Genomic DNA, 56,641 nt, shown 5'->3' on the forward strand with positions numbered 1-56,641 from the left:
CTGCGCGGCGAGCGCCTGGCGGCGACGGCCGCCCGGCTGCCGCGCCCGGCGACGCTGGCCGGGCTCGCCCGGCAACGGCTGGACGAAGCGGGCGAACGGCTGCCCCGGGCGCTGGCCGGCCGCGCCCGCCTGTTGCGAACCCGGTTGCAAGCGATGGCGGAGCGGCTGACCCCAAGGCTTCTGCAGCAGCGCGTCACCCGCGAGCGGGCGAGGCTGGACGCGCCGCGCGTCACCCCCAATCCGGCGCTGATCCGCGCCCGCATCGCCCACGCCCGCGCCGCGCTGGAATCCGGTTTCCGGCTGGCCGAGGGGCTTTCCCCGCAAGCCGTGCTGGCGCGGGGCTTCGCGCTGGTCCGCCGGCCGGACGGGGAGTTCGCCCGAAGGCTGGACCAGGCGGCGCCCGAACCCCATCTTACCCTTGTCTTCGCGGACGGAGAGCTGGGCGTCACCCCGGCCGACCGGCCGCCGCCCATTGCACCTGCCCCGCGCCGGCCCGGCCCTTCAGGCGGATCGCCCCCGGCCGGGCAGGGGCAGCTGTTCTGAAGGAGCCATCATGCTGAACTTCGCCGCCGGTCGTCAGGCCAAGCTCCGCTACCTTTCCGGCAGCTTCAAGCGCGTGTCGGACGGCGACCATGTGCTTTGCGCCGTGACCGGCCGCAATATCCCGCTCGACCAGCTCCGCTACTGGAGCCACGAGCTGCAGGAAGCCTATGCCTCGGCCGAAGTCGCCGGCGCCCGCTATGCGGAGGCACGCAAGGAGGGATTGATCTGACTGAAAGCTAACAGAAGGCTCGCCGCTGTTTGTGGTGCGCGTTGCAACCGGCAGCCATGGGAACCTGATATCGGTGTTTTGCAAAGGACACTGATGTGGCGGTTTGGCCTGCCGTGGCAGAATCTCTGGGAGGTCTGACATGAAATAAAGTGCTGTTGTTCCTGGCCGGGGCAGGCACTGGCCAGCCTGCCGGGCAAAATAGAGAAACGGACAAGTACACTACATGGAGCCGCCGAAAGACAGAAAATTTATTCTAATAGGTTGACATCAGTGCATTTTTTTAATCAGATAGCACTACACATAAAATGGCTGGCCGGTGGAGTGTTCAATCGCTAACATAATGAGTGACAGTTTTTTACAGCCAGATCAGTGTTGCAGAATGGCGACACTCTTTACGATCCTGTGGCAAGGGCGGCCATCTCCTCTTGCGGTTCGATGAGCATCAGGTTCATTCTATCAGTATCTTGGTAGAGATGAATAAAATTCATCCGTAAGAAGGACTGGTAATGACCTCTAATACCTCGGATGCCTTTCTGGCGCGCTTGCTTGGTGCGACAATCCTGGCAACGATTGCTACCTCGCCCGTTTTCGCCCAGACTGCCACGGAGACGGCCGTTGAAGGCGACTACGAAACTATCGTGATCACCGGTTCGCGTCTTGCACGCCCAGAGCTTGAGTCTTCCGCGCCGATCGCGGTGCTCGGCGCGGATGTGCTTGAGCGAGATGCTGCCGTCAACATTCAGGATACGCTGCAGGAAATGCCGCAAGTCGGTATTGGCACTAGCCGTACTAACTCCAACTTCCTGACGGGCTCCAACGGCGTGGCTACCGTCAACCTGCGTAACCTCGGCTCCAACCGCACACTCGTCCTTGTCAACGGTCGCCGCTTCATTTCCGGCATCGCGGGATCTTCCGCAGTCGATCTCAATAACATCCCGACCGACTTCGTCGAGCGGGTCGAAGTCGTCACGGGTGGCGCCTCGGCCATTTATGGTTCGGAAGCCATCGCAGGCGTGGTGAATTTCGTCCTTAAGGAAAAGTTCGAGGGGTTCTCCGTTCGTGCGCAGACCAACCTCACCCAGAAGGGTGACAACCCGCGGCACTTCGTGAGCCTGACCGGCGGTACCAGTTTCGGCGCCGACCAGCGCGGTTCGGTCATCTTCAACTTCTCCTACGATAAGGATGAGGGATTGCTTTCGCGGGATCGTTCGATCTCGGCGGAAGACTGCTATTTCGACATCTGCGGCCCCGACGCCTACAGTAGCTACGCGGCGCAGGGTAATTTCGGCCTGATCAACTCCAACGGCGCTTTCGTCAACGCCTTCAATGGTCAGCCCCGTTTCTCGTTCGACGAGGACAATAATCTGCTCACCGGTTATGGTGCAGGTTTCAACCGCAACGCGGTGCGCCGCATCTCGGTGCCTGTCGAACGCTATCTCGTCAGTTCGATCCTCAACTATGACCTGACGGATAATATCCAGGCTTTCGCGGAAATCACCTATTCGCGCGTTCGCTCCGGCTCGCAGATTGAGGCGCTCGCCCTGTCGACGCCCGACATTTATGCGACCGGCGGCATACCGATCACCAACGCTTATATCCCGCAAGCGGTACTGGATCAGGTCAACGCGTGGAACTTGGCCAATCCAGAAAATCAGGTCACGGCGATCGACTTCCGCCGTCGCCAGAATGAAGTGTTCGATCGTTCCAACCACAACAAGCGTGACACTTGGCGCGTCGCGACGGGTCTGACGGGCGACATCACCGACCGTTGGCGGTTTGAGACGAGCTTCGTTTATGGTCACTTCAAGGACTTCACCTCCAGCGAGGATATCGACAACAACCGCTACCGCAACGCCTTGGATAGCATTGTGGAAAACGGCCAGATCGTCTGTCGCAGCGAAGCGGCCCGCGCCGAAGGCTGTGTTCCTATCAACCTCTTCGGCTATGGCACCGCCAGCCCAGAGGCTTCCGCCTATGTGCAGGCCGTCGTGCCCAAGTCGCAGATGATTACCCAGGAACAATATGTTTTCTCTGGTGCCGTCACCGGCTCGCTGATCACCCTGCCCGCAGGCGATGTCAATGTAGCGATCGGTGCTGAATATCGCTCGGAAAAGAGCATCGACGACCTCGATATCCTGACCAACACCGGCGGCAACTCGGGCAACGAGATTCCCGACACCATCGGTGATTTCGATGTCTGGGAAGTCTTCGGGGAAGTGGACGTTCCGCTTCTCCGGGAAAAGCCCTTCTTCCATTATCTGGGCGTCGGTGCCGCACTGCGCTATTCCGAATACAGCCAGGGCACGGTCGGCGGAGTGGTGAGCTGGAACGTGAATGGCAACTGGTCGCCGGTTCGTGGCCTCAGCCTGCGCGGGACATATGCCGTCGCCAACCGGGCGCCGAACATTTCGGAATTCGCCTCCGCGCCATCCGAGACGTTCGCTGCCGTTACGGACCCCTGCAACGGCGTGACCGCCACCCGCAACAATGCCGTGGACAGCGCCTGCCGCGCCATCCCGGCGATCGCGGCGGCCATCGCCAGCAACGGTACTTTCCAATATACGCTGGCTGACCTGCAGGGCATCAACGGCTTCATCGGCGGCAATCCCGATCTCGCTGAGGAAACTGCAAAAACCCTGACTCTTGGTGCGGTATTCCAGCCTGCTCGAGTGCCGGGCCTTAGCCTTACGGTCGATTATTTCGATATCCGGGTCGAGGATGCGATCTCGACTGTCGGTCGGAACTTGTCGATCGAACAGTGCCTTCTGACAGGCCTTGAAGAATTCTGTCAGAATGTGACCCGGAGTGGAAACACAGGCTTCGTTACGCAGGTGGATGACCAGCTCATCAACGTTTCCGACATCAGCACCCGAGGCATTGATCTTGGCTTCCGCTTCACTTCCGGTATTGGTCTGCTTCAAGGTGATCGTCTGGACATCTCGGGCAACTACACTCACCTGATCCATTTCAGGACGCAAGCCAATGCGGTCGCACCCGTGGAAGATCTGGCGGGAGAAGTTGGTTACTCGCAGGATAAATTCACGATCCGTACCAACTATTCGACTGGACCCGTTTCCTTCAATTGGCAGGTCACGTATCTCAGCAAGGCTGTTGGTGATGTTGACTACATCGGCGATGAAACAGTCTATGGAGATAAGCTGACCCTTGATGAAATGAACCGTATCAAGGCGCGCTTCTATCATGATATCCAGCTTCGCTTCGATGTGGGTCAAGAAAAGAAGTTCGGCCTTTACTTTGGTGTCGATAATCTGTTCAATACTAAGCCGCCGTTCTTGCCTGGAACGCCGTTCGGTGCCTCGCCGACTGGTACGGAAACAGCTGCAGACGTTTACGACCCCTTCGGTCGCCGTTTCTATGCTGGAGTTAACATGAAGTTCTAAGCAAATCGCTTGAACCGATATTGGGAAGGGGCGGTGCCGAAAGGCGCCGCCCCTTCTTGTTTTCGACCGTCTGAAGGCGCTTCCAATGTATTAGTGCGAGGAAGTTTACGCGATTCAATAACCAAGCCAAACTCAGCATGAGAGTGACCGGATGGTTACTTCATGGAAGCCGCTAAATGTTGCAGGTAGATTTCCTGGCTTTGGATATGCCGGCTATGATATTCTATAATGCCGCATTGCGTTGTACAATCCGTTAGATTGTCCGAAACCAGCCGGTGATCGAAAAGCGTCCAAATGGCGCGAAAGGCGGTACATAGCCGACATTATGTAGTTGCGGCACCGCGAAGAGGTTCAGACTGTTGAATCTCGGCTTGAACCCTTGGACAATATCTCCATCCTCGTCGAAGAAATTCAGATATCCTCCCCAATCCGGCTTCCATTCGTCAGGGCCCAGACTGAGAACATAAGCGACCTTCCAGCCTTCCATCACATGGCTGTCGCTGTGCAGCCCAAGGAAATGTGTGGGTGCGAATACAGTTGCCTGCGCATCTGCTTTTACCAGATCATGGAAGCCCGTGACAGATCGCACGAGGTCAAGAAATGGCTCGTCGTTGATGTGCTCCAGCAGGATATCATGCGCTGAATCGGGGCTCCAGCGGCCGAGATAGGCATCCAGGATAGGATAACGTGCAAAAGTGAAAGCATATCCGCCATTGGCGGCTTCGGTGGAAACCGCCCGGCCCATATGTTGGCGCTCGGCAATTGGAAGTTGCGCAACCTCTTCCGCGCGCAACGCTTTCGGACCGTCCTCTCCTGCTTGCCACGCCAACCCCCAAGGTGTTGCTGATGCCAGTATCGATCGCAGTTCGATCGCCGAATCCCGCTGCAGGACATTGCGAACCTGCACGCGTCCGCTCCGTGCGAATGCTGCGGCAAGTTGTGCCCGATCAAGCTCGCCGTTAAGCGCAAGAAGATGAAGTGGTGACTTGGGAACCGGAGACGGGGCCAAAAAGGAATCTTTCTTCGGATGCGTGCGGGAAGGGCAGAATGGAAACTCTGAAGCTCAAGATCAACCCGGCGCTGAATTTGTGCGCTTTGAGAGAGACATTCCAGAATCGGGGAAGGGTACGAGTCACAGATTTTCTAGATGGCGATGCTCCAGCGCTACTCTACCGCCATCTCCGGCAGAGACAGGATTGGGTGCATGTCGTGAACAGCGGGTCCAAATTGTTCGAACTGGATCGCGCCACCCTCCAGTCCATGAGTGCGCAGCAACGGGAGGCACTCGACCAAGCAGTCTACCGCGGAGCGCGTGCAGGCTTTCAGTACCGATATGAGACGATTCGCGTCCCGGATGACCCCAAGGTGCGCGAACAAAGCGTCGATCCGCTGGCCAGGTTCGCCGAATGGATGTCTTTTGGAGAGGGGCGCGAGTTCGCCTGTGAAATTCTCGGCAATGAGTCTGTTCACTTCGCCGATGCCCAGGCGACTGCCTACGCGCCTGGCGATTTCCTGACTGCGCACGACGATGGTGTGGCAGGCAAGAACCGACTGGCCGCTTATGTGCTGGGACTCACGCCAGGGTGGCGGGTGGAATGGGGCGGGCTTCTGTTGTTCCACCATGGTTCCGGGCAGATCGAAGGGGTCGCGCCCGAACTGAACACGATAAATCTGTTTGCTGTGCCGCAACAACATAGTGTGTCGGAAGTGACGCGCGCGGCCGCATATCGGCGCTATTCGATCACTGGTTGGCTGCGTACATCCGGCTGAAGGCAGAATGGTGTCGCGCGTGTGACGGAATTGTCACATGCTGGGTCTAATTTACATCCACGCTCTGGAGGGTGAGGGTTTGCCGTTGCGGCGTGCATGCTGCCTCTGCACAATATCCACAGTCAGCTTGGATGGACTGAACAGACCCTGAATGGGGCTGAGCCAGGCGGCTCTGTCACGCGGGCTGGCGCCTGTGTGGCGGCCGATTACCGCTAAACAAGCACGAATGTGTTGAAAGGGGTTTGAACAATGATGAAGAGAAAAGCGCGCCTTCTGGCGTCTACGCTCATTGTGGGCGTGGGTGTTGGTGCGATGCCTGCTTTGGCGCAGACGACGGCCGAGGCCGATGCACCCCAAGAAATCATAGTCACCGGTTCGCGCATCCAGCGTACCGACTTGGCGTCCGTCAGCCCTGTGACGGTTGTCGGTCAAGAAGAATTCCAAATGTCAGGCGCCGTCAACGTCGAGCAGGTGTTGAACACTCTGCCGCAAGTGTTGCCTGGGTTTACAGGCAACTCCAACAACCCCGGCAACGGTGCGGTGACTGTAAACCTGCGTAACCTTGGCACCACGCGCACACTGGTGCTGGTGAATGGCCGCCGCTGGATGTTCTACAACACCAGCCAGATCGTCGACCTCAACACCATTCCGCAGTTCATGCTGGAAGGCGTGGACGTCGTGACCGGCGGTGCATCAGCCGTTTATGGTTCGGACGCCGTGGCGGGCGTGGTGAACTTCCGTCTTCGCAAGGATCTGGAAGGCGTGATCGCCGGGGCGACCTATTCGATCACTGGGGAAGGCGATGGCCCGCGTCTGTCGGTCGACCTCGGTTTCGGCACCAAGTTCGCCGATGGCAATGGCCATATCGCGCTTTATGCCAACTACACGAAGCGGGAACCGATCTTCCAAGGCGCGCGCAACTTCTCGCGCACGGCGGCAGGTGATGGCTGCATCATAGCGGGTAGCACCAACCCCTCTACGGGCCTTGGCATCAACCTTGGCGGCTCGACCGGAACTTGCGTTTCGCGCGGCGGCGAGATCGGCCTGAGTCCTCAGGGATCCGGCTCTACCCCGATCGCAACGCTTCCGTCTGTGGGCGGCGGCAACGGCCTGATCTTCAATCCGAGCGGCGGCGGCACTCGCCCTTTCCTCAACCCGGAAGATCTCTACAATTATGCTCCGGATAACTATCTTCAACTGCCGCAGGAACGTTACCTGATTGGCGGATATGCCAGCTATGAGTTCTCGCCTGGGCATGAGCTGTTCACAGAGTTGAGCTTCGTCAATAACCATGTGAACCAGGAATTGGCGCCCACGCCGGCCGGTGTGAACGCGGCCCTCCAAGTGAACAGCCCGTTTTTCGATGCAGGCACCCAAGCGGCGCTTGCGGCTCTGGATACCGATGGCGACGGGTATGTGACGACGACGGTGGGGTATCGCTTCAACCAGTCCGGCGCGCGCAATGCGTTGCAGAACCGCAATGCCTTCCGCGTTCTCGGGGGCGTGCGCGGCAACATCACGTCAAATCTTCAGTATGAAGCTTTCTACTCCTACGCCCGGACGCAAAATACCCAGTATCAAAAGGGCAACGTCTCTGTCAGCCGCTATCTTGCCGCGCTGAGTTCGGAATTCGGGCCGGACGGGCAACTGCGCTGTCGTGACGCTGCCGCTCGTTCTGCCGGCTGCGTTCCGATCAACGTGTTCGGCCTTGGCCTCGCTGATCCCGCTGCGATCAAATATGTTACGATCAACTCTACCAATCTTGAGGAGTCCAGCCTCAAGAATGCTGTCGGGGTAATCAGCGGGACATTCGGGAACCTTGGGCTGGGCGCTGACGATCTCGGCTTCGCTATCGGTGCGGAATATCGTGAAATGGGCGCGAGCTATTCGCCTGACACCTATCTCGCTTCGGGTGATGTGGTTGGCTTCAATGCCGGTCAGCCGACATCGGGTAGTTACAACGCTACGGAAATCTTCGGAGAACTTCGCATTCCAATTATTTCCGAAGGCATTGTCCATCGCCTCGAACTGAATGGTGCTGCTCGTTACTCCGACTACTCGCTCGAAAGTGTGGGTGGTGTCTGGACTTATGCGGCCGGTGTCGAATTCGCACCGATCCGCGATATTGGATTCCGTGGTCAATATCAGCGCGCAGTGCGGGCCCCGAACGTCGAAGATCTGTTCGGCGGCCAGTCCGTCGGCTTCCCAGCTGCGACCGATCCCTGTTCGGACCGTGGCACACCAGCGTCCAGGACAGACACACTGCGTCAGCTTTGCCTCGATTCCGGCGTGCCGGCTGCCAATGTCTTCACCCGGGCCGTGCAGCCGAATGCGCAGATCCAAGGCGTTTTCGGCGGCAACCCGGACCTGAAGGAGGAAACCTCCGACACCTGGACAGTGGGCGCTGTCATCCAGCCGCGCTTCGCTCCCGGCCTGAACATCACGGTGGATTATTTCAACATTACCGTGAAGGATACCATCTCTCAGTTCGGTGGCGGGCTGAACAGTGCCCTCAGCCTGTGCTACACGGTGGTAGAGGATCTCAGCCATCCGGTTTGCGCTCCGTTTGTCGGCAAGCGCAACGCGACGACCGGCGCGCTGGGTGCGACTTCGGGCGGCGGAAATCCGCTCATTCTATCGGCGAACATCGGCAAACTCACGACGAGCGGTATCGACACTCAAGTCGATTACACGCTCCCGCTGGGCTTTTCGCTGTTCGGCAAGGAAGAGTCTCGTCTGAACTTCTTCTTCCTTGGTACCTATCTTGACAAGTTCCGCAGCATACCTGTGGCATCCATCCCGGAACGGGAGACGATCGCTGAGGGTTCCGTCTCGACAAACCCGCTTCCGCGCTGGCGGCACACCGCGCGTCTGGCGCTGGCGGACTCCTTCGGGACGCTCTCTGTGCGGTGGCGCTACTTCGGTCCGATCGAGGATTCGCGTATCAAGAACACCTTCAGTGGTCTTGATCGTGTCGGTGCCGACCCTGCCTTGCTGCCGAACGCGCGTGTCGGTGCAGTCAACTATTTCGACTTCACCTTCTCGGCTGATGTCGACCAGTATTTGACGCTGACTGCAGGTGTGAATAATCTCTTCAACAAGATGCCGGAAGTTTTGGGTGCGATGCAGGAACAGGCAAACACCTATCCGAGCACTTACGACGTGCTCGGACGAGACTTCTTCATTTCGGCTCGCCTGAGGTTCTAATTTTCCAATGTCGAGGAATGGGCAGAGAGCTACTCGCTCTCTGCCCATTTTTTTTATCTACTATAGCGCCAGGGCATCTGGATTTATCCTAGATGGTCAATGGCGCAGCCCGAATCCAGCGCGTAGCAACCCATTTCTCCCCATTTTCAGGCGGAAGCCCGGCGTGCCGCATCATGCTGTCGGCTTTTCCCTTCCCATCGATATTGCGGAATAACAGGGCGTCTCCGCGTTTTCCCTTCAGTTTCAGGTTCAGAGCCGGAAAAGCGGTTTCGCCTGCTTCATAGTCGTCATTCAGATAAACAATAACCGTCCAGATTCGCTGATTGCTTGCTTGAGGCAAAACATCCGAATGCAGGCGATACTCTTGAGATCCCTGATAACGCAGGATGTGAAGCGGTTCCCCCTGGTCGCGGGATGTACCTGAAGCAGCGGCGATCCTGTCGTTCAGCAAGCTGACCAGCAGATCTTCGGTGTCGGGGCCCAGACTCGCACTATTGGATGTTCGGATGCTGTCGGGGCGCCGCTGGCCGCTTTTTGGGTCGATAACGAATGATGGCCGCAGCCGTGGTTTCGCCAATTGCTGGAGATACCGACATCCCTGCTCGGTCAACATATTCGCAAGCAGAAACAGTTGTTGGCCTTCAGCCAGGCATTGCGCTGGTTCAGGCGCCTTCCAGTCTCGAAGTTCTTCCCATGCGGAGAGTTGTGCCATCGCCAACTCGTCACCGGACAAATGCAGCCTCAGTAACTCGGCCGCGCCCTTCTCATCACGGACGCAACCTCGGCCGCTGGACAGCAGCGCTACCTTCAATCGGGCGGCATCCTCGGCCCCTCGCTCCAAAGCACGATCGAGATAGATATGCGCCGCCGCCTCATCGCGACTGCCATACAAGCCGAACAGCCGCCAATGTGCGAGCGCGCACAAGGCGTTCACATCGCCCGCATCTGCGCATTTCTCCACCCAGCGAATGGCGTCTTGCGTTCGCCCAGAGGCAAACAGGTGGCGCGCCGTTTCCAATGCATCCGTGCCCATGGCTTTCAGGCTTTAGCGCAAGCTATGTCGAAAGCCACGGTCAACCGTTCGCCTTCGCGGAAGGGTCGCGTTCCATGGAAGAGATAAGAAGGGAACAACGCAAGGCGGCCCACACTCGGCTCGATCGTCGCCAGCGGCTGGAGATCGAGGCCCAATTCGGACGGAGGGCGCCCCAGTTCAAGCCAGCCCTCCTTGTCGGCGGTCGAGCCGAAGCCCGGAGGGAGCGCAACATAGCAGGCGGAACTCAATATACCTTCCGGATGTATATGACTTACATGAAAGCCTGACCCGGACAGCCTGACGGACCATGCGCCGCCAATGGACAAGCCGGCATTGCGATAGCGGAGCAATGGATGGGTTTGGTCTTCGGGCGGAAGGGCTGCGCGATGCCGTTCGACCGCAGCCGTCAACGCCTCGAAAAGCCGGTTGAGAATTGGCTCGTCCCGATCGAACAGGCGGCCTCGGGTCTGGGTGCCTCCGCGAAGGGATTGCCCGATCGGATGGGAGCGGCTGCGATGCAAGCCTCTCAAGCGTTCGGCCAGGGCGACCAGTTCGTCCGCGCCCAGATCTATGTCGGTCGTGCCGTAAAGATGTGGCCTTCCACTCAGCCATTGATGGCGCGGATCGTCCAGGATCCGCCATGCCAAATCCAGCAGCGCCCAGGCCCCGATATTCTCAGGCTGGCTGGTGACAATTGCCTCCAGGGCCGAGGCGGCGAATTCCGGCTCCATTGCCGCAAGGGCAGCCCGACCAAGAGCAAGCCTCGCCTGCGGGCTTTCAGGGGATGGGCCCAACAGATGGAGCGCCTGCTCCGGTGTGCGCGTGTCCACCATCGACAGGGCGAGGGGAACATTGGCCTCATCTTTGTCGCCGAAGCGATCGAGCATCCGCTGGGCCACTTCGCGTGCCTCCTCATGCCGATTGCCGCGATAGAGTGTCAGCCACCATGCCTGAAAAAGCGCCATATCATCCGGTCGCTTCGCAATGGAGTGGGCAAAATGGGCTGCGAAATTGTCCTGATGACCGGCTTCGAAGCGCATCAGGGCCAATTCTCTATGCCCCTCGATCCAATCCGGTCGTGCAGCGACGGCATGCTCCAGTGCGTCGAGCGCATGGGGGTCACCTGCCTGCGCCCTGGCCTGTGCATCCCCCAGGATGATGTCCGGATCATTCGGCAGGAAAGCGCGGACGCGGGCATAATGGGCAACCGCTTCCTCTTCACACAGCAGAAGGGCCGCGCGGGCTCGCCCATGCAGCGCGGCCGGACGGTCCGGGGCCAGCGCCAGCGCGCGGTCAAATGCGAGCGCGGCTTCTGCGGGGCGGCCGAGATCCAGCAGCGTCGCGCCATGCGTGATATGAAGGGCGGGGCTCTCCGGCTGCGCCGACAGCATCTCGCCAAGCTCGGTGAGGGCGTCTTCCCAGCGACCCGTCTCGCGCAGAAGGCTGACATAGGCGGTCTGGGCAGGGGAAAAATCCGGTTTCAACGCAAGGGCGCGCTTGTAACCGGCCAGCGCGGCCTCCTTCTCTCCATTCGCATGGAGCAGGTTGGCATGATTTGTCAGAAGCTGTGGATCAGTTGGTGACAGGAGAAGTGCGCGCTCGAAATAGAGACGCGCCTGTTGGAAATTGCCACAGGCTTTCTCGACCAGTGCCGCCAGTTGCAGCAAGGTGGGGTGATCGCGGACCTTCACCAGCAATATGGAAAGATCGGCCCGGGCTGCTTCGTAATTTTTCGCGACAAAGGCCTGTTCGGCGCGGGAGAAAAGACTGTTGATATCCATTGTCACAATAGTGGTGACGATGCCGCTCATGCCGCGCCATGTCCAGCCGGCGGCAACTGCAAAGGTCGGTTCCTTGCGAAACCGACCTTCATTCAACTAGGCGCGAACCTGAAGCCTCAACTCCCCGTCGCCATCCTCCACCTTCACCGTCGACCCATCCGGCACTTCACCGGCCAGCAGCTTTTCCGCCAGCGGGTCCACCAGATGCCGGCTGATCGCCCGCTTCAGCGGCCGGGCGCCGTAAACCGGGTCATAGCCCACGCGCGCCAGCCATTGCCGGGCGCCGTCCGTCAGTTCCAGCTCGATCTTGCGGTCCCTCAGCAGCTTCCTGACATGGTCCACCTGGATGTCGACGATCGCCCCCATATGTTCCGGGCCAAGGCGGTGGAACAGGATGATCTCGTCCAGCCGGTTCAGGAATTCGGGCCGGAAGTGGGAACGCACCACTTCCATCACCTCGCCCTCGGCCTGCTTCACATCCGCGCCGTCCGGCAGGGAAGCGATGAACTGCGAGCCCAGGTTCGAAGTCAGCACGATCAGCGTGTTGGAAAAGTCCACCGTGCGGCCCTGACCGTCCGTCAACCGGCCGTCGTCCAGCACCTGCAGCAGCACATTGAACACGTCCGGATGGGCTTTCTCCACCTCGTCGAACAACACCACCTGGTAGGGCCGGCGGCGAACCGCCTCGGTCAGCACCCCACCTTCGTCGTAACCGACATAGCCCGGAGGCGCGCCGATCAGCCGCGCGACGGAATGCTTTTCCATGAATTCCGACATGTCGATCCGCACCATCGCGTCCGACGAGTCGAACAGGAAGTCGGCCAGAGACTTGGTCAGTTCCGTCTTGCCAACGCCCGTCGGCCCCAGGAACAGGAAGCTGCCCAGCGGCCGGTTCGGGTCCTGCAGGCCGGCGCGCGCGCGGCGCACCGCCTTGGAAACGGCGGCGACGGCGTCGGCCTGGCCGATCACCCGCTTGCCCAGCTCTTCTTCCATGTGCAGCAGCTTCTCGCGCTCGCCCTCCATCATCCGCGCGACCGGAATCCCGGTCCAGCGGGAAACGACCGAGGCGATGTCCTCGGCGGTCACTTCCTCGCGCACCATGGCGCTGCTGGAAGCCTTTTCCGCCTCCGCCAGCTTCGACTCTAGATCGGGAATCACGCCATAGGTCAGTTCGCCGGCGCGGGCGAAATTGCCACCACGCTGTGCCTGCTCCACTTCGATCCGCGCCTGATCCAACTGCTCCTTGATCCGCGTGGCGCCGGCCAGCTTCTCCTTCTCGGCTTCCCAGCGGGTCGTGAGTTCGCCCGCCTCGGATTCCAGCCGCGCCAGTTCCTCTTCCAGCGCATGCAGCCGGTCCTTCGACGCCTGGTCGTTTTCCTTCTTCAGCGCCTCGCGCTCGATCTTCAACTGCACGATGCGGCGGTCCAGCGCCTCGATCTCCTCGGGCTTGGATTCCACCTCCATGCGCAGCCGCGAGGCGGCCTCGTCCATCAGGTCGATGGCCTTGTCGGGCAGGAAGCGGTCGGAGATATAGCGGTTGGAAAGCGTCGCGGCGGACACCAGCGCGCCGTCGGTGATCCGCACGCCATGGTGCAGCTCATATTTCTCCTTCAGGCCGCGCAGGATGGAGATGGTGTCCTCCACCGTCGGCTCGCCCACGAACACCGGCTGGAAGCGCCGCTCCAGCGCCGCGTCCTTCTCCACATGCTTGCGATACTCGTCCAGCGTGGTGGCGCCGATCACATGCATCTCGCCGCGGGACAGCGCCGGCTTCAGCAGGTTGGAGGCGTCCATCGCCCCTTCCGACTTTCCCGCGCCCACCAGCGTGTGCATCTCGTCGATGAACAGGATCACCTGCCCTTCGGCCGCCTTCACCTCGTCGACCACGGCCTTCAGCCGCTCCTCGAACTCGCCGCGATATTTAGCGCCGGCGATCAGCGCTCCCATATCCAGCGCCCAGAGCGCCTTGGTCTTCAGATTCTCCGGCACGTCGCCATTGGCGATCCGCAGCGCCAGCCCTTCGGCGATCGCCGTCTTGCCGACGCCCGGCTCGCCGATCAGCACCGGGTTGTTCTTGGTGCGCCGCGCCAGCACCTGGATGGTGCGGCGGATTTCCTCGTCGCGGCCGATCACCGGGTCGAGCTTGCCGTCGCGCGCCGCCTGCGTCAGGTCGCGGCCATATTTCTTCAGCGCGTCATAGCTGTCCTCGGCGGAAGCAGAATGCGCGCCGCGCCCTTTGCGCAACTGCTCGATGGCGGCGTTCAGCGCCTGCGCCGTGACGCCGGCCTCCTTCAGCGCCCGGCCGGCATCGGTATCGGGCGCCAGCGTCAGGGCCAGCAGCAGCCGCTCCACGGTCACATAGCTGTCGCCTGCCTTGGCGGCGATCTGCTCGGCCTGGTCCAGCAGCCGGGCCACGTCCTGGTCCCACTGCAATTGCGCGCCGCTGCCGGACACGCGCGGCATGCCCTGCACGGTGGAATCGACCGCCACGCGCGCCACTTGCGGCTGGCCGCCGGCGGCCGAGATCAGATTGGCCGCCATGCCCTGCTCGTCGTCCAGCAGGGCCTTCAGCAGATGCGCCGAGGTCACGCGCTGGTGCTGCTCACGCAGCGCGATCGTCTGCGCCGCCTGCAGGAAGCCCTTCGCGCGATCGGTGAATTTCTCGATGTTCATTCCCGCTGTTACTCCTTTCCCCCAATGTAGTGTTGCAATTTTACAACAGAAGGGGTCGGTCCGAATTAATCGACAGCATAAGTGAATTGTCCCGGCGGAGGGCGCCTTGACGCAGGGCAAGTTGGGGAGGGCGGGCGGGCAAGACAAGGGCATGCTTCCCCACACCCCCTATCTTCAGCCTGGCGCCCACCCCGTCACCCCGGGCTTGACCCGGGGTCCAGCTTTGTCAGCCGCCAAGTGGCGGAAATAGCCAGCTGGACCCCGGGTCAAGCCCGGGGTGACGAGTAATTGAAACCGGCCAGTCAACAACCCGCGCACATGGACGTCTTCGGTTGTCTGCATCGCTGGGCAGTAAAGCGCCGCAGGCTATCCCCCCTCCCGAAGCCCGACCTCATCGCCACACCCCGAGAACCGGGGGTGCAGGGGCGTCACGCCCCTGCCGGGTGGAGGGCGGAGCCCTCCCCGCCGGAGGCTAAAGCAGCGCCTTCGCCGCCCAGTAGGTAACCCCGGCCGCCGCATAGGCCATGACCATCAGATAGCCGAACATGAACAGCGGCCATTTCCAGCCGCCGGTTTCCCGCCGCACCACCGCCAGCGTCGACAGGCACTGCGGCGCGAACACGAACCAGGCGAGGAAGGCGAGCGCGGTGGGCAGCGGCCAGCTTCCGCGCAGGCGGTCGACGAGGCCGGTCGTGTCCTCGTCGTCGGCATCCAGCGAATAGATGGTGGCGAGCGCGGCGACCGCCACCTCGCGCGCGGCCATGGCGGGCAGCAGCGACATGGCGATCTCGTGGTTGAAGCCGATCGGGCGCACCAGCGGCTCGATGGCGTGGCCGATGCGGCCGGCGATCGAATATTCCACCGCCGGGCGATCGGCGTCGGCGGGCGGCGCGGGGTAGCTCGCCAGCAGCCACAGCGCGATGGTGACGCCCATGATGATGGTGCCCGCGCGCTTCAGGAAGGCGCCGGCGCGCAGCCACAGGCCGACGAGGATGTCGCGCAGCACCGGAAGCTGATAGGCGGGCATCTCCATCAGGAAGGTCGGCTTCGGGCCTTTGGTGACGGTGCGGCGCAGGAACAGGGCGGCGGCCATCGCGCCGAGGATCCCGGCGATGTAGAGGATGAACAGCACCAGCCCCTGCAGGCCGACCAGCCCCCAGAGCTTTTCGGCCGGGATGAAGGCGGCGATGATGACGGCGTAGACCGGCAGCCGCGCCGAGCAGGTCATCAGCGGCGCGATCAGGATGGTGGTCAGCCGATCGCGGGCGTCGGGGATGGTTCGGGTCGCCATGATTCCGGGAATGGCGCAGGCGAAGGACGACAGCAGCGGGATGAAGGCCGAGCCGTTCAGGCCGACCGAGGCCATCAGCCGGTCCATCAGGAAGGCGGCGCGGACCATGTAGCCCGAGCCTTCGAGGATCAGGATGAAGGTGAACAGGATCAGGATCTGCGGCAGGAAGACGATCACCGAGCCGACGCCCGCCAATATGCCGTCGTTCAGGAAGGAGCGCACGAAGCCCTCGGGCAACCATGCTGTCACATGCCCCTGCAGCCAGGCGATCAACTCCTCGATCCAGCCCATCGGCGCTTCCGCCCAGCTGAACACCGCCTGGAACATGAAGAAGAGCAGGGCGGCGAGGATGATCGGGCCGGCCACCGGGTGCAGCAATATCCGGTCGGCGGCGCGGGTGGCGCGCCGGCGCTCGCCCTCGATGCGGGTGACGGCGCGGGTGATCCGCCGCGCCTCGCGGCCCAGTTCGCGCGGCGGCGCGGGAGCGAATGCGGCGACCGGCGCCGGCTTCGTCGCCAGTTGCGCCTCCAGGCATTCCAGCAGCGAGGCGATGCCGCGCTTGCGGACGGCGACGGTCTCGACGACCGGGATGCCCAGTTGGCGCGCAAGCTCGGCGCTGTCCAGCACGAGGCCGTCGCGCGTCGCCATGTCCATCCGGTTCAGGGCCATGACGGCGGGGATGCCCAGCCGCAGCACGTCCAGCGCCAGCCGCAGATGGGCGGAAAGATTGGTGGCGTCGGTCACGAGCAGCACGGCGTCGGGCAGGCGCTCGCCCGGTTGTTTCCCCAGCAGCGTGTCGCGCGTCACCGTCTCGTCGAGCGAGCGGGGCACCAGCCCATAGGCGCCGGGCAGGTCGATCAGTTCGGCTTTCGCGCCCGACGGCAGCAGCACTTCCGCCGTCTTGCGCTCGACGGTGACGCCCGGATAGTTCCCCACCTTCTGCCGGGCGCCGGAAAGGGCGTTGAAAAGGCTCGTCTTCCCGGCATTGGGGTGGCCCACCAGCGCCACCAGAGGCGCGCGCTGCGTGGCCGGGGCCGCCGGCTTCGTCGCAACGTCCGCCATCAGTTCATATCCTCCAGAAGAATGCTGGCCGCCAGCGCCACGCGCAGCGCCACGGTCGTGCCATCGACGCGCACGGCGATCGGGTCGCCTCCCAGCGGCGCGGCGTGCAGGATTTCCACTTCCGCCCCTTCGTCGAAGCCCATTTCCACCAGACGGTCGGCCATGCCCGGATCGAGCGCGGCAAAGCCCGTGACGCGCGCCGGCGTGCCGATCGGCAAGCGGTCGAGCGTGATGGGGGGCTTTGCCGGGCCGGCCGGCGCGAAAGGGGAATCCAGGTTGGTCACTTGCGACCGACTATCATTAGGATCGGCGATTGCAAGCTTCCCGCTACGTTGCTGAAATATTCCCGCCGGAAAGCCTTCAGTTCACCGGGTAGCGCAGCCGGCCGAGGAAGCGGGCCGGGCTCAGCCGTTCGCCGTCGCCGGGAAGCCGGAAGCGCGCCTTGGCCTTTTCGATCTGCATCACATTGCCGATGCGGCGGTCGAGAAAGGCCCAGGTCTCGGCGAAATCCTCGCTGTCGTCGTTCAGCCAGAAGAGCAGGGTCGAGGCGTAGACGGCCGCCGCCAGCGCCCGCTTGGAATAATGGTTGAAATCGGTGGAGATGTCGCCCGCCGCCCGCCAGATGGCGTCGGCGGTGCGCCAGCCCAGGCGCGCGGCGCGCGGCGCGTTGCCGGGAAGCGCCAGCAAGGTGGTGGCGCGGCGGACGGCTTCCCGGTGCGGCGCGGCCTGCTCCAGCCGGGTGCGAATCGCCTGCGTCACTTTTTCACGGACCTTGCGCGCGCGATAGTCGGGGTTGTCGAGCGCGGCGGCCATCCGGCTGTCCGCCCACCTGATATAGGCTTCCACCATTTCGGCCGGGCCGCCGGGAAAGGCGATCCCGGCGATAGCGGACGAGAGCCCCAGTTCGGTGGCGGCGGCTTCGGCCGCGCTGCGGCTCCAGCCGTCGAAGGGCACATGCGGCAGCATCGCCTCCACGAGAAGCGGGCGGAGTTCGTCGAGCGTCAGCTCTTGCAGCTTGCTGTCAACCATATCCGCCCATGTAGGCGCTTTCGCGGGCGCTTGGAAGGCGACAGCTTGCCGCCATCCCCCCGTTTTGCTATGGGCGCGCCAGCGACGCCGGAGCCCGGCGGCGAACGTGATTCTTTTCGGGCATCCGTGAAGTTTTGCGCGCATATCGGGCGAAAGGCTTCAATCGCCCGATTCCGCAGTTGGAACATCGGGCGGAGTCACAGGTTTTCGGTTTTCAATTTTCGGGAAGGTGCTGATCCTTTTATGCAGATCATCGTTCGCGACAACAATGTCGACCAGGCGCTGCGGGCGCTCAAGAAGAAGCTCCAGCGCGAAGGCGTCTACCGCGAGATGAAACTGCGCCGCCACTATGAGAAGCCGTCGGAAAAGCGCGCCCGGGAAAAGGCCGCCGCCGTCCGCCGCGCCCGCAAGCTGGACCGCAAGCGCGCCGAGCGCGACGGCCAGCGCTAAGAGACCGGCCCGGCAATGGCGGAAGAGAGCGCCGCGGATAGCGGGCAAAGCTACGGCTTTGGCAAATGGATCGTGGCCGGCCTCGTGCTGGCGACCGGCGCCGTCAGCCTGGCGCTGGCGGGCACCTCTCCGCTCCGGGCCCCGGCGAAGGAGGCCAACGCCTTCCTCGTCTCGAACAAGGAGAAGCCCGGCGTGAAGACGACGGCAAGCGGCCTGCAGGTGGAAATGCTGGCGGCCGGCGAAGGCCCCACCCCCACCGCCACGGATACGGTTCTGGTGCATTATGAAGGCCGCCTGGCCGATGGCACCGTCTTCGATTCCAGCTACCAGCGCGGCCAGCCGGCGGCGTTCGGCGTGGGCGACGTGATCCCGGGCTGGACCGAAGGGCTGCAACTGATGCGCCCCGGCGGCAAGGCGCGCTTCACCATTCCGCCGGAACTGGGCTATGGCGCCTCCGGCGCCGGCGGGGTGATCCCCCCGAACGCGGTTCTGGTGTTCGACGTGGAACTACTGGCGATCGCACCTCGCCAGTAACCTGCGCCAGTAAACTGCGGAAAACCCCGTCCTATTGACGGCGGCCGGGTGCAAGGCGCACCTTGGCCGCCGTTCTGTTTTCGGAAATGGGGGTTCCAATGGGGTTCGGTGAAGCAATCCAGACGTGTCTGGCGAAATATGCGACCTTCCGTGGCCGCGCCTCGCGCTCGGAATATTGGTGGTTCTACCTGTTCTTCCTGCTGGTGCTGACGGCGACGGCCGTCGTCGACATGGCGCTTCTGGGCTATGATCCCGCCAATCCTTCCGCCGTGCCATGGCTTTCCGTCGTCGGCCTGCTGGCGCTGTTCCTTCCGTCGCTGGCAGCCGCGATCCGCCGCCTGCACGATACGGACAAGAGCGGCTGGTGGTATCTCCTCACCTTCGTTCCGGTCGTCGGCGGCATCGTGCTGCTGATCTTCCTGCTGTTGCGGGGAACGGCTGGCTCCAACCGTTTCGGCCCCGATCCACTCGCCTGAATCCACTCGCCTGAACTTGCAGGGCGGGCCGAATCCGGGCCATGGTGGAGGCATGCGCGGGTTTCTGCTTTTGTGCCTGTTCGCCGCCGGCCCGCTGATGGCGAAGCCGGCGCCGCTGGTGGAGCTGACGGCGGACCCGGTGCCGCTGACGACGGTGGCGATGAAGCATGGCAGCCTGCCGGTCCGCGTCAGCCTGGGGTTCGACAAGGCGCTGGTGCTGAACCTCGAGCCGGCCCGGCGCCTGAAGCTGAAGCCTTTCCCGCTCATCGGCAAGTTCAAGGTGAACAACCCGCAGGTGCCCGGCGGAGAGGCGATCATCCGCGGCAATCTGCTGAACGTCGACACCGGCGGCACGGGGTCGCAGAAAATCCCCACCATCTGGATCGACAAGGATGTGGTGCCGGCGCCCGAGGCTGGGGTCGTCTCGGTGATGGCCTTCGATGCCGAGCGGGTGCGGATCGCCAATCCGCGCGCGCCTTCGGGCGGGCAAAGCCATCGCCTCGCCCGCGCCGGCGGCGGCGAGGCGCATGTGAAATGGCGCGTCGGCGGCGAGACCGTGCGCGTCATCTTCGATTTCACCAGCGAGGCGAGCGTGCTGAACGCAGGCGCGGCCGAGATACTGGCGGCGAACGGCCTGGTCCGCCGCACGGGGCGGGTGGCGCTCTGGTCGCCGGTGCCGGCCCTGCAATTGCCGGTGGAACTGCTGGAGCCGGTGGCTGGCGCCAGAATGCAAGGGATTCCGCTGATCTCGCCCGCCGCCCGCATCACCCGCGATCGGGCGCGGGAACTGGACGCCCGCGCCGCGGCCGGCATCGCCGGGGACGATGACGATGACGAGGACGCCATCGTGGTGACGGCGAAGAGCGAGCGCAAGGAAAAGCGCGCGCCCTGGATGCTGATCGGCCGCGACGTGCTCGACCATTGCGGGCAGGTGGAAATGGACCGCCCCGGCAAGGCCTGGATCCTCACCTGCCAATTCCCGGCCGGCAATTGATCCCTGAAAATTCTGCAAGGATCATTTCCGGTCATTTCCATTGCGAACGGGAAAGCCCGAGGCCACTTTCTGAGGCATGACCGAAAAGATGCCCGCCCTTTTCATCGGCCACGGAAGCCCGATGAACACGCTGGAACAGAACCGCTGGACGGAAGGCTGGCGGGCGCTGGGGCAACGCCTGCCCGCTCCGCGCGCGCTGCTGGTGGTCTCCGCCCATTGGTATATCGGCACCACCGCCGTCACGGCGATGCCCAGCCCGCGCACCATCCACGACTTTCGCGGTTTCCCGCCGGAACTGTTCGCCTTCCAATATCCCGCCCCCGGCGCGCCGGACGTGGCGGGCGAAGTGGCGGAGATCGCCAAGCCGACGCAAGTGGCGCTGGACGGCGGCCAATGGGGCCTCGACCACGGCACCTGGAGCGTGCTCGCGCATCTGTTCCCCAAGGCCGATGTGCCGGTGGTGCAATTGTCGATCGACGCGACGAAGCCCCTGGAGCATCACCTGGAACTGGCGGCCCGCCTCGCGCCGCTCCGGGAAAAGGGAATCCTGATCGTGGGCAGCGGCAACGTCGTCCACAACCTGCGCCTGCTGGACTGGCAGAAGCCCGACTCGGGCGCCCCCTGGGCGCACCGGTTCGACGAAGAGGTGGCGCGGCTGATGCAGGAAAGCCCCGGCGAGGTGCTGAAGTCGATGGCGCACCCCGACTATGCGAACGCCGTGCCGACGCCAGACCATTTCATCCCGATGCTGAGCCTCGCCGGCCTCGCCGCCGCCGAGGAAGGCCGGCCGGAAGTGATGTTCGAAAGCTGCACCATGGGCTCGCTGTCGATGACCAGCTATGCGCTGGGGCTAACCGCCTGAGCCGCCCTACAGCACCGCATCCCCCACGAACGGGTTCGACTGCCGCTCGCGGCCGAAGGTGCTGATGGGGCCATGGCCCGGCACGAAGGCCGTCTGGTTGCCCAGCGGCCACAGACGGGACGTGATCGAGCGCACCAGTTGCTGGAAATCGCCCTTGGGGAAATCCGTGCGCCCGACCGACCCCTGGAACAGCACATCGCCAACGATGGCGAGGTTCGACGGCGGGTGATGGAAGATCACATGCCCCGGGGTGTGGCCGGGGCAATGATAGACATCCAGCGTCAGGTCGCCGACCGTCACCTTGTCGCCGTCGTGCAGCCAGCGGTCGGGCGTGAAGGCGGTGGCGCCGGCCACGCCATATTGCGCGCCGACTTGCGGGTTCATGTCGATCCAGAATTTGTCGTCCGGGTGCGGGCCTTCGATCGGCACGCCCAGCCGCCCGGCCAGCACGCCGGTCAGCCCGCAATGGTCGATATGGCCGTGCGTCACCAGCAGCTTCTCGATCTCCACGCCATTTTCCCCCGCCACCTTCAGCAGATGGTCGAGATCGCCGCCCGGATCGGTGAAGGCGCCCTTCATCGTTCGCGTGCACCAGATCAGGGTGCAATTCTGCTGCAGCGGCGTGACGGGGATGATCACCGCCTTCATCGGGGGGGTGCTGGCCATGGCCGACATGTGGCGATTGGCGCGGCCGGCTGCAACGGCTTATTGCAGCAGGGGGGTGGCGATGCCACATGACAGCGCGTGAACCCGTCCGCCCCCCTTCCCGAAGACAGCCAGGAACCCGCCCGCGAGCCGGGTTTCTCGACGCTGAAGCGCTTCCTGCCCTATCTCTGGCCCCGGAACGCCCCGGAGCTGCGCGCGCGGCTGGTGGTGGCCATGATCATGGTGGCGCTGGCGAAGGCGATCACGCTGATGATGCCATTCGCCTACAAGGCGGCGATCGACGCGATGAGCGGCTCCGCCAGCGAGGGCGTGCTGGTGATCGTGGCGCTGGTGGTGGCCTATGCCGGCGCCCGCTTCGGCGGTGTGCTGTTCGACAATCTCCGGAACGCCATCTTCGAAGCCGTGGGGCAGGATGCCTCGCGCCGGCTGGCGGTCGATGTGTTCGGGCACCTGCACCGGCTGTCGCTGCGCTTCCACCTGGAGCGCAAGACCGGCGCCCTCACCCGCATCGTCGAGCGCGGCACCAAGTCCATAGACACCATGCTCTACTTCCTGCTGTTCAACATCGCCCCCACCTTCCTGGAGCTGGGCGCGGTGGGGGTGATCTTCTGGCTGAAGTTCGGCCCCGGCCTGGTGATGGCGACGTTGGTGATGGTGGTCGCCTATGTCGTCTTCACCCGGCAGGTGACGGAATGGCGCGTGTCGCTGCGGCAGGGCTGGACGGAAGACGACCAGCGCGCCACCCAGCGCGCCGTCGACAGCCTGCTGAACTATGAGACGATCAAATATTTCAACGCCGAGGCGCGCGAGACGCGCCGCTATGGCGATGCGGCGGCACGGCTGGCGCACTCCACCACCCGGATCGAGACTTCGCTCGCCTGGCTGAACATCGGCCAGTCCCTCATCACCAACCTGCTGATGGCGGGCGCCATGGCCTACACCGTCTGGGGGTGGAGCGAGGGCAGGCTGACGCCCGGCGACCTGGTGCTGGTGAACACGCTGCTGGCGCAGCTTTTCCGCCCGCTGGACATGCTGGGATGGGTCTACCGCGAGATCCGCCAGGGGCTGGTGGACATGGCGGCGATGTTCCGGCTGATCGACACCGTGCCGGAAATCGCCGACGTGGTCGACGCTTCGCCCTTGCAGGTGACGGGCGGGGAAATCCGTTTCGAGGATGTGCGCTTCGCCTATGAGCCGCGCCGGGAGATATTGAAGGGCGTCAGCTTCACCGTGCCGGCCGGCACCCGCACGGCGATCGTCGGGCCTTCGGGCGCGGGCAAGTCCACCATCGCCCGAATCCTCTACCGCTTCTACGACATCTCCGCGGGCCATGTGCGGATCGACGGGCAGGACATCCGCGACGTCACGCAATCCTCGCTGCGCTCGGCGATCGGCATCGTCCCGCAGGACACGGTGCTGTTCAACGAAACGATCGGCTACAACATCGGCTATGGCCGGGAAAACGCCAGCGACGCCGAAATCGAGGCGGCGGCCCGCGCGGCGCAGATCGGCCCCTTCATCGACAGCCTGCCGGACGGCTATGCCACCAAGGTGGGCGAGCGCGGGCTGAAACTGTCCGGCGGAGAGAAGCAGCGGGTGGCGATCGCCCGCACGCTGCTGAAGAACCCGCCGATCCTCATCCTAGACGAAGCCACGAGCGCGCTCGACAGCGCGACCGAGGCCGGGATTCAGGAGGCGCTGGAAATGGCGGAAAAGGGCCGCACCACGCTCATCATCGCCCACCGGCTTTCGACCATCGTCGACGCCGACCAGATACTGGTGATGGAAGCCGGCCGAATCGTCGAGCGGGGCCGGCATTCGGAACTTCTGGCGGCCGGCGGCGCCTATGCCGAGCTATGGGCGCTGCAAGCCTCGGAAGAGCTGCAAAGCCCCGCCCTCGACGCCGCTCAGTCGGCGCTGGCGTAGGCGGGCGAGCGGCCGTGCATCAGCGGCTGGACCGCCACTACCCAGGAAAAGCCGCTGACGAAGCCGAGCGCCACCGCCAGCAGGAACATCCATCTGTTGGACAGGATTTCGTCCATGATCCGACCCTTCTTCACCCGGCGCCATCCTCCGCGCCGACAGGGGCCCATCATGGCACGGAAGCGCGCGGGTGAATGTCAAGCATTGTAACGAAGGCGCGGCCAGCAAAACAGCCTTCGTCACCCCGGGCTTGACCCGGGGTCCAGCTTTTCTTCAGGCACGCCGCTCCAACAGCAGCCGGACCCCGGTCAAGCCCGGGGTGGACGCAGGTGGATCAGGCGGTGCGGGCCGTGATCGGCCCTTCGCGCCGGCCGTGGACGAACTGGTCCACATAGGGGTTTTCGCTGGAGTCGAGGGCGGCAACCGGCCCTTCCCAGATGATCCGGCCGCCGTGCAGCATCGCCACCCGGTCGGCGATGTGGCGGGCCGAGGCCATGTCGTGGGTGATGGTGATGGCGGTCGCCCCCAGCGCCGTCACCTGCGAGCGGATGAGGGCGTTGATGACATCGGCGCGAATGGGGTCGAGCCCGGTCGTCGGCTCGTCGAAGAAGAGGATTTCCGGGTTGGCGGCGATCGCCCGGGCCAGCGCCACGCGCTTTTGCATGCCGCCCGAAAGCTCGGCCGGGCGCAGATCGGCGACGCGCGGCTCCAGCCCCACCTTCGCCAGCACGTCTACAGCCAACTGGTGCATGGCCGCGCCGCCCCCCAGCTTCCCCTGCGTCAGCGCGAAGGTGATGTTCCGCCACACGGGCAGGCTGTCGAACAGCGCGCCGCCCTGGAACAACATGCCGAAACGCGCCCGCGTCGCCTCCAGCCCCCGCCCCTTCAGGCCGACAAGCTCCTGCCCGTCCAGCCGGATCGAGCCTTCGTCGGGGCGGATGAGGCCGAGGATGCACTTCAGCAGCACCGACTTGCCCGAGCCCGAGCCGCCGATGATGACGAGGCTCTCCCCGCGCGCCACGGAAAGCTCCACCCCGTCCAGCACCAGCTTGGGGCCGAACGCCTTTTTCAGCCCGCGGATTTCGATTCCGCCGCTCATGATCCGAACACCAGCACGGTGATGGTCAGGTTGAACAGCAGGATCAGGATGAAGGCCGTCACCACCGCGTCGGTCGTCGCCCGGCCGACCCCGGCCGCCCCGCCCGAGGAGCGGAAGCCATGGTAGCAGCCGGCCAGCGCGATCACGAAGCCGAACACGGCCGCCTTCACGAGGCTGGAGACGATGTCGTCCGTTTCCAGATAGCGGCGCGTGGTGGAAAGATAGCTGGCCGGGTTGAAGCCCAGCCGATAGACGGCCAGCGCATAGCCGCCTAATATGCCGATGATGTTGGCGACCAGCACCAGGAAGGGCAGCATCAGCGTCGAGGCCAGCATGCGCGGCGCGATCAGGTAGCGCCAGGGATCGGTGCGCAGCGTCACCATGGCGTCCAGTTGCTCGGTCACCCGCATGGTGGCAAGCTCGGCGGCCATCGCCGAGGAAACGCGCCCCGCCACCATCAGCCCGGCCAGCACCGGGCCGAGTTCCCGGACGATGGCGATCACCGTGACGGCGGGCACCGTCGATTCAGCGGAGAAGCGCTGGCCGCCGACATAGATCTGCTGCGCCAGCGCCGCGCCTGTGAACAAGGCCGTCAGCCCGACGACCGGAAGCGAGAACCAGCCGATCAGCGCCATCTGCTCGATGAGGCGGGCGGGATACCAGGGCGGGCTGACCACGGCGCGAAGGGCCTGCAAGGCGAACAGCGCCAGCCGGCCGACGGCGGCCAGCGCCCCCAGCACACGCGCGCCCACCCATATCAGGGGCCATATCAGCGGTTTCAGAAAGGTTTCGGCAAGGGCCATGGCGCTGCCTAGCGACGTCCGGGGGGGAAGGGCAAGGGTGTCAGTCGTCCGGCCCCAGGGCGCTGTCGAGATCGCGGGGGCGGATGAAGGCCTCGATCCGGCCGGCGATCCGCTCCTCCACCCCTTCCCATCCGGAAACGGGCAGGGCGATGCGGGCGTAGGTGGCGGTCGGATATTTCGTTTCCGCCTCGCCGCGCAGCGCCGATCCGTCGCCTTCGGTCGCCAGCAGCAGCAGATCCTCCAGCCCCGGATTATGGCCGATCAGCAGCAGATGCTCCACTTCGCCGGGCGTCTCGCGGACGAGGTCGAACAAGGACGCCGCGGAGGCCATGTAGATGCGCTTGTCGAAATCGGGCTTCAGCCTGCCGCCCAGTCCCGTTTCCACGCCCTCGATCGTCTGCCGGATGCGCAAGGCGGGAGAGGCGACCACCCGGTCGAAATGCAGCCCGCTGTCGCGCAGCCATTCCCCCATGCGGCGGGCGGCGCGGTGGCCCCGGCCGTTCAGCGGCCGGTCGAAATCCCGCTCCACGGGATCGTCCCAGCTCGATTTCGCATGTCGCAGAAGGCTCAAGGTCTTCATGGATCGGCGGCCGCTCCCCTGATGTCGACCTGTCCTAGGGGCGGCTCCCCGACGGCGCAATCCCTTGGTGCCAGAAAGGCCGAGAGTTCGGCCGCCACTTCGGCGAGCGGCGCGCGCCTCACCGGCACGTCGGGCGGAAAGGCGCCCAGCAGCCGCGACGGCACCGATGGCCCCAGCAGCACGAAGCCGCCGCGATCCTGACTGGAACGGATCAGCCGGCCGAAGGCCTGCGCCAGCCGGTGCTTCACCAGCATGTCCTCATAGGCGGAGCCGCCCAGCGCCGCCCGCCGCGCGGAATGGAGGATGGTGGGCCGCGACCAGGGCACGCCTTCGAACAGCAGCAGCCGAAGCGAATCGCCGGGCACGTCCACCCCGTCGCGCAGCGCGTCGGTCCCGAACAGCGTGGCTTTCGGGTCGGCGCGGAACAGGTCCACCAGCGTGCCGGTGTCCACCGCGTCCACATGCTGGGCGAAAAGCGGCAGGCCGGCGCGGGCCATGCGGTCGGTCAGCCGGGCGTGGACGGCGCGCAGCCGGGCAATGGCGGTGAACAGCCCCAGCGTGCCGCCGCCGGCCGCCTCGATCAGCGTGGCGTAGGCATGGGCGAGCGAAGCCATGTCCCGCCGGTCGACATCGGTTGCGATCCACACCCGCGCCTGCCGGGCATAGTCGAAGGGGCTTTTCACCCGGAATACATGCGGTTGCACCGCCAGATGCGCGGCGCCCGCCGCCGCTTCCGGCGGCTCGCCCAGCGTCGCCGAAGTCACCAGCACCCCTTGCGCCGGAGTCAGCACCGCGCCGGCCAGTGGCTTCAGCGGGTCCAGCCAGTGGCGCAGGATGCCGCAGTCGATTTCCCGCCCCTCGGCCCGCACCAATGCGAACCAGTCGACGAAGTCGGCCTCCGCCTCGCCGCCCAGCCGCGCCAGCAACCTTTGCCAGGCGCCCAACTGGTCCAGCCGCAATTGCAGCCCCTCGGCGGCGGCGCCCAGCCGGGCTATACCGGGCTGGTCCAGCCACTCGGGCCGCTCCTCGGCGATTTCCAGCAGGCGGGATTTCAGCGTCAGCATGGCGCGGGCCATGCGCGACAGCGCCGCCGACGCCGCATCCGCCGCTTCCGGCAGGCCGGGCGGCAGCGCGGTCACCGCTGTTTCCAGCGAGAAACCGCGCTCCTCGTCGGCGGCGTGCGTCAGCACATGCGTGCGGATGGCGGCGACCAGCCCCTCGATCGGCCCCTCCGGCTCGCCCGCCCCCACGCGGGACAGCCATTCGGCCGACGGCAGCAAAGTGGCGGCGTCCAGCACCTCCTCCAGCGCTGTGCCGCCGGGGCCGTCGTAGCTCGTCACGTCCATCAGCAGGGCCGCCAGCCCGCGCCGCAGGCCGGCGCCGCGGCTCGGCCGGTCCGGCCCCAGCAGCCAGCGGCGAAGCTCGATCGCCTCGCCGCCGGTCAGCGCGATGGAAAAGGCGCTGTCGGCCGCCGCGTGCAGATGATGGCCTTCGTCGAAGACGATCCGCCCCATGCCCTGCCCCTCAGCCCGCGCCCGCACCGCATTCGCCATCACCAGCGCATGGTTGGCGATGACGAGGCTGGCTTTCGCCCCTTCGCGCACCGAGCGTTCGATGAAGCAGCGGCGAAAATGCGGGCAGGCGGCGCGGATGCACTCGCCGCGCCGGTCGGTCAGCGCCGGCAGCGCGGAGCCGCGCCGAAACAGCCCCGGCAGCCAGCCGGGCAGGTCGCCGCCCACCATGTCGCCGTCGGCGGAAAAACGCGCCCAGCGCGCCGCCAGTTCGGCGAAGATGGCCGGCCGCCCGGCGAAGGCGCCTTGCAGCGCATCCTCCAGATTGAGCAGGCAGAGGTAATTCTCCCGCCCCTTGCGCACCACCACCAGCCCCGCCTGCACCAGCGCCGGCAGGCTGCGCGCCGCTTCCGCCTTCAACTGCCGCTGCAAGGCGCGGGTGAAGGTGGAAAGCCAGACGGCGCCGCCCGTCTCCACCGCATAGAGGCTGGCGGGCGCCAGATAGCCCAGCGTCTTGCCGATTCCGGTGCCGGCCTCCGCCACCACCAGATTGGGCCCGTCCCGGCTTTCGCGCGGCTGGAAGGCGGTCAGCGCGGCGACGGCGAAGGCCTTCTGCCCCTCGCGCGGCTCGCGGCGGCTGCCGGCCAGACCGGAAAGCGTCTGCAACACCTCCGTCTCGCCGAAGCGCATCAGCGTCGGCGCCGGGCGGGGCGGGGCGTCCGTCCATTCCGGCAGCGCCTCGAACAGGGAAGGCGCGCGCCCGCCGCCCACCCTTTCCCCAAGCGCATCCGCCCACAGCCAGCCCTTGCGGTGCAGCCGGTCGAGGCTGTCCGCCGCGCCCGCTTTCGCCCACCAGTCGCGGGTGCCGGCCTGTTCCAGCAAGCGAGCGGCGGCCTGTTGCAGGAAGGCTGCTTCCGCCCCGCCATGGCCGGGCGCCTCCACCCCCAGCGCTTCGGCCAATCCGCCGGCGGACGGCACCAGGAATCGCGCCGGCTGCACGAAGGCCCAAAGCTCCAGCAGGTCCATGCCGCTGGCCTCCGCCAGTCCCAGCCGCGCGGCCAGTTGCGGGGCGTTCAGCAGCAGGTGCGGGGTGTCGGCCAGCCGGCGAACCGCCTCGTTGCGGGAAATGGCGCCGGAAATCCCCTGCGCATCCGCCCGCCAGATGCCCGCATGGCTTGCGACTAGCGCGGGAATTGGCAAAGAGGCGTGCATGTTCACCGGACTCGAAAGCCTTTCGCCCCCAGATTTGCAAGCCCTGCGCGACGAAGCCGCCGCCAGCAAGGCCTGGCCGTTCGAGGAAGCGCGCAAGCTGATCGCCCGCTACAAGGACGGCTATCCGGAAAAAGGCGTGCTGTTCGAAACCGGCTATGGTCCGTCCGGCCTGCCGCACATCGGCACCTTCGGCGAAGTGGTCCGCACCACCATGGTGCGCCGCGCCTTCGAGTTGCTGCAACCGGGCGTGCCCACCCACCTCATCGCCTTCAGCGACGACATGGACGGGATGCGGAAAGTCCCCCCGCACCTCCCCAATCAGGAACTGTTGAAGGCCGCGCTCGACCTGCCGCTGACGGTGGTGCCAGACCCCTTCGGCACGCACGACAGCTTCGGCGCCCACAACAACGCCCGCCTGCGCGCCTTCCTCGACAGCTTCGGCTTCGACTATGAATTCCTGTCGTCGACGCAATGCTACAAGTCGGGCCGCTTCGACGCGACGCTGCTGAAGGTGCTGGCGAAGTATGACGAGATCATGGCCGTCATGCTGCCGACGCTCGGCGCCGAGCGGCAGGCGACCTATTCGCCCTTCCTCCCCGTCTCGCCGAGCACGGGCAAGGTGCTGCAGGTGCCGATCACCGCGCGCGATGCCGCCGCCGGCACCGTCAGCTACACAGACCCGGAGAGCGGCGAGACCGTCACCGTTCCCGTCACCGGCGGCCATTGCAAGCTGCAATGGAAGGTGGACTGGGCGATGCGCTGGGTGGCGCTAGGCGTCGATTATGAAATGGCGGGGAAGGACCTGATCGATTCGGTGGCGCTCTCCTCGAAGATCGCCCGCATCCTCGGCGCCAAGCCGCCCGAGGGCTTCAACTATGAGCTGTTCCTGGACGAGAATGGCGCCAAGATCTCGAAGACGAAAGGCAATGGCCTGACGATCGAGGAATGGCTGCGCTACGCCCCGCCGGAAAGCCTCGCCTTCTACATGTTCCAAAGCCCGCGTGCCGCGAAGAAGCTGTATCTGGGCGTGGTGCCCAAGGCGATGGACGAATATTTCCAGTTCGCCGCCGCCTGGCCGGGGCAGAGCGCCAGGGAGCGGCTGGGCAACCCCAGCTTCCATGTGCACGGTGGCCCGCCGCCCGCCTATCAGCCGCCGGTCAATTTCGCGCTGCTCCTGAACCTCGTCGCCGTCTCGGGCGCCAGCGACGCGCGGATGCTGGGCGATTTCCTGAAGCGCTACGCGCCGGGATGCGATCCCGAAGGCGATCCGCGGCTGAAGGCGATGATCGACGCCGCCATCGGCTACCATCAGGACCATGTCGCCCCCACGCTGAAGCGCCGCGCGCCGGACGCGCGGGAAAAGGCGGCGCTCGGCGAACTGGAGGCCTGGCTCGCCGCCAACCCGGCCGCCAGCGCCGAGGAGATCCAGAACGAGGTCTATGAAATCGGCAAGCGCCACCAGTTCGAACCGCTCCGGGGCTGGTTCCAGGCGCTTTACGAAATCCTGCTGGGCTCTTCGCAAGGCCCGCGCATGGGCACCTTCTTCGCGCTGTATGGCGTGGCGAACAGCCGGGCGCTGATCGCCTCGGCGCTGGACGCCGGATGATCTGGCGGGCGGCGCTTCTGGCCTTCGCGCTGGCCGGCGCCGCTCCGCTTGCCGCCGCGACCGCGGTGGAGGCTTTCGCCGTCGGCAAGTTCGCCGAGGCCGCCACCGCCGGCCGGAAGGAAGGCACGGACGCGGCGCTGATCCTGGCCGCCCGGGCCGCTTCCACGCAAGCCGGCTGGCAGACGACGGACAAGGCGCGGGCGCAGGCTCTTCTCGACGCGGCGCGGGCCGATCTCGAAACCGTTCTGAAGCGCAGCCCCGGCAACCTCGACGCCCTGTTCCAGCGCGGCCTCATCACCGGCTATATCGCCAAGCTGAACAGGTCCCCCGGCCTCGCGAAACAGGCGCGGCGCGATTTCGAGGCGGTTCTGGCGAAGCGCCCGGACGACTCGCTGGCGCTCGCCGCCATGGGCGGCTGGCATGGCGAGGCGGTGGCGACGCTGGGCAGGTTCCTCGCCGGCACGGCGCTGGGCGCGAAAGAGGCGGAAGCCATCCGCTATTTCGAAAAGGCCGCCGCCGGCCCCGCGGGAGACCCGGCCGTTCCGGTTTTCTACGCGACGACGCTGCTGCACCTGTCGGCCGGCAATGCCGCCCGCGCCGAGGCGCTGCTCGCCCGCGCCGCCAGGGCCCCCGCGCGCGACGGTTTCGACCGGCTGCTGCAACAAAATGCCCGCGCCCTGCTGGTGCCGCTGGCGCGCGGGGACGTGAAGGCCGCGCGAACGCTCGCCGCGAAGCTGGGGCCATTGGGCGCGCTGCGCTGAAGGACAGGCAAGTCGCGGCGTTAACCTCCTTTTTTCCCCCAAAGCCCGGTCCGGCGCTGAACCCTTTCCGGGAAATCGCCCGCTTTGCTGAATGAGGGCCCGCATGGTGCGGCCCTTCCCGGCGCGACGCGGCGGGAGAGGAATGCCGTTACAGGGGGCAAATCGATGACGAACTATATGCGCGCCACAGCGATGCTGCTGGGTGCCGCCACCATGCTCAGCGCCGCGACCGCGGCCAACGCCAGCTATTTCATCCGCCCGGTGCTGCAATATGGCCAGGGTGAAATGGTCGACGGGCTTTCCCTCAATAACCAGACGTCCGGCTCGCAGACGTTCAACGATGGCGCGACCCGGCTGGAATCGCATGTGTCCATGGCCGATGGCACCATCAAGACCTATGTCAGCTCTGACATTCCGCAGAGCAACTTCCTGATCGCCACCGCCATCTATGGCGACACCATCCGCTACACCGGCAGCTCCGACGAAGCCGTGGGCTTCTTCGTGAACTTCGACGGCTGGATCAACAGCCAGCAATATGAAATGGGCGAATATCCCAACAACAGCCGCTTCATCGGCGTGGACGCCTATTTCGCTGTCTACGAAGCCGGCACCGGCGCCACCTGGAGCGACTGGACGGTCGTGGGCAGCCAGAAGGGCAACGCCCTCTACAACAGCCGGGAATTCATCAGCTGGCAGGACAACGGCCTCGATTTCTCCGAGAGCTTCAGCTTCGAGATGGGCGACTATCTGAACCTCGAGACCAACAAATATTACGAGGTCTATGTCGCCTTCAACCTGCTGCTGCAGCCCGGCATCTACGGCGGCTCCGTCGAGATCGACTCGCTGAACACGGCGACGCTGTCGATCTTTGCCGGCGAGGGCGAAATCGGCTCGGTCTCGGGCGACCTGCTGGGCTTCGAAAAGGCCCCGCCGCCGATCGTGCCGGGCGGCGTGCCGGAACCCGCCACCTGGGCGATGTTCATCCTGGGCTTCGGCGCCGTGGGCGCCGCCGTGCGCCGCCGCCGCTCCGTCGCGGCCTAAGGAAGGGCAGGGGGCCTGAAGGGCGGGGGGCCTGCCCCCCGCCCTTTCCCGCTTATTTGCCGCCGGCGGCGATCCAGCGGTCGATCTTGGCGTCCAGCACTTCCAGCGGCAGGGCGCCCGACATCAGCACCTGCTCGTGGAATTTGCGGATGTCGAAATCCTTGCCCAGCGCCTTTTCCGCGCGCTTGCGGGCGCCCTGGATGCGCAAGTCGCCCACCTTATAGGCCAGCGCCTGCGCCGGCATGGCGACATAGCGGTCCACCTCGTTCACCACATCCGTCTGCCCTTGCGACGAGTTGGCCAGCATATAGTCGATCGCCTGCTGCCGGCTCCAGCCCTTGTAGTGCAGGCCGGTGTCCACCACCAGCCGCATGGCGCGCAGCATCTCGTCGTCCAGCCGGCCGAAATATTGATAGGGGTCGGTGAACATCCCCAGTTCCTTGCCGAGGCTTTCGGCGTAAAGCCCCCAGCCCTCGGCATAGGCGGTGTTGCCGCCGAAGCGCTGGAAGCTGGGCAGCGCCGCATTCTCCTGCGCCAGCGCAATCTGGAAATGGTGGCCCGGCGCGCCTTCGTGCAGATAGAGCGTCTCCATCCCCGGCGTGGTGCGGCTGGGCAGGTCGTAGGCGTTGAAATAGAAGATGCCCGGCCGCGACCCGTCCGGTGCGCCCGGCATGTAGGAACCGCCGGCCGAATCCTTTTCCAGGAACGGCGGATAGGGGCGGATCTCCAGCGGTGTCTTCGGCATGGTGGAGAAGAGCTTGGGCAGCGCCACATCCACCTTCTTGCCGATATCGTAATAGCCCTGCGTCAGCGCCTCGCGGCTCTGCGCCTTGAACTTCGGATCGGTGCGCAGATATTCGAAGAAAGCCTTCCGATCCCCCTTGAAGCCTACCTGCTTCATCACCCTGTCCATCTCGGCGTGGATTCGCTTCACTTCGGTGAGGCCCAGCTGGTGGATTTCCTCCGGCGTCATGTCGGTGGTGGTCTGCACGGCGACCAGATGGCGGTAAAGCTCGGGCCCGCCCGGCATCGACAGCAGCCCCGGCCTGTCGTTCCCGCGCGAGGCGGAAAGATAGGTGTCGCGGGTATAGTCGCGCAGCGCCGCGTAGCTCGGCATCACCACATCCTTCAGCTTCGCGGCATAGGCGGCGCGCAGCCGCTGCTGCTCCGCCGCCGGAATGCTGTCCGGGAAATTCTGCACCGGCATCATCAGCGGCATCTTGTCGATCCCGCCCTCCACATGCCGGTTCAGCTGGTCGAGCACCCGCTCGGACACCAGCTTCGGCTGCACCACGCCGGCGGCGACGCCCTGCTGCATCCGCGCCAGCACGCCGTCCAGCGTGACCGCGAAGCCGTCCAGCCGCTTCAGATTGTCCTCATAATCCTTCACCGTCTTGAACGGTGCGGCGGACTGGCCCGAGAAGATGTCGGGCACGAACTGGTGCAGGCCGGTGAAATGGTCGATCGGCCGCAGAGTGGAGGCCTTCAGGATCGCCGGCTCATAGCCTTTCAGGTCCGACGTGCGCTGCCATTTGAACACATCGTAGCTGATCTGTTCGTCCGGGCTCAGCTTCGCGCGGTCGATCCGCGCCAGCGCCGCCAGATCGGCTTCCGCCGCCGCTTTCTCGGCCGCGATATAGACGTCGCTCACATAGTCGCCGAACTGGTCGGCGTAGCGCATGTCGCCGCGGAACAGCGCATAGAGCGGGTTGCGCTTCAGACCGGCTTCGTCGCTTTCCAGGAACAGCCGTTGCAGATTGGCGGATGGCGTGTCCACGGCGATCACCGCGGCCGGGGCATCCTTCACCTGCGCGGCGGCCGGGAAGGGCAGGGCGATTGCGGCGAGGGCAACGCCCGCCAGAAGAGTCTTCAGCATATATTGGTCAGCCTTTGTCGATTGAGGGGCCCCTCTCTGCCAGACTGGATAATCCTGCCCGCCGCCGTCATAAAGTGGAAATAGAAGCAGGGTTCTCCCGCCCGACTCGGTTGACAAACGGCCCCCTTCCCCATATGTCGCGCGCTTTCCGCGGCACCTTCGGGTTGGCCGCGTTTGCTATCTTGAGGTAAGGATTTCCAGATGTTCGCGGTGGTGCGCACGGGCGGCAAGCAGTATCGGGTCGCAGCCGACGACCAGATCACGGTCGAGAAGCTGGACGGCGAAGCGGGATCGCAGATCACGCTGGGCGACGTTCTGCTCGTCGCCGACGGCGGCGAGCTGAAGGATGCCGCGAAGATCAAGGTGACCGCCGAGATCGTCGCCCACAACAAGGGCGACAAGGTGATCATCTTCAAGAAGAAGCGCCGCCACAACTATCGCCGCAAGAACGGCCATCGCCAGCACCAGACGGTGCTGAAGATTCTCTCGATCGCGTAAGGAGCCCCTCAAATGGCACATAAGAAGGCAGGCGGCTCGTCGCGTAACGGCCGCGATTCGAACGCGAAGCGCCTCGGCGTGAAGCTGTTCGGCGGGCAGGAAGCCATCGCCGGCAACATCATCGTCCGCCAGCGCGGCACCCGCTTCTATCCGGGCGTGAACGTCGGCCTCGGCCGCGACCACACGCTGTTCGCCACCGCCGACGGCCGCGTGGAATTCCACGACGGCAAGCAGGGCCGGAAATATGTCTCCGTCCGTCTGGCGGAAGCCGCCGAGTAAGGCGCCCGATAGCCACGAATTGTGAAAGGGGTCGGGCCTGCCCGGCCCCTTTTGCGTTTCAGGGCATAGAGAACCGCCACCAGTTCCGGGATCTTTTCCACCATGATGTTCCTCGATCAGGCCAAGATCCATCTGAAGTCCGGCTGGGGCGGGGACGGCTGCGTCAGTTTCCGGCGCGAGAAGTTCATCGAATATGGCGGGCCCAACGGCGGCGACGGCGGCAAGGGCGGGGACATTTTCTTCGAAGCCGTCCCCGGCCTCAACACCCTGATCGACTTCCGCTACACGCAGCATTTCCGCGCCCAGCGCGGCGCCGGCGGCATGGGCTCGGATCGGCACGGCGCGCAAGGCCAACCGCTCGTCATCCAGGTGCCGGTCGGCACCCAGGTGCTGGCCGACGACGAGGAGCGCACGCTGCTGGCCGACCTGACCGAGGCCGGGCAGCGGGTGCTGTTCCTGAAGGGCGGCGACGGCGGCAAGGGCAATGCCCATTACAAATCCTCCACCAACCGCGCCCCGCGCCAGTTCCAGAAGGGCTTTCCGGGGCAGGAGATGTCCGTCTGGCTCAGGCTGAAGCTGCTGGCCGACGTGGGGCTGGTGGGGTTGCCGAACGCCGGCAAGTCCAGCTTCCTGAACGCCGTCACCAACGCCAGCGCCAAGGTGGGCGCCTATGCCTTCACCACGCTGAAGCCGCAGCTGGGGGTGGTGTCGTTCCGTAACCGCGAGTTCGTGATGGCCGACATTCCCGGCCTGATCGCCGGCGCGGCCGATGGCGCCGGAATCGGCGACCGCTTCCTGGGGCATATCGAACGCTGCCGGCTGCTGCTGCATCTGGTGGACGCGGGCGGCGAAGCGCCGACCGCCGGCTACGACATCGTGCGCGGCGAACTGGAAGCCTATGGCGCCGGTCTGGAGGACAAGGTGGAGATCGTCGTGCTTTCGAAGTGCGACACCGCCACCCCGCAGAAGATCGCCGCCGTCAGCCGCGCCATCGAGCGCCGCACCGGCCTGCCGCCGCTGGTCGCCTCGGCGATGACGGGCGAGGGCATGGAAGCGGTTCTGGCCGCCGTGCTGGCCGAGATGCGCCCGGGCGAAAACGCCGCCGACAAGCAAACCGGCTGGTCGCCGCTGTAGCGGCCTTGCCGCTTTCGCACTCGCCATCCGCCGGAGCGCGATGTAGGGCAACGCCGTGCCCCATCCCCGAACAGAAGCCTTTGCCAACAGCGCCCGGTTGACCGTGAAGGTCGGTTCCTCCCTTCTCATCGAAGCCGACGGGCATGTCCGCCGGCCATGGCTGGAAACGCTGGTCGCCGATCTCGCCGGGCGCCACCGGGCGGGGCAGAAGATCATTCTCGTCTCTTCCGGCGCCATCGCGCTCGGCAGCCGGCGGCTTAATCTGGCGAAGGGCGGGCGCGGCACGCTGGAAGACGCGCAGGCCGCCGCCGCCACCGGCCAGATCCTGCTCGCCGGCCTCTGGGCGGAACTGCTGGGCGCGCACGGCATCACCGCCGCGCAGATGCTGCTGACGCTGGGCGATTTCGAGGACCGGCGGCGCTTCCTGAACGTCTCCGCCACGCTCGACCGGCTGCTGAGCCTGGGCGTTCTCCCGATCCTCAACGAGAATGATTCGGTCGCAACCGAGGAAATCCGCTTCGGGGACAATGACCGCCTCGCCGCCCGCGCGGCGCAGGCCGCCCGCGCCGACGCCCTCATCCTGCTGTCGGACATAGACGGCCTCTACACCGCCAACCCGGCGGAGGACCCGGCCGCCCAATTCATCCCCACCGTGCCCGACATCGCGGCGGTCGCGCATATGGCCAGCCGCGCCTCCTCGTCCGGCATGGGCTCGGGCGGGATGCAGGCGAAGGTGGAGGCGGCGCGCATCGCCCATGCCGCCGGCATCCCCGTGGCCATCGTGGCGGGAAAGCCGGAGCATCCGCTGGCCCGCTTCGATGAAACCGGCCATGGCACCATCTTCACCGCGCCGGACGCGCTGACGGCGCGCAAGGCCTGGCTTGCCGGACGGATGCAGGTGGAAGGCCGGCTGACGGTCGACGAAGGCGCGGTGAAGGCGCTGAAATCGGGGAAAAGCCTGCTGGCGGCCGGGATCACCGGCATCGAAGGCCAGTTCCGCCGGGGCGATGCGGTGGACGTGCTGGACGAGGCCGGGCACCCGGTGGCGCGCGGCCTCATCGGCTATGACGCGGCCGATGCCCGCGCAATCGCCGGCAAGCAGACGACGGCGATTGCCGAAACGCTGGGCTATGCGCCGCGCAGCGCCGTCGTCCACCGCGATCAGATGGTGATGCTTTGACGCACCCCGTCCATGGCGCTTCGAAGGTTCAGGCGGAAGCGGGCATCCGCCTGTCCGCCCGCCGCCGCGCGGTCAGCCCGACCAGCCCGAAGCCGATGATCATCATCGCCCAGCTCGCCGGCTCCGGCACCTGCGCCAGAGTGATACGGAAGCCGAGCGGCGACACCAGTTCATTGTTCGAATAGATGCCGAAACCGTCGAGGAAGTGCCAATAGACGGTCTGCCAATGACCCTCTTCATCATGGTTGTATATTTCCGGCTTGGGTATCTCGATGAAGCTATGGCCTGAAGAGGGGGTATCGATATAATAGTCGAATATTTCGCTGATTCCCCAGGTCCATTCACCGCCCTCATAATCGTCGTAAACCCAGCCCCAGCGATAGAATATGCCAATGCTTTCGATTTCCCCGTCGGCATTCACCTCCAACGGTCGGTCAAACTTCCAGCTGAGGCGATAGAGGCCCGGGGAGGAGGTGAAGAAGGAGGTGCCTTTTTCCCCCCATGTTTCATCCAGGACTCCCGTGAAAACCACCGGATCGATCTTTTCCCAACCCGGCACATAAAGCGCCGACGCGGGTGCCGCGACGGTAAAGGCAAAAGCAGCCGCCAACGGCCCGATAATGGCACGCATATTTCCCTCCCTGTTGCGGCAAACAAACCCTCGACAACGACCGCCGCCGCGCGGTTAATAGCAGATGCCGCGACAAATCCCTATACCCTCTTTGCCCGGAGTGGGCCGTCACCCTATAGCAACGGCATGACGATGACCGCAGAACAACCCGCCGGCCCCACCGAAACCATGGCAAGAATGGGCGCCCGCGCCCGCGCCGCGCAACGGCTGCTGGCCTCCGCGCCGACGGCCGCCAAGGCTGCCGCCGTGCGCGCCGCTGCCGCCGCAATCCGGGCGCAGGCGACGGCGATCGAGGCCGCCAACCAGGCCGACATGGCCGCCGCGGCCGACCTGTCGCCGGCCTTGCGCGACCGCCTGCTGCTGACCCCGGCGCGCATCGAGGGGATCGCCGCCGCGCTCGACGAACTGGCGGCGCTGCCCGATCCGGTGGGCGAGACCATCCGCGAATGGAGCCGGCCGAACGGCCTTCTCTTCCGCCGCGTGCGCGTGCCGCTGGGGGTGATCGGGATCATTTATGAAAGCCGCCCCAATGTCACGGCGGATGCCGGCATGCTCTGCGTGATGGCCGGGAACGCCGCCATCCTGCGCACCGGGCGGGAGGCGCTGGCCTCGGCAAAGGCGATCCACGCCGCGCTGGTGGAGGGGTTGAAGGCCGAGGGGCTCCCGGAAGATTCCATCCAGCTCGTCGACACGCCCGACCGCGAACTGGTCGGCGCCATGCTGGCGGCGGCGGGGCTGATCGACGTGATCATCCCGCGCGGCGGCAAGGGCCTCGTAGCCCGGGTGCAGGCGGAAGCGCGCGTGCCGGTGCTCGCCCATCTGGACGGCAACAACCATGTCTATGTCGACGCCGCCGCCGATCCGGCGATGGCGCGCGAAATCGTGCTCAACGCCAAGCTCAGGCGGACCGGGGTCTGCGGCGCGATGGAAACCCTGCTGATCGACCGCGCCTATGGCCCGAAGGCGGAATTGCTGGCGGCGCTTCTGGAGGCCGGCTGCGAACTGCGCGCCGACGAAGCCCTGCTGCCGCTCGACCCGCGCCTGAAAGCGGCGACGCCCGAGGATTGGGGCACGGAATATCTGGAACCCATCGCCGCCGCGGCGGAAGTGGAGGGCGTGCAGGGCGCCATCGCCCATATCGCCGCGCACGGCAGCCACCACACCGACGCCATCGTGACGGCGGACGAAGCGGTGGCGCAGCGCTTCCTCGCCGCCGTCGATTCGGCGATCCTGATGTGGAACGCCTCCACCCAGTTCGCCGACGGCGGCGAATTCGGCTTCGGCGCGGAAATCGGCATCGCCACCGGCCGCCTGCACGCCCGTGGCCCGGTGGCGCTGGAGGGGCTGACCACCTACAAGACGCTGGTGCTGGGCAGCGGTCAGGTCCGCCCCGTTTGAGGAAGGGCTTCTCGGTCGGGCTTCTCGGCGGCTCGTTCAACCCGGCGCATGGCGGGCATCGCAAGATGAGCCTCGCCGCGCTCGAACGGCTGGGGCTGGACGAGGTCTGGTGGCTGGTCAGCCCGCAGAATCCGCTGAAGCCGGTCGCCGGAATGGCGCCGCTCGCCGCCCGCCTCGCCTCGGCGCGGCTGGTCGCCCGCCACCCGCGAATCCGCCCCACCGCGATCGAGGCGGAACTGGGCACGCAGCTGACGGTGGACACGCTGCAGGCGCTTCGCCACCGCTTTCCGCAGGTGAGGTTCCTGTGGCTGATGGGCTCCGACAACCTGTTGCAATTTCACCGCTGGGCCGACTGGAGGGTGATCGCCCGCACGGTTCCGATTGTGGTGATGGCGCGTCCGCATTATGTTGGCCCCAGCCAGTCCGCCCCGGCCATGGGCTGGTTCCGGCGCTATCGCCACAAATCCGCGGCCGGATGGAAGGATTGGCAACTGCCGGGAATCGCGACCGTGGACTTCGGGCTGGACAGTCGCTCGGCCACGGCCATCCGCCGGGAAGAACCCGGCTGGGCAGATGACATCCTCGAACAGGACCCGCTCCTCGAACGACAGGAACAGACCGCTTGAACGCCAGCAATCTGGACGCCGAACAGCATGTGGAAGCGCTCCACAAGATCATCCTCAAATGCCTGGAGGACGGGCAGGCGGAGGATGTCGTCTCCATCCCGCTCGCCGGGAAGAGCGCGATCGCCGACCATATGGTGATCGCGTCCGGCCGCTCCACGCGGCAGGTGGCGGCGCTGGCGCAGCGGATCGAAGCGGAAGTGAAGCAGCAGCTGAAGCTCAACATTCGTGTGGAGGGGCTGGCGTCGGCCGACTGGGTGCTGATCGACGCCCATGATGTGATCGTGCACCTGTTCCGCCCGGAAGTGCGGCAGTTCTACGGGCTGGAGAAGATGTGGGCCTTCGACGCCGACGGCTCCCCCGTCCGCGCGCCTGACGCCCGGCCCTGAGGGTTCCAAGGCCCTGAGGCTTTCGATCCTGGCTTACGGCAAGGCCGGACGCGGCCCCGAGGCGGAGCTGACCGCGCGCTATCTGGCGCGCATCCCATGGGACGCAACGCTCAGCGAACTGTCGGACAGCGCCAGCTTTCCCCCGGCTCCGGCCGGCAGCCGCACGGTGGTGCTGGACGAGCGCGGCACGGCGCTTTCCAGCCAGGCCTTCGCCGCGAAGCTGGGGCACTGGCGGGATGAGGGGGTGCGCGAAACCCGCTTCCTCATCGGCCCGGCGGACGGGCATTCGGCGGAAACGCGCGCGGCCGCTGACCTCTGCCTCGCGCTCGGCCCGGCGACCTGGCCGCATCTGCTGGCTCGCGCCATGCTGGCCGAACAGCTTTACCGTGCCTGGTCGATCCTGGTCGGCCACCCCTATCACCGGGACTGAAACCCAATCCCGTCACCCCGGGCTTGACCCGGGGTCCAGCTTTTGACGTGGCGGAACGGTGGAGGTCGCGAGCTGGACCCCGGGTCAAGCCCGGGGTGACGAGCGGTCAGGACCAATTCAAACCCGTCCGCCACTCTTTCACGCCCCGTTCAACCTGCTAATATTAAAAATCAGCCAGATGGCGACTCGTCCAGGAGGGAAGGGGGGCCATTTCGGGAAAAGGGTTGCGCGATGAAGCCGATCGTCCACACGCTGCTTGCGGGCTCCGCCGGGGCCCTGCTCGCCATCACGCTGCCGACCGCGGTGACGGCGGCGCGCGGCAACGAGACATGGCGCGAGCTGGACACGCTGATGGACGTGTTCCTGAAGGTGCGCGAAACCTATGTCGACCAGGTGGACGACAAGAAGCTGATCGAGGGCGCCATCAACGGCATGCTCGCCAGCCTCGACCCGCACTCCTCCTATCTCGACGCCCGCGATTCCGAGAATATGCGCACCCAGACCGACGGGGAATATGGCGGCCTCGGCCTCACCGTCTCGTCGGAGGACGGCGCCGTGCGCGTCGTGGCGCCGACCGACGAGACGCCCGCCGCGCGCGCCGGAATCAAGTCGGGCGACTTCATCACCCATATCGACGACCAGTTGATCGTCGGCTCCACGCTCAACGACGCGGTGGACAGGATGCGCGGCAAGCCCGGCACCACGATCAAGCTGACGGTCGTCCGCCCCGGCGAGCCGAAGCCGCTCAGCTTCAACCTCACGCGCGAGATCATCCGCATGCGCCCGGTCCGCTGGGAAGCGAAGGGCAATGTCGGCGTGATCCGCATCGCCGCCTTCAACCGGCAGACGGGCGAAGCGACTCGCCAGGCCGTCACCGAACTGACGAAGAAGATCGGCCCGGACCTCGCCGGCTTCGTGATCGACCTGCGCTCCAACCCCGGCGGCCTGCTCGATCAGGCGATCGAAGTGTCGGACACCTTCCTGGAGCGCGGCGAGATCGTCTCCCAGCGCGGCCGCAGCAAGGACGACATCGAGCGCTACTATGCCCGCGCCGACGACCTCGCCGCAGGTAAGCCGATCGTCGTGCTGGTGGACGAAGGCTCGGCCTCGGCCGCCGAAATCGTCGCCGGCGCCCTTCAGGACCATAAGCGCGCGCTGGTGCTGGGCCAGAGGAGCTTCGGCAAAGGCTCGGTGCAGACGCTGATCCCACTGACGCCGGACAGCGGCCTCAGGCTGACGACGGCGCGCTACTACACGCCCGCCGGCCGCTCGGTGCAGGAAGCCGGGATCGACCCGGACATCGTAGTGCCGCAGCTTTCGGACCCCAGCCGCAACGACCGGCCGCGTGTGCGCGAAGCCGATCTTCGGAACCATCTGGTCGCCGAGAAGAAGGCGGACGACAAGGTGATCGAGGACGACGGCAAGCCGGAACCGCGCTTCACCCTGACCGCCGACGAGCTGAAGAAGCAGGGCATCACCGACTTCCAGCTGGATTATGCGGTGAAGCTGGTCAGCCGGCTGGGGCCGTCGAAGCCGGTCACCCGCGTGGCGGCCGCGCCCGTGGCGACCGCACCAACCGTTGCACCGTCCGCCATCCCGCCCGTGCAGAAGTAAGGCAGTGGCGATGACGGGGGCACGGCAGGCGCCGCTACTGCTGTTCGCGGTTTCCGGCAGCCTGCTCCTCGGGGCGCTGGGCTTCCAGTATCTGGGCGGCCTGCCGCCGTGCGAAATGTGCTTCTGGCAGCGCTACGCGCATCTGGCGGTGCTGGCGCTTTCCGGCCTCGCCTTCGTGCTCGGCAACCGCGCGCTGGGCTGGCTCGCGGTCCTCGCCATGCTGGCGGCGGCGGGCCTCGGCCTTTTCCACGCCGGGGTGGAGCAGAAATGGTGGCAGGGCGTCACCGCCTGCACCGCGCCGGTCGCCTCGGGTATGTCCACCGCCGACATGATGGACGCGTTCCTGAACGCGCCGCTGACCCGCTGCGACCAAATTCCCTGGAGCCTTTTCGGCCTTTCCATGGCAGGATGGAACGCACTGATCTCGGCCGGCGCCGCGCTTTGCGCGGCGGCGGTGCTGATCTTCACGGCGAAGCGGAAGGCGCGATGAGCGAACAACCCAATCCCCGTCTGGCGGGCGACCCCGTGCCCGATACGGCCTCCATGATCCGCGTGGACCATGCCGGCGAATTCGGCGCCGTTCGGATCTACGCCGGCCAGCGCGCGGTGATGGGCAATCGCAGCCCGGTTTCCGCCGAGATCGCCCGCATGGCGGCGCAGGAAGACCGGCATCTGGAAGTGTTCGACAAGTTGATCGTCGAACGCGGCGTGCGCCCCACCTTGCTGATGCCGCTGTGGCATGGCGCCGGCTTCGCGCTGGGCGCGGTTTCGGCGCTGATCGGCCCCAAGGCGGCGATGGCGGTGACGGCGGCGGTCGAGACCGAGATCGACCTCCACTACCAGCAGCAGCGCGACCAGCTTGCCGGAGACGATCCGGAACTGGAAGCGGTGATCGCCGAATTTCAGGCGGAGGAAGTGGAGCATCGCGAAAGCGCCATCGCGCTGGGCGCGGAACAGGCGCCCGCCTATCCGCTGATGTCGGCCCTCGTCCGCGCCGGCTGCCGCGTGGCGATCCGCCTCAGCGAGAAGATCTAGCCTTGGCGCAGTTCCGCGCCCTGCGCGCCGGCAGACTGATCGCCGGCCTCTAGCCCCGGGCGCCGCAACTCAGGTGTCCGGGGCGGGGCACCTGCGGGCGGCGGCCGCTTGCCGTTTTCGCATGATTGCAAGCTGGCAGAGTCTCCGCCGCGGAATGCGGCGCGGCGGAGCCGGAACGATTCCCATGCGCAAGAACGGCCGAAAGGCTGATGAGCCTCCATCGCTTATGGGGCAGGTCGCAAGCCTGCCGCGCGCGCTTTCCAAGCTGGGCCATTGCTCGCGGACGGAGGCGCTGGCGCTGATCGAGGCCGGCCGCGTCTTCGTGAACGGCCGCCGCGCCACATCCGCCAGCCAGCGCGTGGACATCGCGCGCGCCCATATCGAAGTCGAAGGCCGGAAGGTGGAGGCCGAGGCCCCTCTCTACCTGATGCTGAACAAGCCGCGCGGCCTCGTCACCACCCGCCGCGACCCGCAGGCGCGCGGCACCGTCTACGACTGCCTGCCCGAAGGCCTGCCCTACCTCGCGCCGGTCGGCCGGCTGGACAAGGCGAGCGAAGGGCTGATCTTCCTGACGAACGACAGCGGCTGGGCGGACTATCTGATGAACCCGGCCTCCATGGTTCCCAAAACCTATCATGTGAAGCTGGACCGGCCCGCCGGCGAAGCGATGATCGCCGCGCTCCGCCAGCCGGTGGAGGATGGCGGTGAAAGCCTCAGCGCGACGGCCGTCCGCCTGCTGCGGCCGGGCGCGAAATCGAGCTGGATCGAAGTGGTGCTGACCGAGGGGCGCAACCGGCAGGTCCGCCGCATGGTGGCGGCGCAAGGGGCCAATGTGCAGCGTCTGGTGCGGGTGGCGATCGGCGGCGTGGCGCTGGGGCCGCTTGCCAAGGGAGCCGTCCGGCCGCTGGCGCCGGAGGAGCGCAAGCGCCTCGGCCCATGCCCCTGAAATCATGGCTGCTGCGCAGGTTGGCGGGCTGGTGCTGCACCGCACAAGAGGGCATAGGCCGAACATGAACCAATCAAGTCCGGTTTCCGATTCCACTTCCGCCCCTCGCGCCTGGCCGGTGCTGGCGGCGCTGGCGCTCGGCGGCTTCGCCATCGGCACCACCGAATTCGCCACCATGAGCCTGCTGCCCTTCTTCGCCCCCGATCTCGGCGTGTCGGAGGCGCAAGCCAGCCATGTCATCAGCGTCTACGCGCTCGGCGTGGTGATCGGCGCGCCGCTGCTGGCCGTCCTCGGCGCGCGGATGGACCGGCGCCGGCTGCTGATCGCGCTGATGCTGCTGTTCGCGGCCGGCAATGCGCTTTCGGCCATCGCCTCCGGCTTCCAGTCGATGCTGCTGTTCCGCTTCCTGTCGGGCGTGCCGCACGGCGCCTATTTCGGGGTGGCTGCGTTGATGGCCGCCAGCTTGGTGCCGCCGAACCGCCGGGCGCAGGCAATGGCGAAGGTGATGCTGGGGCTGACTCTGGCGACCATCATCGGCGTGCCCTTCGCCAACGCCGTCGGCCAGCAGTTCGGCTGGCGCTGGGGCTTCGGCATCGTCGCCGCCTGCGCGCTGACGACGGCGGCGCTGATCGCCCTTTTCGCCCCCAGCCAGCCGGCGCGCGCCGGGCAGAGCCCGCTCACCGAACTCGGCGCGCTCGCCAATGGCCGGGTCTGGCTGACGCTCTCCATCGGCGCCATCGGCTTCGGCGGCCTGTTCGCCGTCTACACCTATCTCGCTTCCACCATCCTCCAGGTCACGCTGGCGCCGCCCTCCGCCATTCCCGCCATGCTGGCGGTGTTCGGCCTCGGCATGACGATCGGCACGCTGGTCGCCGGCTGGGGCGCGGACAAGGCGCTGATGCCCACCGTCGGCGGCATGCTGGCGCTGGCGGCGCTGATGCTGTTCCTCTTCCCCTTCGCCGCGCACAGCCTCTGGACGATGGCGCCGGTCGTCTTCCTGATCGGCCTCACCGGCTCGTTCGGCGTGCCGTTGCAGGCGCGGCTGATGGATGTCGCCGGAGAGGCGCAGACGCTCGCCGCCTCGCTGCACCACAGCGCCTTCAACTTCGCCAATGCGCTGGGGCCGTGGCTGGCCGGCATGGCGGTGGCGGCTGGCCATGGCTTCGAATCGAGCGGCTTCGTCGGCGCCGGCCTCGCGCTCGGCGGCCTGCTGATGTGGGGCGTGGCGCTTCTCTCCGACCGGCGGATCAGAGGTCGAGCAGCGCCTCCCGCGCCAGCGGGATGGTGATCGGCCGCTGCGCCGCCATCGCCGCCGAATCGATCAGCTCCACCGCGCGGGCGGCGCTTTCGAAGCTCCGCTCGATCCGGGTCAGCACATAGGACGCGACTTCGGACGGGATATCGATCCCCCGGTCCCGCCAGAGCTTCTGAAACAGCGCTTCCAGAAGCGCGTCGTCCGGCGGGCGGATCTGCACGCGCGGCGTGGCCGCCAGCCGGCTGCGCAGGTCGGCAAGGCCGATATTCCAGTCGAGCGGGGCGGAACGCGCCGTCATCAGCAGCGGCCGCCGCTCCTCCATGGCGGCGTTCCAGGCGTGGAACAGCGCTTCCTCGCTGTGGGTGCGGTCGGCATCGTCCCACAGCCGGGCGTTGGCGCGGCGGGCGAAGATGGCGGCCAGATGGCTCTTCCCCGATCCGGTCGGGCCGATCAGGATGGCGGCCGGCAGCGGCCAGGTGGACCAGCTGTCCAGAAACTGCACCGCGTCGAGATTGGCCTCCGAGACGTAGAAGTCCTTCTGCCCCAGCGCCGCCTTCCAGCGCAGCGGCAGCACCATCTGCCGGGGCTCGTCCGCCGCCGTCATCCCTTGCCGCCGGGCAGCAGCGATTTGGGCGCGCCCTGCGCCGGGGGCGGCGCATCGGTTTCCTCGATCTCGGCCTCGCCGCCCACCGGCACCACCGGCGCCAGCGGCGTTTCGCCGGCGGCGCGGCGGCGCAATTGCGTGCCGTCCAGCCGAAGGCCGCGCTGGTCGAGCGCGTAGCGCAGTTCCTGCAGCGAAACGGCGGGGATGATCTCCAGAGTCGATTCGCCGCCCAGCACCAGGCTTTGCAGCCGCACGCCCACCACGCCGGGGGTCGCGGCGACGGTGCGCTGGATCGACTGCAGCGTCGCGTCGTCGGGCGTCTGCACCCTTACGCTCAGCGTCTGCGCGGCGGCGCCCGCCTCGAACCCGGCGTCGAACTGCGGGCCGGTGTCCTCCAGCTCGGCCGGCGGCGTCTGCTCCTCGATCAGGCTCGGGTCGGGCAGCAGGTTGCCGGCGCGCAGCGCCGCCACATACAGCTTGTCCGCCTCGCGCACGGCGGCGTCGGTCAGGCCGGCGACATCGCCGGCGCGGTTGCTCAGCCGCACCCGGCCCAGTTCCCGCCCGGCGGGGCCGAAGCGCACGATCAGCAGGCCGGAAACCGGCCCGCCGGAAAAGCTGCGGTCCATCACCAGTTCCGGGATCAGCACATCCGCCACCTGATAGCGGTCGATCAGCATGCGCCACAGGAACAGGTGGCGGCGCTCCGCCTGCCAGGCGTTCAGCAGGATCACGTCGCCCGGCGTCGGGCGGATCCGCACATAGTCGATGGGCGTCTCGCCCGCCCGCAGCCGCGACCAGGCGGCAAGCCAGGGCGAGCCCTCCTCATGCGCCTGCCTTGTGGCGGCGTCCTGCAGCACTGGGATCACCAGGAACGGCGGCGAGGAGGCGAGATTGGCGTAGCGTCCCAGATAGGAAGAGGCGCGCACCCGGTCGAACACCACCGCCAGCCGCGCCACATAGCGGTCCGGCCCCACCTGCTCGCGCTCCACCTCGATCGCGGAGACGATGCCGTCGAGCGCGCTGTCCGCCAGCTTCGGCGCGGTGGCGGGCGCCAGGCCGGACATCCGCGCCCAGAGCGCCGGCCAGGCCTGCCGCTGCGCCTCGCGCCAGCCGTTCAGCCGCGCGTCGCCGGGGCTCTTGCCGCCCACGTCCACATCCACCCCGGAAATCACCAGCCCGCCGCTGCCGCCGATGGCGGTCGGCGTGCCGGGGTCTGCGGCCTTCTTGCCGGGCCGGGCGTCCGCCGCGCGAAGGCCCTGCGCCGTGGCCGGGCCGGGAACGGCCAGCGCCAGCGCCATCAGGAAAGCAACGAAGCTTGAAGAGCGGATCATCCCCCAAGCCTTTGGCGCAGGAAGGCTGGGATTCCAAGTGGGATGGCGTTAGAGCGCGGCAATGAGCACGACCAATCGCCCGCCGGTGACACCCGCCACATACGCCGAGGCTGGAGTCTCCATCGAGGCCGGCAACCAGCTTGTGAAGAGGATCGCGCCGCTGGTGCGCGCCACCCGCCGCCCCGGCGCCGACGCGGAGATCGGCGGCTTCGGCGGCATCTTCGACCCGAAGGCGGCCGGCTTCACCGACCCGCTGCTGGTGGCGGCGACAGACGGCGTGGGCACCAAGCTCCGCCTCGCCATCGAAACCGGCCGGCACGGCAGCATCGGCCAGGATCTGGTGGCGATGTGCGTGAACGACCTGATCGTGCAGGGCGCGGAGCCTTTGTTCTTCCTGGACTATTTCGCCACCGGCAAGCTGGAGACCGGCGTTGCCGAACAGGTGGTGGCCGGAATCGCCCGCGCCTGCGCCGAGGCCGGCTGCGCGCTGATCGGCGGCGAGACGGCGGAAATGCCCGGCATGTATCAGGCCGGAGACTATGATCTGGCCGGCTTCGCCGTCGGCGCGGTGGAACGCGCGCAACTTCTGACCGGAGACAAGGTGGCCGCCGGCGACCTGCTGCTGGGGATCGGCTCGTCGGGCGCCCATTCCAACGGCTATTCGCTGCTGCGCCGGCTGGTGGAGGGGGAAGCGCTGGACGCGCCCGCGCCCTTCGACCCGTCGCGCAGCCTGATCGACGCGCTGCTGGCGCCGACGCGGCTCTATGTGAAGCCGCTGCTGCCGCTTCTGAAGGCCGGCCGCATCTACGCTCTGGCCCACATCACCGGCGGCGGCCTGCTGGAAAATGTCCCGCGCGTGCTGCCCGAGGGCTGCCGCGCGGTGATCGACGCGGAAAGCTGGCAATTGCCGCCGCTCTTCGGCTGGTTGCAGGCGCAAGGGCGGATGGAAGCCGCCGAGCTGGCGCGCACCTTCAACTGCGGCATCGGCATGGTGCTGGCGGTCGCGCCGCGCGAAGCGGAAGCCGTGACTTCGGCGCTGGTTGCCAGCGGCGAATCGGTCTTCGCCATCGGCCGCATCGAGGCCGGCGCGAAAGGCTGCGAGGTGCGCGGGGCCGTCGGGCTCTGGGGCCGGAACGAGGGCTGGGTCGCCACCCACGATGGCTAGGCTGAAGACCGCCGTGCTCATTTCCGGGCGCGGCAGCAACATGCTGGCGCTGGCGGAGGCCGCGCGCGATCCCGCCTATCCGGCGGAGATCGCGCTGGTGCTGTCGAACCGGCCGGCGGCGGCCGGACTGGACTCGGCGCGGGCGCTGGGAATCGAAGCGCTGGCCATCGCCCACAAGGAGTATCCGGACCGCGCCGCCTTCGACCGCGCCGTCAGCGCCGCGCTGAAGGCGCGCGGGATCGAACTGGTGGCGCTGGCCGGCTTCATGCGGATCCTCACGCCGGGCTTCATCGCCGACTGGCGCGGGCGGATGCTGAACATCCACCCCTCGCTGCTGCCGAAATATCCGGGGCTCGACACCCACGCCCGCGCCATCGCCGCCGGCGACCGGGAAGCCGGCTGCACCGTGCATGTGGTGACCGAGGAACTGGACGACGGCCCGATCGTCGCCCAGGCGCGCGTGCCGCTGGAGCCGAGCGACACCGCGCAAACGCTGGCCGCCCGCGTGCTGGTGGCCGAGCATGGCCTCTATCCACAAGCGCTGGCCCTCCACGCGCAGGCACTTCTGACATCCGGCAACAGAGGGCAAGAACCATCCCCCACTCCGTCACCCCGGGCTTGACCCGGGGTCCAGCTTTCGGGCGGTGGAGGCAAAAAACCGAACCGCTGGTCAAGCCCGCGATGACAAAGCGAAAACCGCCCGCCACAAGGCTGGACGCGGCCGCCACTTCCCCCTAGCGTCCCGCCGTCCACAGCGGCCGGAGGGGGCGATGGCGATGCGTAAGGTTTTTCTGCTCGGTGTTCTGGCGGCGGCGCAGCCGGCTCTGGCGCAGGGCCATGTGCCAGAGCCGATCAAGCAGCGGGTGAACGACCTCGTGGCCGCCTGCGCGCAGGCCGGCGGCAAGCTCGGCAGCATGGACGGGCAGGGCCGTTTCGTCATTCCCGTGGAACTGACCGGAGACGGCCGTACGGATTTCGTGGTTTCCGAAGCCAATTTCCCCTGCACGGGCCGGCCCAATCTGTTCCGCCCCGATGGCCTGGGCCGCGTGCAGGTCTATGCGGCGGACGCGAGCGGCGGCGCCCGCCTGCTGTTCGACGAGCGGCTGCTCGCCTACCGCCTGGTGGCCGGCAAGCCCGCGCGGCTGCAGATCGCCCGGCGCGGCGCGGCCTGCGGCCAGGGCGCCGCCGCCAACGCCCGCTGCGGGGATGAGCTCCGCTGGAACGCCTCCGCCGCCCGCTTCGACCAGGTGGCGACCGATGGCCGCCCAGCCGCCCCGCGCGCCATAGCCGCGCCGGAAGCGGCCGCCCCCATCCCGGCCGCTGCACCGGCCGGCGCCACCCCGGCCGCGCCCGCCGGACCCGTGCCGCCCGTGGTGGCCGGGGCGGAAGGGCGTTTCAAGGCGGCCTGCCGCTCGCGCTTTCTGGCCACCAAGCCGCCGAGGACGGACTGGATCGACGAGGCCTGCGCGGAGGAGTGGCAGAAAGTGGTTTCCACCCAGCCGGTCGCCGAAGCGCTGCTGCGCGCGATTCCGGCCGGGCCGGGCGCGGCCCCGGCGCTCGCCGATCTCCGCCAGCGCATGGCCGGCGTGCGCTGGCTTGCGAAACCGGTGCAGGACACATTGGCTACCGGCGTGTTGGGCGACTACAGCATCAGCATTTCCGGCAAGGGCCGGCCGGACAGCGTGAACGTCAACTGGAGCAAGGTGGGCGCGGAAATCCCGCTGGACCTGCCGGAGGCTTTTGCCGCGCGTGGCGCCACTCTCAAGCTTACGCGCTGCGAAAAGATGGGCACGGGAGAAGGCGAGCGCAACTGGACCGTCACCTTCCCCGGCCGGCAGCCTTTCGCGCTGGAAATCTTCCAGCGCACCGCCCCCACCGGCGGCGCCTGGAGCAACTACGCCGCCACCGTCCGTCTGGACGGCGCGCCGTCCACCAGGGGCCCGACCAACTGCGAGCGCTTCTTCTAGGTCGGGGGCTCCTATTCCCCTTCGTCACCCCGTCCCCTCTTCGTCACCCCGGGCTTGACCCGGGATCCCGCTTCTTACCTACGCTGGCCGAAAAGCTGGAACCCGGGTCAAGCCCGGGGTGACGGAAAATATATCCATTGTTTCTGTGGGTTATAAATCCATGGCCTGTCCCGTTCAAAGGCAATCATCGGAACGGGAACCCATGCGCACAAACAAGCAACTGAAGCGGCCGTTTCGATGCAATCAAAACGTGACTCGCTCGAACTTCAGGCCGGATCGAGCGGCGGGCGCCAGGCGTTCAGCGCCGCCTCCAGCCTGCCGCCCAGTTCCAGCAGCGCCATGTCCTCGCCGGCGCGGCCGATCAGTTGCACGCCGATAGGAAGCCCATCCGCTGTCCAGCCGGCGGGCAGGCTGAGCGCCGGCAGGCCGGCCAGATTGGCGAGCGCGCTATAATCCGCCAGCGTCTGCGGCGGCGCCTCGTCGAAGGGAAAGGCGGCTTGCGGAGTCGTCGGCAGCAGCAGCGCATCGGCGACATGCAGCACGGCCTGAAGCTCGTTCGCGGCCGCCTCCAGCGCCCGGCGCCCATCCGCCAGCGATCGGCCATCGGCCGAGCGGGCAAAGGCGAGCGCGGCATGGAAGTCGGCCGAGAACCCCTCCGGCTCAGCCGCTGCCGCCTTGCCGAACTGGTCGGCAGCGCCTTGCGCGACCTCGAGGAAAGCGGCGAGGCGCAGCCGCGCATGCTCCACCCGCACCTGCCGCGTCTCGACCGCCAGCCCCAACCCCTGCAACAACGAGGCGGACAGGCGAAGCGCGGCTGAAACAGTGGAATCCGGCTCCGGCCCCTGCCGGAACTCCAGCCGCGCGACGCGGTTCAGCGGGCGCGCGGCCCGAGGCCGGGCGATGGCGGACAGCAGCAGCGCGCAATCCGCCACCGAACGGGCGATCGGGCCGATGCAGTCCAGCCCGGGCACCAGCGGCACCAGCCCGCCCACGGGCACCAGCCCGTTCGTGGGCTTCAGCCCGGTCACACCGCACCAGGCCGACGGGATTCGGATGGAGCCCAGCGTGTCGGTTCCCAGAGCGGCCGCCGCCAGCCCCGCCGCGACCGCCGCCGCCGAGCCGCCGGAGGAACCGCCCGGCGTGTGGCCGATCCGGTGCGGATTGTGGGTGCGGCCGAAATGCGGATTGTCGGTGGTGGCGCCCAGCGCCGCTTCATGCATGTTGGTGAGGCCCAGGATCACCGCCCCGGACGCGCGCAACGCCGCGACGCAATCGGAATCCGCATCGGCGACATGCGCCCGAAGCGCGCCGATCCCGGCATGGGCGGGCATCCCCCTGGCGGCGATGTTCGCCTTCACCGCGACGGGCAACCCCTCCAGCGGCCGGGGGTTCCCGCTTTCGTGGCGCGCCGCCGATTCCGCTGCCGCCGCCAGCGCGCCTTCGCGGTCCACATGGGTGAAGGCGCCCAGCGCCGGGTCGAAGCGGTCGATCCGGTCGAGATAATGGCGGGTCGCCGCGACGGTGCTGGCGCGGCCGGCCCGGAAAGCCTGCAGAAGCGATGCCGCTCCAAGCTGGTGCAGACCATTTGCCATTGCGCGCTCCTTTCGCCACCTCGCCCGCTTCGGGCGATGGCAGGTGGCGCATTTCGCTGCAAGGCCACTTGCGCTAAGGTCAGGCCCGGTTCATGCGGCCGGGGGTTCAATGAATGTGCGGATTCCGCACACTAAGGAGAGTCGGCAATGCAATGGATGCTTGGTCTTGCCCTGGTCGCGGCGCCGCTCGCCTTCGCCGCGCCGGCTCTCGCGCAGGACGGCAGCTACCGCAGCCGCACCGTGGTCGTCTTCGGGGACGACCCCTGCCCCAAGGCGAACAACCCCGATGAGATCATCGTCTGCGCCCGCCGCCCCGAGGAAGAGCGTTATCGCATCCCCAAGGCCCTGCGCGAAGAGGAGAAGGCCGCCGCCATCGCCCGCCAGGACCAGGTCGGCGCCAACCGCGCGGCGCTGGCCAGCGGCCAGAATTCGGCCACCGGCATCGGCAGCTGCTCGACCGTCGGCTCGGGCGGGGTGATCGGCTGCACCCGCGGGCTGGACATCGTCGGCGGCGCCCGCACCGCTGTCGAAGGCGTGAAGACGGCCATCGAGCCCACCGACGAATAAGCCGGCAAGACCTGTTCAAGACAGCGGCGCGCGGGGCAACCCGCGCGCCGCTTGCGTGTCCGCGCCTCAATATTCCCGCTGGTAGCGCACGTTCACCGAACTGTTGCCGACCGAGCTGACCTCGATGAACAGGCTCCAGATGCGGCTCAGCGTCAGTTGCAGCGTGGTCAGCGTGTTGCCTTGGCTGTCGGTCAGCACTTCCACATAGACGTTCTTCGTCAGCCGCTTGCCGATGGCGATTCCGGTGCCCATGCCGGTCTCGGCATTGTCGCCCACCAGCCGCAGCCGGTCCACGCCCACCGAGCGGCGGATCTTGCCCATCGTGTCCACACCCGATTGCAGGCCGGCGATGGCGGTCGCCAGTTGCACCGCTTCCGTTACCGAAAGATCGGCGACCGACGAGCCGAACAGCAGCCGGGCGAGGATCTCGTCCTCGGGCAGGCTCGGCTGCGAGCTGAAGCGCACCTCGGGCTTGGCGGCGGTGCCGGCGATGGTCACGAAGGCGGTCACATCCTCGGCCTGCGTCTGGGCGCGGATGTCGATGGAGCTGTCCATCGGATTGCCGTTGAAGACGACGCGGCCGGTGGTCAGGTCGAAGTCGCTTCCGGCGAAGGCGAAATCGCCGCGCGTCAGGGTGGCGGTGCCCAGCAACTGCGGCTGGTTGGCGGTGCCGCGCACCCGGATGTCGGCGCGCCACTGGCTGTCCAGCCCCATGCCTTCCACCCGCACCCGGTCGTCGGCGCGAATCCTGACGTCGAGCTTCAGGTTGGAGGCCGAAAGCGCCGGCTCGCTCACCGGCACCACCACCTCGCCGGCGCGCCGCACCTGCAACTGCGGAACCTCGCTGTTGTTCATCTGCACCAGCTGGATGCGGGCGCTGTCCACCTGCAGGTCGCCGGTCAGAGTCGCGCCGCGCCCCTCGCCATGCAGGCGCAGCGGGCCGGACAGGGTGAATTCCAGCGTGTCGCTGTTGGCGAGCCGCGCCCGCTCCAGCTCCACCCTCAGGTCGATCGAAGGCTCGGCGCCCAGCCGCAGCACGCCCGAACCGCCCAGCGTGCCGCCATTGGCGCGGCCGGTGATGCTGTTCAGCTTCAACAGGTTGCCGCCGAACTGGCCGTCGAACGCCAGGTCGACGATTTCCGTGCCGAAGGCGGCGTTGCGATAGATGAGGCCCTTGCCGCGCGCGATCCCGCCCAGTTGCGGGTTGGCCGGAGTGCCGGCGAAGTCCGCGCCGACGGCGATCGCCCCCTTCAATTCTTGCCCTTCCGGCCCGGCCAGCGCCCAGAGCGGCTCGATCGGCCCGTTGTAGCGGACGCCGCCGGTCAGCCGCCCCTGCAGGAAGCGGTCGGCCGGATTGTCGCCCGGGCCGGGGTCCACCTTCAGCACCAGCCGGCCGAGATCGTTCTTCTGCCAGCTCAGTTGCGCCCCCAGCACCAGTCCGCCGCCATCCGAGCGGGCCGCCAGCTTGATGTCGACCGGAATGGTGATTCCCGTCACCCCCGGCCGCTGCAGGCCGACGATGGTGAGGTTGGCCTCGCCGGAAGGGATCAGCGCCCCCGGCTCCGAGCGGATCACCACCTGGCCGTTGGCGACTCCGCCGAAGCCCAGATCGCCGCGCAGCAGGTCCAGGATCGACAGGTCTACATTGCGCAGCGCCAGCTTCAGTTGCCGGTCCTTCGCCCAGATGCCGGCGGCGTCCACCTGGCCCTTGGGCAGTTGCAGCCGCGCCGGCTTCAGTTCCCAGCCTCCGTCCACCCGCACGATCTGCGCCGGCCGGTCCAGCTTCAGCGGCAGCTTGCCGACGCTGCCGTCCAGCGTGATCGCATAGCCGCTGGCGACGGACTGCACGCGCGTGACCGCCGCGAAGGGCTGGCCGTCGCGCGAGCGGCCCTTGGCGTTCACGGTGGCGACGCCGCTGGTGCCGGCGATGTTGGCGGTGCCCTGCACATCCGTCAGCAGCAGCCCGTCGCGGGTCACGCCGCTCAGGCGGAAGGCGCCGGTCACATGCGGCCGCTCGGGCACCAGCAGCACGGTGAAGCGGGCGTTGCCCTTGGCGATGCCGATCGGAGTCGCCAGCGGCAGGCGCGCCTGCAAGGCGCGGGCGTTGGCGTCGATCCGCTGCACCCCGCCCTGGTCGGAAAGGGCGAAGATCGCATCGATCCCGCGCCCGTCCACCACCAGCTTGCCGGCGAAGGGGCCGGCGGCCGTCTGAACCAGCCGGCCGCTGGCGGCGATTCCGGCGATGGCGGCGCGCTCGATGTCCAGCGTCAGCGGCTTGCCTTCGCCCATGCCGACCATCACCCGGCCGTCGAGCGGCCCCTGCGGGCTCTCGCCGCTCGCCACCAGCAGCAATCCGCCCGGCGCCGGCGACAGGCTGGCGACGAGATTGCTCACCCCGAAGCCGAAACCGGGGGAGGGCATCTTCAAGGTAGCGGTCGGCGCGGTGGAGGTGCCCGCCGCCGTCAGCGTGAAGGGGCCATAGGCGCGGCTGCGCCCGGCGGCGTCCACCGCGAAGCGGCCGCTCGCCGGATCGTAGCGGCCCGTGGCATTGGCCACATTCAGATTGGGGCTGCTGAGGGCGGCGTCGGAAAGGGCGATCTCGCCATTGGGCGCCAGAGAGAATTGGCCGCTGGCCGTCGGCAGCCCGCCGAGGAAATCCTGGACGGAAGCATTGGTAAGGCCGAGCGACCGGGCCGTGAACCGGCCGTTGACGGCCGGGCTGCCGCCGGGCGCGCGGGCGATACTGGCGCTGGCTTCCACCGTCGCCGGCCCGACGCCCGGGATTTCGAAGCGCGCCAGCCGGGCGTTGAGATTGGCGGTCGCCCGCCCGTCCGGCATCAGCCGCGCGTTGCCGTTCGCCGTCATCGCCGTGGTGGTCAGCGAAAGCTGATCGCCCACGAGCGTGCCATCGGCATAGGTCAGCGTGCCGGAAAGCCGCGGCCGGTCGACGAGCGCCGCCATTTCCGGCGGCAGCCCGACGGTGGAGACGGCGCTCGCCTCGAACGGCACGGAAAGAGGCCGGCCGGCGGCCGCCAGCCGAACCTCGCCTTGCGCCTTCAGGCCATTGGCGCCCATCGGCCCGTTCTCGCCGGCGAAGCGCAAGCTGTCGGCGGCGACCGTCCAGCGGATGGCCGGATCCTTCATCGGCCCGTCCGCCGTCACCGTCGCCACCAGCCCGCTGCCCGAAAGCGCCGGATTCACCAGCGAAGGGTCTTTCAGCACCGCCTCCAGCCGCACGTCTTCCAGCGCATTGCCGCTGGTGTCGACCAGCCCGCCCCCCGTCACCGCCAGCGCCGGACTGGTGGCGACGAACTTCAGGTCGAAACGGCCATCGGGGCGGGCGGCGGTGGCGTCGATCCGCACCGCCGGGCTGACGAGTTGCGCCAGATTTTCCGGCACGAAGGAAGCCGGCGCCACATCGCCCGTCACCCGGAAGCGGCCATCGTCCGCCTTGATCGAAAGCTCCGCCAGCCGGAGCCTGTTCTCGTCCGTGCCCAGATCGGCGCTCAACTGCCCGCGCCACAGCGTCCAGCTGCCGCTGCCGTTCGCCTGCACGCTCAGCGGCTGGTCCAGCCCGGCCAGCGTGGTGA

At 66.7% G+C, this 56,641-nt stretch carries 50 protein-coding genes (1 of these 50 cut by a window edge); 31 read left to right on the forward strand and 19 right to left on the reverse strand.

From position 1 onward, the window contains the following. The 3 genes from L6Q21_RS16840 to L6Q21_RS16850 all read left to right on the forward strand — a co-directional run. Positions 1–543 (forward strand): exodeoxyribonuclease VII large subunit (locus L6Q21_RS16840; protein WP_272492470.1); only part of this gene is annotated, 543 nt, incomplete at its 5' end. Positions 544–553: 10 nt separating this feature from the next. Then, entirely contained in the window at positions 554–772 is a 219-nt protein-coding gene (locus L6Q21_RS16845; RefSeq protein WP_237831915.1) for a DUF2093 domain-containing protein, read from the forward strand. Between the two features lie 506 nt (positions 773–1,278). After that, positions 1,279–4,173 carry a TonB-dependent receptor plug domain-containing protein gene (locus L6Q21_RS16850; RefSeq protein ID WP_237831916.1) on the forward strand — a complete coding sequence of 965 codons (2,895 nt, stop codon included), beginning with the start codon at positions 1,279–1,281 and terminating at the stop codon, positions 4,171–4,173. A gap of 253 nt (positions 4,174–4,426) precedes the next feature. On the opposite strand, the gene L6Q21_RS16855 is transcribed toward L6Q21_RS16850, so the two are convergent. Continuing rightward, positions 4,427–5,080: a 2OG-Fe(II) oxygenase gene (locus tag L6Q21_RS16855; RefSeq protein WP_237831917.1), complete on the reverse strand. Its 654-nt coding sequence runs from the start codon at positions 5,078–5,080 to the stop codon at positions 4,427–4,429. A 140-nt stretch (positions 5,081–5,220) separates the two neighbouring features. Between L6Q21_RS16855 and L6Q21_RS16860 the strand changes: the two genes are divergently transcribed. Then, complete coding sequence (locus L6Q21_RS16860; RefSeq protein WP_237831918.1) at positions 5,221–5,943, forward strand: 2OG-Fe(II) oxygenase; 723 nt, start codon at positions 5,221–5,223, stop codon at positions 5,941–5,943. Positions 5,944–6,192: 249 nt separating this feature from the next. Further along, positions 6,193–9,150 carry a TonB-dependent receptor domain-containing protein gene (locus L6Q21_RS16865; protein WP_237831919.1) on the forward strand — a complete coding sequence of 986 codons (2,958 nt, stop codon included), beginning with the start codon at positions 6,193–6,195 and terminating at the stop codon, positions 9,148–9,150. 88 nt (positions 9,151–9,238) lie between these two features. Here L6Q21_RS16865 and L6Q21_RS16870 read toward each other — a convergent pair whose 3' ends face one another. The 6 genes from L6Q21_RS16870 to L6Q21_RS16895 all read right to left on the reverse strand — a co-directional run bounded on the left by L6Q21_RS16870 (position 9,239) and on the right by L6Q21_RS16895 (position 18,019). Beyond that, a complete protein-coding gene (locus L6Q21_RS16870; protein WP_237831920.1) occupies positions 9,239–10,183 on the reverse strand; it encodes a 2OG-Fe(II) oxygenase in 945 nt (314 codons plus the stop codon). Positions 10,184–10,188: 5 nt separating this feature from the next. Beyond that, a complete protein-coding gene (locus L6Q21_RS16875) occupies positions 10,189–11,994 on the reverse strand; it encodes a putative 2OG-Fe(II) oxygenase (protein ID WP_237831921.1) in 1,806 nt (601 codons plus the stop codon). A 66-nt stretch (positions 11,995–12,060) separates the two neighbouring features. Next, the gene (clpB, locus tag L6Q21_RS16880; RefSeq protein ID WP_237831922.1) at positions 12,061–14,637 is read right to left on the reverse strand and encodes an ATP-dependent chaperone ClpB; all 2,577 of its coding nucleotides are present in this window, start codon (positions 14,635–14,637) and stop codon (positions 12,061–12,063) included. Positions 14,638–15,109: 472 nt separating this feature from the next. Beyond that, the gene (gene feoB / locus L6Q21_RS16885) at positions 15,110–16,990 is read right to left on the reverse strand and encodes a ferrous iron transporter B (RefSeq protein WP_237831923.1); all 1,881 of its coding nucleotides are present in this window, start codon (positions 16,988–16,990) and stop codon (positions 15,110–15,112) included. After that, the gene (locus L6Q21_RS16890; RefSeq protein ID WP_237831924.1) at positions 16,990–17,274 is read right to left on the reverse strand and encodes a FeoA family protein; all 285 of its coding nucleotides are present in this window, start codon (positions 17,272–17,274) and stop codon (positions 16,990–16,992) included. Before L6Q21_RS16890 ends, feoB begins: the two co-directional genes overlap by 1 nt. Before the next feature lie 76 nt (positions 17,275–17,350). After that, entirely contained in the window at positions 17,351–18,019 is a 669-nt protein-coding gene (locus tag L6Q21_RS16895; protein WP_237831925.1) for a COQ9 family protein, read from the reverse strand. Between the two features lie 243 nt (positions 18,020–18,262). On the opposite strand from L6Q21_RS16895, the gene rpsU reads away from it, so the two are divergent. The 5 genes from rpsU (at position 18,263) to ygiD (ending at position 21,335) form a co-directional block, all read left to right on the forward strand. Further along, positions 18,263–18,469, forward strand: a complete 207-nt coding sequence (gene rpsU, locus L6Q21_RS16900) for a 30S ribosomal protein S21 (RefSeq protein WP_237831926.1) — start codon at positions 18,263–18,265, stop codon at positions 18,467–18,469. A gap of 15 nt (positions 18,470–18,484) precedes the next feature. Beyond that, positions 18,485–19,003: an FKBP-type peptidyl-prolyl cis-trans isomerase gene (locus L6Q21_RS16905; RefSeq protein WP_237831927.1), complete on the forward strand. Its 519-nt coding sequence runs from the start codon at positions 18,485–18,487 to the stop codon at positions 19,001–19,003. Between the two features lie 98 nt (positions 19,004–19,101). Beyond that, positions 19,102–19,479 (forward strand): DUF805 domain-containing protein, encoded by a 378-nt coding sequence (locus L6Q21_RS16910; protein WP_237831928.1) that lies wholly within the window; start codon positions 19,102–19,104, stop codon positions 19,477–19,479. Between the two features lie 52 nt (positions 19,480–19,531). Then, positions 19,532–20,473 carry a hypothetical protein gene (locus tag L6Q21_RS16915; RefSeq protein WP_237831929.1) on the forward strand — a complete coding sequence of 314 codons (942 nt, stop codon included), beginning with the start codon at positions 19,532–19,534 and terminating at the stop codon, positions 20,471–20,473. A gap of 76 nt (positions 20,474–20,549) precedes the next feature. Further along, positions 20,550–21,335, forward strand: a complete 786-nt coding sequence (gene ygiD / locus L6Q21_RS16920; RefSeq protein ID WP_237831930.1) for a 4,5-DOPA-extradiol-dioxygenase — start codon at positions 20,550–20,552, stop codon at positions 21,333–21,335. A gap of 6 nt (positions 21,336–21,341) precedes the next feature. Here ygiD and L6Q21_RS16925 read toward each other — a convergent pair whose 3' ends face one another. After that, positions 21,342–22,001 (reverse strand): MBL fold metallo-hydrolase, encoded by a 660-nt coding sequence (locus L6Q21_RS16925; protein WP_237831931.1) that lies wholly within the window; start codon positions 21,999–22,001, stop codon positions 21,342–21,344. A 78-nt stretch (positions 22,002–22,079) separates the two neighbouring features. Here L6Q21_RS16925 and L6Q21_RS16930 point away from each other — a divergent pair, with 78 nt between their 5' ends. Beyond that, a complete protein-coding gene (locus L6Q21_RS16930) occupies positions 22,080–23,927 on the forward strand; it encodes an ABCB family ABC transporter ATP-binding protein/permease (protein ID WP_237831932.1) in 1,848 nt (615 codons plus the stop codon). Here the strand turns inward: L6Q21_RS16930 and L6Q21_RS18065 are convergent. The 5 genes from L6Q21_RS18065 to L6Q21_RS16950 all read right to left on the reverse strand — a co-directional run bounded on the left by L6Q21_RS18065 (position 23,909) and on the right by L6Q21_RS16950 (position 29,129). Beyond that, complete coding sequence (locus L6Q21_RS18065) at positions 23,909–24,043, reverse strand: hypothetical protein (RefSeq protein ID WP_255696967.1); 135 nt, start codon at positions 24,041–24,043, stop codon at positions 23,909–23,911. The genes L6Q21_RS16930 and L6Q21_RS18065 overlap by 19 nt on opposite strands. A gap of 215 nt (positions 24,044–24,258) precedes the next feature. Continuing rightward, complete coding sequence (locus L6Q21_RS16935; RefSeq protein WP_237831933.1) at positions 24,259–25,023, reverse strand: ABC transporter ATP-binding protein; 765 nt, start codon at positions 25,021–25,023, stop codon at positions 24,259–24,261. Then, positions 25,020–25,826, reverse strand: coding sequence for an MlaE family ABC transporter permease (locus tag L6Q21_RS16940; RefSeq protein ID WP_237831934.1), 807 nt, complete (start codon positions 25,824–25,826; stop codon positions 25,020–25,022). The genes L6Q21_RS16935 and L6Q21_RS16940 overlap by 4 nt, the downstream gene beginning before the upstream one ends. Positions 25,827–25,866: 40 nt before the next feature. Further along, positions 25,867–26,406: a SixA phosphatase family protein gene (locus L6Q21_RS16945; RefSeq protein WP_237831935.1), complete on the reverse strand. Its 540-nt coding sequence runs from the start codon at positions 26,404–26,406 to the stop codon at positions 25,867–25,869. Then, positions 26,403–29,129, reverse strand: coding sequence for an ATP-dependent DNA helicase (locus tag L6Q21_RS16950; protein WP_237831936.1), 2,727 nt, complete (start codon positions 29,127–29,129; stop codon positions 26,403–26,405). The genes L6Q21_RS16945 and L6Q21_RS16950 overlap by 4 nt, the downstream gene beginning before the upstream one ends. Between L6Q21_RS16950 and L6Q21_RS16955 the strand changes: the two genes are divergently transcribed. The 3 genes from L6Q21_RS16955 (at position 29,128) to L6Q21_RS16965 (ending at position 32,537) form a co-directional block, all read left to right on the forward strand. Next, positions 29,128–30,735, forward strand: coding sequence for a lysine--tRNA ligase (locus L6Q21_RS16955; protein ID WP_237831937.1), 1,608 nt, complete (start codon positions 29,128–29,130; stop codon positions 30,733–30,735). The two genes, L6Q21_RS16950 and L6Q21_RS16955, sit on opposite strands and share 2 nt — an antisense overlap. Then, a complete protein-coding gene (locus L6Q21_RS16960) occupies positions 30,732–31,496 on the forward strand; it encodes a hypothetical protein (RefSeq protein WP_237831938.1) in 765 nt (254 codons plus the stop codon). Before L6Q21_RS16955 ends, L6Q21_RS16960 begins: the two co-directional genes overlap by 4 nt. Before the next feature lie 165 nt (positions 31,497–31,661). Further along, positions 31,662–32,537, forward strand: coding sequence for a PEPxxWA-CTERM sorting domain-containing protein (locus tag L6Q21_RS16965; RefSeq protein ID WP_237831939.1), 876 nt, complete (start codon positions 31,662–31,664; stop codon positions 32,535–32,537). Between the two features lie 52 nt (positions 32,538–32,589). Here L6Q21_RS16965 and L6Q21_RS16970 read toward each other — a convergent pair whose 3' ends face one another. Further along, on the reverse strand, positions 32,590–34,413 hold the full coding sequence (locus L6Q21_RS16970; protein WP_237831940.1) for a DUF885 domain-containing protein: 1,824 nt from the start codon (positions 34,411–34,413) through the stop codon (positions 32,590–32,592). 201 nt (positions 34,414–34,614) lie between these two features. On the opposite strand from L6Q21_RS16970, the gene rplU reads away from it, so the two are divergent. The 4 genes from rplU to proB all read left to right on the forward strand — a co-directional run bounded on the left by rplU (position 34,615) and on the right by proB (position 37,504). Beyond that, entirely contained in the window at positions 34,615–34,911 is a 297-nt protein-coding gene (rplU, locus tag L6Q21_RS16975) for a 50S ribosomal protein L21 (RefSeq protein ID WP_237831941.1), read from the forward strand. A 12-nt stretch (positions 34,912–34,923) separates the two neighbouring features. After that, positions 34,924–35,190 carry a 50S ribosomal protein L27 gene (gene rpmA / locus L6Q21_RS16980; RefSeq protein ID WP_237831942.1) on the forward strand — a complete coding sequence of 89 codons (267 nt, stop codon included), beginning with the start codon at positions 34,924–34,926 and terminating at the stop codon, positions 35,188–35,190. Between the two features lie 102 nt (positions 35,191–35,292). Further along, positions 35,293–36,324, forward strand: a complete 1,032-nt coding sequence (gene obgE, locus L6Q21_RS16985; protein WP_237831943.1) for a GTPase ObgE — start codon at positions 35,293–35,295, stop codon at positions 36,322–36,324. Between the two features lie 103 nt (positions 36,325–36,427). Beyond that, the gene (gene proB / locus L6Q21_RS16990; protein WP_336246254.1) at positions 36,428–37,504 is read left to right on the forward strand and encodes a glutamate 5-kinase; all 1,077 of its coding nucleotides are present in this window, start codon (positions 36,428–36,430) and stop codon (positions 37,502–37,504) included. A gap of 28 nt (positions 37,505–37,532) precedes the next feature. Here proB and L6Q21_RS16995 read toward each other — a convergent pair whose 3' ends face one another. Then, the gene (locus tag L6Q21_RS16995) at positions 37,533–38,135 is read right to left on the reverse strand and encodes a PEPxxWA-CTERM sorting domain-containing protein (protein ID WP_237831945.1); all 603 of its coding nucleotides are present in this window, start codon (positions 38,133–38,135) and stop codon (positions 37,533–37,535) included. Between the two features lie 126 nt (positions 38,136–38,261). On the opposite strand from L6Q21_RS16995, the gene L6Q21_RS17000 reads away from it, so the two are divergent. From L6Q21_RS17000 to L6Q21_RS17040, 9 genes are all read left to right on the forward strand, one after another. After that, positions 38,262–39,533: a glutamate-5-semialdehyde dehydrogenase gene (locus L6Q21_RS17000; RefSeq protein ID WP_237831946.1), complete on the forward strand. Its 1,272-nt coding sequence runs from the start codon at positions 38,262–38,264 to the stop codon at positions 39,531–39,533. Further along, a complete protein-coding gene (locus tag L6Q21_RS17005; protein WP_237831947.1) occupies positions 39,530–40,159 on the forward strand; it encodes a nicotinate-nucleotide adenylyltransferase in 630 nt (209 codons plus the stop codon). Before L6Q21_RS17000 ends, L6Q21_RS17005 begins: the two co-directional genes overlap by 4 nt. After that, the gene (gene rsfS / locus L6Q21_RS17010; RefSeq protein WP_237831948.1) at positions 40,156–40,545 is read left to right on the forward strand and encodes a ribosome silencing factor; all 390 of its coding nucleotides are present in this window, start codon (positions 40,156–40,158) and stop codon (positions 40,543–40,545) included. The genes L6Q21_RS17005 and rsfS overlap by 4 nt, the downstream gene beginning before the upstream one ends. 13 nt (positions 40,546–40,558) lie before the next feature. Continuing rightward, the gene (locus tag L6Q21_RS17015; protein WP_237831988.1) at positions 40,559–40,975 is read left to right on the forward strand and encodes a 23S rRNA (pseudouridine(1915)-N(3))-methyltransferase RlmH; all 417 of its coding nucleotides are present in this window, start codon (positions 40,559–40,561) and stop codon (positions 40,973–40,975) included. 231 nt (positions 40,976–41,206) lie between these two features. Beyond that, positions 41,207–42,589 (forward strand): S41 family peptidase, encoded by a 1,383-nt coding sequence (locus tag L6Q21_RS17020; protein WP_237831949.1) that lies wholly within the window; start codon positions 41,207–41,209, stop codon positions 42,587–42,589. Positions 42,590–42,599: 10 nt separating this feature from the next. After that, positions 42,600–43,079 carry a disulfide bond formation protein B gene (locus tag L6Q21_RS17025; protein ID WP_237831950.1) on the forward strand — a complete coding sequence of 160 codons (480 nt, stop codon included), beginning with the start codon at positions 42,600–42,602 and terminating at the stop codon, positions 43,077–43,079. Next, positions 43,076–43,624, forward strand: a complete 549-nt coding sequence (locus L6Q21_RS17030) for a demethoxyubiquinone hydroxylase family protein (RefSeq protein WP_237831951.1) — start codon at positions 43,076–43,078, stop codon at positions 43,622–43,624. The genes L6Q21_RS17025 and L6Q21_RS17030 overlap by 4 nt, the downstream gene beginning before the upstream one ends. Before the next feature lie 226 nt (positions 43,625–43,850). After that, positions 43,851–44,570 carry a pseudouridine synthase gene (locus tag L6Q21_RS17035; RefSeq protein ID WP_237831952.1) on the forward strand — a complete coding sequence of 240 codons (720 nt, stop codon included), beginning with the start codon at positions 43,851–43,853 and terminating at the stop codon, positions 44,568–44,570. Between the two features lie 64 nt (positions 44,571–44,634). Then, entirely contained in the window at positions 44,635–45,858 is a 1,224-nt protein-coding gene (locus tag L6Q21_RS17040) for an MFS transporter (protein ID WP_237831989.1), read from the forward strand. On the opposite strand, the gene L6Q21_RS17045 is transcribed toward L6Q21_RS17040, so the two are convergent. Together L6Q21_RS17045 and L6Q21_RS17050 are read right to left on the reverse strand one after the other, a co-directional pair. After that, positions 45,818–46,429, reverse strand: a complete 612-nt coding sequence (locus L6Q21_RS17045; protein ID WP_237831953.1) for an HdaA/DnaA family protein — start codon at positions 46,427–46,429, stop codon at positions 45,818–45,820. The genes L6Q21_RS17040 and L6Q21_RS17045 overlap by 41 nt on opposite strands. After that, positions 46,426–47,760 carry a heavy-metal-associated domain-containing protein gene (locus L6Q21_RS17050; RefSeq protein WP_237831954.1) on the reverse strand — a complete coding sequence of 445 codons (1,335 nt, stop codon included), beginning with the start codon at positions 47,758–47,760 and terminating at the stop codon, positions 46,426–46,428. Before L6Q21_RS17050 ends, L6Q21_RS17045 begins: the two co-directional genes overlap by 4 nt. A gap of 61 nt (positions 47,761–47,821) precedes the next feature. On the opposite strand from L6Q21_RS17050, the gene purM reads away from it, so the two are divergent. The 3 genes from purM (at position 47,822) to L6Q21_RS17065 (ending at position 50,892) form a co-directional block, all read left to right on the forward strand. Next, a complete protein-coding gene (gene purM / locus L6Q21_RS17055) occupies positions 47,822–48,925 on the forward strand; it encodes a phosphoribosylformylglycinamidine cyclo-ligase (protein ID WP_237831955.1) in 1,104 nt (367 codons plus the stop codon). Next, on the forward strand, positions 48,918–49,547 hold the full coding sequence (gene purN / locus L6Q21_RS17060) for a phosphoribosylglycinamide formyltransferase (RefSeq protein ID WP_237831956.1): 630 nt from the start codon (positions 48,918–48,920) through the stop codon (positions 49,545–49,547). The genes purM and purN overlap by 8 nt, the downstream gene beginning before the upstream one ends. A 154-nt stretch (positions 49,548–49,701) precedes the next feature. Then, positions 49,702–50,892 carry a hypothetical protein gene (locus L6Q21_RS17065; protein ID WP_237831957.1) on the forward strand — a complete coding sequence of 397 codons (1,191 nt, stop codon included), beginning with the start codon at positions 49,702–49,704 and terminating at the stop codon, positions 50,890–50,892. 266 nt (positions 50,893–51,158) lie between these two features. Here the strand turns inward: L6Q21_RS17065 and L6Q21_RS17070 are convergent, their stop codons facing one another. Then, on the reverse strand, positions 51,159–52,484 hold the full coding sequence (locus tag L6Q21_RS17070) for an amidase (RefSeq protein WP_237831958.1): 1,326 nt from the start codon (positions 52,482–52,484) through the stop codon (positions 51,159–51,161). 147 nt (positions 52,485–52,631) lie between these two features. On the opposite strand from L6Q21_RS17070, the gene L6Q21_RS17075 reads away from it, so the two are divergent. Next, positions 52,632–53,051, forward strand: coding sequence for a hypothetical protein (locus L6Q21_RS17075; RefSeq protein WP_237831959.1), 420 nt, complete (start codon positions 52,632–52,634; stop codon positions 53,049–53,051). Between the two features lie 66 nt (positions 53,052–53,117). Here the strand turns inward: L6Q21_RS17075 and L6Q21_RS17080 are convergent, their stop codons facing one another. Further along, a protein-coding gene (locus L6Q21_RS17080) for a translocation/assembly module TamB domain-containing protein (protein ID WP_237831960.1) crosses the window boundary here: on the reverse strand, positions 53,118–56,641 show its 3' portion. 718 nt of this gene lie beyond the right edge of the window; 3,524 of the gene's 4,242 nt are visible here — the last part of the coding sequence; its start codon lies beyond the right edge, outside the window; it ends in the stop codon at positions 53,118–53,120.

This window comes from Sandaracinobacteroides sayramensis, assembly GCF_022014495.1.
GTDB lineage: Bacteria > Pseudomonadota > Alphaproteobacteria > Sphingomonadales > Sphingomonadaceae > Sandaracinobacteroides > Sandaracinobacteroides sayramense.

Bases quoted from the DNA above. Each gene is read 5' to 3' on its own strand.
- L6Q21_RS17050 (WP_237831954.1), bottom strand. From the start codon at position 47,760: ATGATCCGCTCTTCAAGCTTCGTTGCTTTCCTGATGGCGCTGGCGCTG.
- L6Q21_RS16925 (WP_237831931.1), bottom strand. From the start codon at position 22,001: ATGGCCAGCACCCCCCCGATGAAGGCGGTGATCATCCCCGTCACGCCG.
- L6Q21_RS16945 (WP_237831935.1), bottom strand. From the start codon at position 26,406: ATGAAGACCTTGAGCCTTCTGCGACATGCGAAATCGAGCTGGGACGAT.
- L6Q21_RS17025 (WP_237831950.1), top strand. From the start codon at position 42,600: ATGACGGGGGCACGGCAGGCGCCGCTACTGCTGTTCGCGGTTTCCGGC.
- L6Q21_RS17075 (WP_237831959.1), top strand. From the start codon at position 52,632: ATGCAATGGATGCTTGGTCTTGCCCTGGTCGCGGCGCCGCTCGCCTTC.
- L6Q21_RS16940 (WP_237831934.1), bottom strand. From the start codon at position 25,826: ATGGCCCTTGCCGAAACCTTTCTGAAACCGCTGATATGGCCCCTGATA.
- L6Q21_RS16970 (WP_237831940.1), bottom strand. From the start codon at position 34,413: ATGCTGAAGACTCTTCTGGCGGGCGTTGCCCTCGCCGCAATCGCCCTG.
- L6Q21_RS16875 (WP_237831921.1), bottom strand. From the start codon at position 11,994: ATGAGCGGCATCGTCACCACTATTGTGACAATGGATATCAACAGTCTT.
- L6Q21_RS16895 (WP_237831925.1), bottom strand. From the start codon at position 18,019: ATGGTTGACAGCAAGCTGCAAGAGCTGACGCTCGACGAACTCCGCCCG.
- L6Q21_RS16960 (WP_237831938.1), top strand. From the start codon at position 30,732: ATGATCTGGCGGGCGGCGCTTCTGGCCTTCGCGCTGGCCGGCGCCGCT.
- L6Q21_RS17030 (WP_237831951.1), top strand. From the start codon at position 43,076: ATGAGCGAACAACCCAATCCCCGTCTGGCGGGCGACCCCGTGCCCGAT.
- L6Q21_RS16865 (WP_237831919.1), top strand. From the start codon at position 6,193: ATGATGAAGAGAAAAGCGCGCCTTCTGGCGTCTACGCTCATTGTGGGC.
- L6Q21_RS16845 (WP_237831915.1), top strand. From the start codon at position 554: ATGCTGAACTTCGCCGCCGGTCGTCAGGCCAAGCTCCGCTACCTTTCC.
- purN (WP_237831956.1), top strand. From the start codon at position 48,918: ATGGCTAGGCTGAAGACCGCCGTGCTCATTTCCGGGCGCGGCAGCAAC.
- ygiD (WP_237831930.1), top strand. From the start codon at position 20,550: ATGACCGAAAAGATGCCCGCCCTTTTCATCGGCCACGGAAGCCCGATG.
- L6Q21_RS16965 (WP_237831939.1), top strand. From the start codon at position 31,662: ATGACGAACTATATGCGCGCCACAGCGATGCTGCTGGGTGCCGCCACC.
- L6Q21_RS16915 (WP_237831929.1), top strand. From the start codon at position 19,532: ATGCGCGGGTTTCTGCTTTTGTGCCTGTTCGCCGCCGGCCCGCTGATG.
- L6Q21_RS17065 (WP_237831957.1), top strand. From the start codon at position 49,702: ATGCGTAAGGTTTTTCTGCTCGGTGTTCTGGCGGCGGCGCAGCCGGCT.
- L6Q21_RS17000 (WP_237831946.1), top strand. From the start codon at position 38,262: ATGACGATGACCGCAGAACAACCCGCCGGCCCCACCGAAACCATGGCA.
- L6Q21_RS16905 (WP_237831927.1), top strand. From the start codon at position 18,485: ATGGCGGAAGAGAGCGCCGCGGATAGCGGGCAAAGCTACGGCTTTGGC.
- obgE (WP_237831943.1), top strand. From the start codon at position 35,293: ATGATGTTCCTCGATCAGGCCAAGATCCATCTGAAGTCCGGCTGGGGC.
- L6Q21_RS17040 (WP_237831989.1), top strand. From the start codon at position 44,635: ATGAACCAATCAAGTCCGGTTTCCGATTCCACTTCCGCCCCTCGCGCC.
- L6Q21_RS16935 (WP_237831933.1), bottom strand. From the start codon at position 25,023: ATGAGCGGCGGAATCGAAATCCGCGGGCTGAAAAAGGCGTTCGGCCCC.
- rpmA (WP_237831942.1), top strand. From the start codon at position 34,924: ATGGCACATAAGAAGGCAGGCGGCTCGTCGCGTAACGGCCGCGATTCG.
- L6Q21_RS16850 (WP_237831916.1), top strand. From the start codon at position 1,279: ATGACCTCTAATACCTCGGATGCCTTTCTGGCGCGCTTGCTTGGTGCG.
- L6Q21_RS17045 (WP_237831953.1), bottom strand. From the start codon at position 46,429: ATGACGGCGGCGGACGAGCCCCGGCAGATGGTGCTGCCGCTGCGCTGG.
- clpB (WP_237831922.1), bottom strand. From the start codon at position 14,637: ATGAACATCGAGAAATTCACCGATCGCGCGAAGGGCTTCCTGCAGGCG.
- L6Q21_RS17020 (WP_237831949.1), top strand. From the start codon at position 41,207: ATGAAGCCGATCGTCCACACGCTGCTTGCGGGCTCCGCCGGGGCCCTG.
- rpsU (WP_237831926.1), top strand. From the start codon at position 18,263: ATGCAGATCATCGTTCGCGACAACAATGTCGACCAGGCGCTGCGGGCG.
- L6Q21_RS16860 (WP_237831918.1), top strand. From the start codon at position 5,221: ATGGAAACTCTGAAGCTCAAGATCAACCCGGCGCTGAATTTGTGCGCT.
- L6Q21_RS16950 (WP_237831936.1), bottom strand. From the start codon at position 29,129: ATGCACGCCTCTTTGCCAATTCCCGCGCTAGTCGCAAGCCATGCGGGC.
- feoB (WP_237831923.1), bottom strand. From the start codon at position 16,990: ATGGCGGACGTTGCGACGAAGCCGGCGGCCCCGGCCACGCAGCGCGCG.
- rplU (WP_237831941.1), top strand. From the start codon at position 34,615: ATGTTCGCGGTGGTGCGCACGGGCGGCAAGCAGTATCGGGTCGCAGCC.
- L6Q21_RS16870 (WP_237831920.1), bottom strand. From the start codon at position 10,183: ATGGGCACGGATGCATTGGAAACGGCGCGCCACCTGTTTGCCTCTGGG.
- L6Q21_RS16995 (WP_237831945.1), bottom strand. From the start codon at position 38,135: ATGCGTGCCATTATCGGGCCGTTGGCGGCTGCTTTTGCCTTTACCGTC.
- L6Q21_RS16955 (WP_237831937.1), top strand. From the start codon at position 29,128: ATGTTCACCGGACTCGAAAGCCTTTCGCCCCCAGATTTGCAAGCCCTG.
- purM (WP_237831955.1), top strand. From the start codon at position 47,822: ATGAGCACGACCAATCGCCCGCCGGTGACACCCGCCACATACGCCGAG.
- L6Q21_RS17070 (WP_237831958.1), bottom strand. From the start codon at position 52,484: ATGGCAAATGGTCTGCACCAGCTTGGAGCGGCATCGCTTCTGCAGGCT.
- L6Q21_RS16910 (WP_237831928.1), top strand. From the start codon at position 19,102: ATGGGGTTCGGTGAAGCAATCCAGACGTGTCTGGCGAAATATGCGACC.
- L6Q21_RS17035 (WP_237831952.1), top strand. From the start codon at position 43,851: ATGGGGCAGGTCGCAAGCCTGCCGCGCGCGCTTTCCAAGCTGGGCCAT.
- L6Q21_RS18065 (WP_255696967.1), bottom strand. From the start codon at position 24,043: ATGGACGAAATCCTGTCCAACAGATGGATGTTCCTGCTGGCGGTGGCG.